Source organism: Bacteroides sp. 3_2_5 (assembly GCF_000159855.2).
GTDB classification, from domain to species: domain Bacteria; phylum Bacteroidota; class Bacteroidia; order Bacteroidales; family Bacteroidaceae; genus Bacteroides; species Bacteroides fragilis.
In genome coordinates, this window is sequence record NZ_JH636044.1 from 69,829 (window position 1) to 127,499 (window position 57,671).

The window sequence follows — 57,671 nt, forward strand, 5'->3', positions numbered from 1 at the left end:
ACTTTTGAAATGATACGTTCCAAATCTCCGATCCGATGCAGTTCGTCTTCAATCAACTCCCTGAAATCCGGTTTACGAAAGAAGTATTCTACTACATTCAGCCGGTCGTTAATGGGTTTCTCATCTTTTAAAGGAAATACCATCCAACGCTTCAACAGACGGGCTCCCATAGGACTGATAGTCTTGTCAATAACATGAAGCAAACTGCTGCCACCATCGTTCATGCTACCGATCAACTCCAGGCTGCGCACTGTAAATTTATCAAGACGCACATATTTGTCTTCCTCGATACGTGCCAGCGAAGTGATATGTCCTACCTGTGTATGTTCCGTCATATCCAGATATTGCAGGATAGCTCCGGAAGCTATAATACCATTCTTGAGATGCTCAACCCCGAATCCTTTCAGATTTTTTGTTTCAAAATGCTTCAGCAACTTCTCCCGGGAACTGGATTCGGTAAATACCCAATCATCCAGTTCAAAAGTAAAGAACTTACTTCCGAAATTTCCCTCAAACATTCCGCGTTTCCCACGTTCGAAAAGAATCTCTTTCGGAGCAAAATTATTCAGCAGCTTATCTACATAGTCAAAAGGTCCTTCAGCCGTCAGGAACTCTCCGGTAGAAATATCCAGAAATGCAATACCACAAGCCGATTTTCCAAAATGAACAGCTGCCAGAAAGTTATTTTCCTTATAATTTAAGACATTATCATTGATCGAAACACCCGGAGTAACTAACTCCGTAATGCCACGCTTCACCAATTTCTTCGTTGTCTTAGGATCTTCAAGCTGGTCACATATGGCCACCCGCTTACCTGCACGGATCAATTTCGGCAGGTATGTATCTAACGCATGATGCGGAAATCCCGCCATCTCAACGGTTTTACCCTTTCCATTGGCACGTTTTGTGAGAGTAATTCCTAATATTTCAGCTGCAATAATCGCATCGGTAGAATAAGTTTCATAGAAGTCTCCGCACCGGAACAGCATCACTGCATCCGGATGCTTAGCCTTCAGGTCAAGAAACTGTTTCATCATCGGGGTTAATTCAATATCATTGCTCACGGATAGTCTTCTTTTTAAGTTCATAAATAACAAGGCAAAGATAGCGGTTTCCCTCAAATCTACCTATCCTAACAGACAGTTTTACCATACCTAAAATAATGTATATTGATCGGTCTGCCCCTTATTCCGATAATAAGTTTGGCTATCATCATTTCTAAATAAACCTTTCAAAAAGAGTCTGTTTTATTAATAACTTTATTATATCCTTTAAAATATATTATAAAACACCGATTTTTATCCGAATTACTTGCTATTTTCGCAGGAAGTCGTACCTTTGCAATGTGTTTTTCATAGTATTAGATTTAAGGTTAACAAAGGTTGGAGCAAGGCGTTGCTCCTTTTTTTATGTCCATACCCCAACATCCTCTCAACCGAAGGAAGTATTAAAACAGTCTCCGATCCACCCCAAAATAGAATTTCAGAGCTTTCAACACTTAACAAATCACATTATTTTCTTAAAACGTGTTATAAAACATACTAATTTACTTGGTTTATTTGCTATTTTCGCAGAAAGCCGTACCTTTGCAATGTGTTTTTCATAGTATTAGATTTAAGGTTAACAAAGGTTGGAGCAAGGCGTTGCTCCTTTTTTTATGCCCGTACTTATCTATCCCCCTCCATAAGGCTTCTCTAAAAAAGCTTTTAAAACCTTAACGTTTGGTCGGTTAATGATTTCCCGATAATTTAAATACCTATATTAGATCCCTTAATTAATCCGTTACACAATACAATTATGAAAAACAAATCCGCCTGTTTCTTTGTACTCTCCCTGTTTGTCTGCTCCATGTTTACTTCATGTAACAAAGAATCTACTACCGAATGTCAGACTATCGACTTCTCTACCCTTTTTGACGGCCAACCGGAAAAGATCCCTTTGAAAGAATGGGCAAAATCCATACACTTTGTCCAATTAGAAACCAATGATTCCGTACTGATAGGTAATATCCGCGCAACAATCCTACATAAAGACAAAATACTGGTACATCACAATAATTTATCCCTTTTCGATCTGTCGGGCAAATTTATTTGTAACATAGGTAGCAAAGGAGGAGGTCCCACCGAATATAGCGGCATTAATAATGCTTGGACAGATGATGAAGGCATTCACATTTTCGACATAGCCAACAAAATTAAAACATATAACTGGAACGGAAAATGGATAAAGACCGAACCGATCCCGGAAAGCAATATCAAAGAAGTATTTCCCCTTGCATCAGGTAATAATATAAAAGCCGGTTATATACAGAATATTACCGGAAATGAACCTCACAAAATTTACCTATTCAAAGACAGCACCATCCTGGCTAAAATACCCTATGGCAAATCCTTTCAAAAAGGAGAGATGACAATGGTATTCTACAATGAATGCTATCCATTCCATGCAAATGGCTGGACTTTCTTTAAAGAGATGTTCAACGATACCATTTTTTCCATCGATAATCAATATCAACCCGTTCCACGTTGGTACATTGAATTAGGAAAATACAAAATAGCAGAAGATGCCCGCTACACATTAACCGATCCCAGAAAAAGTGTCTTTGACAATGCAGCGACTTTAACTCCCATCGGGAAATGGGATAATAAACTTTTCTTTTCTGCAAGGGCCAATAAACAGAATTATCTTTTTTACTATGACCTGAAAGAAAAGAAATCCAATAGCATTCAAATTTCTTACCCGGAAAATTCATTCGCCATACCGGAAGAACATTCATTCATACCTAAGTGTATGTCTGACGACGGAAAATATCTGATTTCGTATGAAATACAAGAGAATGATGAAAATCCGGTGATCATATTAGCGGAAAAATAATAAAGAAATCGGGATATAGTTTACAAAGACTATATCCCGATTCGTTATCCTTTCAGCACATCTTCGTGCTCAAACCTATTGAATGAATGTCATCATTTTTATCTTTTGAGTAATCATATACCTAATCGATGATTACAAATATAAATACTAAAATTTAAATTATCAACAAATATAAGATTTTTATTTTCTGATTCTTCCTTTTCATACCTATTTTGTTTTTTAGCTATCTTCGTGGTTATCTGAAAATAATCATGTAAATTTGCTCCCTCATATAAAGCATATATTATAAATCACTATAAACAAAAGGTTATCGCTATGGAATATAATTTCAGGGAGATCGAAAAGAAATGGCAGAAAATTTGGGTAGACAACCATACCTACCAGGTAAATGAAGATGCATCCAAACAAAAATTCTATGTACTCAATATGTTCCCCTATCCTTCGGGTGCCGGACTGCACGTAGGTCATCCCCTGGGATATATTGCCTCAGACATTTATGCGCGCTATAAACGCCTGCAAGGATTTAACGTATTGAACCCGATGGGATATGATGCTTACGGACTGCCGGCCGAACAATATGCTATTCAAACCGGACAGCACCCTGCAATTACCACTGTTAATAACATCAACCGCTATCGTGAACAATTAGATAAGATTGGTTTCTCTTTCGACTGGAATCGTGAAATTCGCACTTGCGATCCGGAATATTATCATTGGACCCAATGGGCATTTATCAAAATGTTCAACAGCTATTATTGCAATGATGAAAAACAGGCACGTCCCATCGAAGAGTTAATAGAAGCTTTTAGTACCAACGGAACACAAGGTATGAACGTAGCCTGTGGCGAAGAAATGGACTTCACTGCCGACGAATGGAATGCTAAAAGCGAAAAAGAACAACAGGAAATCCTCATGAACTACCGTATAGCCTATTTGGGCAATACAATGGTAAACTGGTGTCCGGCTTTGGGTACCGTACTTGCCAATGATGAAGTAGTTGACGGTGTTTCCGAAAGAGGCGGTTATCCCGTTATTCAAAAAGTGATGCGTCAGTGGTGCCTGCGCGTATCCGCTTATGCACAGCGTTTGCTCGACGGACTTGAAACCGTAGAATGGACCGACTCGCTGAAAGAAACTCAACGCAACTGGATAGGACGCAGCGAAGGTGCTGAAATGAACTTTAAAGTGAAAGATTCGGATATTGAATTTACTATCTTTACAACCCGTGCCGACACCGTATTTGGAGTTACTTTCATGGTGCTTGCCCCGGAAAGTGAATTGGTAGCCAAGTTGACCACTCCGGAACAAAAAGCCGAAGTAGATGCTTATCTGGACCGTACCAAAAAACGTACCGAACGCGAACGTATTGCCGACCGTAGCGTAAGCGGCGTATTTTCCGGAAGCTATGCCATTAACCCATTGACCAACGAACCCATACCGGTATGGATTAGCGATTATGTATTAGCAGGTTACGGTACAGGTGCCATCATGGCTGTTCCTGCACACGATAGCCGTGACTATGCTTTTGCCAAACATTTCAATCTGGAAATCCGTCCGCTGATCGAAGGTTGCGACGTCAGTGAAGAAAGCTTCGACGCCAAAGAAGGCATCATGATGAATTCTCCCCGTCCGGGAGCTCCCGAAGGTGGACTCGTATTGAACGGATTGACCGTAAAAGAAGCAATCGCCAAAACTAAAGAATATATCAAGGCAACCGGATTAGGCCGTGTGAAAGTCAATTTCCGTCTGCGTGATGCAATTTTCTCACGTCAGCGCTATTGGGGCGAACCATTCCCGGTTTACTACAAAGACGGAATGCCTTACATGATTGATGAAAGTTGCCTCCCGCTGGAATTGCCGGAAGTAGCAAAATTCCTTCCTACCGAAACCGGTGAACCACCATTGGGACATGCCACTAAATGGGCATGGGACACTGTCAACAAATGCGTGACTGACAATGAAAACATTGATAATATAACCATTTTCCCACTGGAACTGAATACGATGCCGGGATTTGCCGGTTCATCCGCCTATTATCTGCGCTATATGGATCCGCGCAATCACGAAGCTCTCGTTTCTCCCGCCGTGGATCAGTACTGGAAAAATGTAGACTTATATGTAGGAGGTACGGAACATGCTACCGGACACTTGATTTATTCACGTTTCTGGAATAAGTTCCTGCACGATTGGGGTATCTCCGTAGCCGAAGAGCCTTTCCAGAAACTTGTAAATCAGGGAATGATACAAGGACGAAGTAACTTTGTCTATCGTATCAAGGATACCAATACTTTCGTATCTCTCAATCTGAAAGATCAATATGAAGTTACTCCTATCCACGTAGATGTCAACATCGTATCCAACGATATCCTCGACCTGGAAGCTTTCAAGGCTTGGAGACCCGAATACGAAACTGCCGAATTTATTCTGGAAGACGGCAAGTATATCTGTGGATGGGCTGTTGAAAAGATGAGTAAATCTATGTTCAATGTGGTAAATCCGGATATGATTGTTGAAAAATACGGTGCCGATACACTCCGTATGTACGAAATGTTCCTCGGACCGGTTGAACAGTCCAAACCTTGGGATACGAACGGAATAGATGGCGTACATCGTTTCATCAAAAAATTCTGGTCATTGTTCTATGACAGAAACGGCGAATATCTGGTAAAAGACGAACCGGCTACCAAAGAAGAACTAAAAGCACTCCATAAGTTGATTAAGAAAGTAACCGGTGATATCGAACAATTCTCTTACAACACTTCAGTAAGTGCTTTCATGATCTGTGTCAATGAACTTTCAAGTCTGAAATGCAATAAAAAAGAGGTATTGGAGCAACTCATCGTAGTTCTTGCACCTTTTGCTCCGCATGTATGCGAAGAGTTATGGGATACACTGGGAAACACCACCTCTGTATGCGATGCACAATGGCCGGCTTTCAACGAGCAATACCTGGTAGAAGATACGGTTAATTACACCATTTCTTTCAATGGTAAAGCACGTTTCAATATGGAATTTCCGGCTAATGCCGCCAGCGACGCGATTCAAGCCACTGTACTTGCCGACGAACGCTCGTTAAAATGGACAGAAGGCAAAACACCGAAGAAAGTTATCGTAGTCCCGAAGAAGATTGTTAACATTGTTATTTAATACCTACACACAAAATGATTAGTAAACCCACAAAATCCGATGTAATGCGAGAGTTGAGAGATTATATTTTCATCACTCTCGGACTGATAAGTTATGCATTAGGCTGGACAGCTTTTCTGATTCCTTATCAGATCACTACAGGTGGAACAACCGGTATCGGTGCCATCATCTATTATGCAACAGGTTTCCCCATTCAATGGTCCTACTTCATCATCAACGCTGTCCTGATGACATTTGCTATTAAGATACTCGGTCCGAAATTCAGTATAAAGACGACATACGCCATCTTTATGCTCACTTTCTTCCTATGGTTCTTCCAACTGATCATTGTGGACGATAAAGGAGCTCCGCTTCAGTTGGTAGGAGAAGGGCAGGACTTTATGGCTTGCATCATCGGAGCCATCATGTGTGGTCTCGGATTAGGGGTGGTATTTAATAATAACGGCAGCACAGGTGGTACCGATATCATTGCAGCCATTGTTAATAAATATAAGGACGTTACTCTCGGACGAATGATCATGTTCTGTGATATCATTATCATCAGTTCATGCTATTTCATCTTTAACGACTGGCGCAGAGTGATATTCGGTTTCGTTACCTTGTTTATCATCGGTTTCGTTCTGGACTATGTAGTCAACAGCGCCCGTCAATCGGTACAGTTCTTTATCTTTTCGAAAGATTATGCAAAGATTGCCGACCGCATTACGAAAGAAACCCATCGGGGAGTGACCGTACTTGACGGATTGGGCTGGTACAGCCAGAATAATGTAAAAGTATTAGTTGTACTTGCCTACAAACGTCAGTCACTCGATATTTTCCGTTTAGTGAAAGATATCGATCCGAATGCTTTTATCTCGCAGAGTTCGGTAATCGGTGTATATGGTGAAGGATTCGACCGCCTGAAAATAAAATAAACTGCATACAATGAAACGTAAACTTGTTTTCGCAACCAATAATGCACATAAGCTGGAAGAAGTATCTGCTATCTTAGGGAATAAAGTCGAGCTACTCAGCCTGAATGACATCAATTGTCATACAGATATTCCGGAGACAGCAGAGACTCTTGAAGGCAATGCATACCTCAAATCATCTTTTATTTACCGGAACTACGGATTAAACTGCTTTGCCGATGACACGGGACTGGAAGTTGAATCACTGGGAGGTGCTCCGGGTGTCTATTCGGCCCGTTATGCCGGTGGAGAAGGACACAATGCGGAAGCCAACATGTTGAAACTCCTCCACGAACTGGAAGGAAAAGACAACCGTAGAGCACAGTTCCGTACAGCTATTTCGCTCATTCTGGATGAAAAGGAGTATCTCTTCGAAGGAATCATAAAAGGCGAAATAATCAAAGAAAAAAGAGGTGATTCCGGATTCGGATACGATCCGGTATTCGTTCCTGAAGGATACGACCGGACCTTTGCCGAATTAGGTAATGAAATTAAAAATCAAATCAGTCATCGTGCTTTGGCTGTGAACAAACTATGTGAATTTCTTCGTTCAATCTGATCGATAAAACGAAATAAATAAAATGAATCCTTCGGCTGAATATAATTTCAAACCGAAGGATTTTTTTATACTTACCGATGTCGGCAGACGGCACTTCCCCACCCGCTACTAATGTGACCAAATATGACATCAAACATCAGGAGATGAATGGGTACATGCGAAATACATAACGAAGCTGAATAAAATTCATTTCAATACTTCATTCATCCTGAAACACTAAGCTTACATTACAAAAACATCCGGATGTTCTGCATTAGAACATCCGGATGTTTTATATCATAACATGGGGATCTTATTCAGCAAAACATCCCCATGTTATTACTCTATACTCTTTACTTTATTCTTCCGGACTCTATCCTTTTTCTCTGGTCCTTTATCCAATTTATCCCTCTTTTTCCTAAAGAGTAACCGCCATTCAATGGATCTTTCCTGTTTAAACACTATACACTTATTATTAACAGGTATTTCAACCGATCTTGTTAATAACAAAAAATCGTATTATACCTTTATATATAAGTATAATACGATTCTTTTATATGATAAATACATTCAATATTAACCGGAAAGTTAACTTATTATTCACAACCTGTTTATAAGCCTAACTTAGCTGAAATCTCCAGCATCCGTTTAATCGGCTTTACCGCCTCTCTGGCAACTTCCGGGTCAACAGTTACTTCCGGGAATTCGTATTTAAGGCAATTATAGAGCTTTTCCAGCGTGTTCAGCCGCATGAAGTTACATTCATTGCATCCACAGGTACTATCGTTAGGAGGAGCCGGAATGAATGTTTTTTGAGGGCACTTTTTCTGCATCTCGTGTAAGATACCAGCCTCCGTGGCCACAATGAACCGTTGCTTGTCACTGTTCACTGCATATTTTAATAAAGCCGCTGTAGATCCGACCATATCGGCCAACTTTAATACCACACTCTTACATTCGGGATGCGCCAATACTACCGCATCGGGATATTGTGCTTTCAGTTCTACAATCTTCTCCACCGAAAACTGTTCATGCACATGGCAAGCTCCGTCCCACAACAGCATTTCACGTCCTGTAATCGAATTGATATAATTTCCCAGGTTACGATCCGGGCCGAAAATAATCTTTTCATCTTTCGGGAAACTTTCAACGATCTGTTTTGCATTGGTCGAAGTCACTACTACATCTGTCACCGCTTTCACAGCTGCCGTTGTATTCACATACGAAATCACCGTATATCCCGGATGTGCTTTCACAAACTCAGCAAACTTATCTGCCGGACAGCTGTCTGCCAACGAACATCCTGCATTCAAGTCGGGCACCAGCACCTTCTTGTCCGGACAAAGCACCTTTGCGGTTTCTCCCATAAAATGAACGCCACACATCACAAGAATATCCGCATCGGTTTTGGCTGCAATTTGAGCCAAAGCCAGACTGTCCCCAATGTAGTCGGCAATATCCTGTATTTCACCTTTCTGGTAATAGTGTCCCAAGATTACTGCATTCTTTTCTTTTTTCAGTTCATTGATGGCTGCTTTCAGATCAATGCTTTTGTCTACGGGCTCGTCAACGAATCCCTTATTCACCCATTCTTCTCGATTCATTATATTCTTATTTTTTCTCTTCTTTTAAAAAGAAATCCTTTGTTAGTGATTATAGCCTGTTAATAGTGTTAGCAAATAAACCGGCTTTTTCTTGCCGGATAAGTTATTAGTTACTTATCTAAGTTTATAATCAGTTTATGAACGTGTCTATTTATTGATAATAAGCTATATTGCTAACTTCATTAACACCTTGTTGATAAAGTGCAAAGTTAAAAACTTTATGGATATAAACAGGCTAATTAGTACTGAAAAATCTGTTGAAGTATGCTTGGAAAGTTGAAGCTAACTTTTTTGTATTGTTCATATCCTGTTGCTCTTATACCTTCATTTGAATAATGCAAGAATTAGTTTTCAAAATATATGCTGATTCTTTTGACAGGTTTTAAACCGTTATCAACACCTATGTTAACAAGAAAAGAATTACTTTTGCAACATACTAACAGAAACGACATCATCATGCGAAAATTGAAAATAACCGAGCTGAACCGGATAAGTATAGAAGAGTTTAAAGAAGCTGATAAATTGCCTTTAGTTGTAGTGTTGGACGATATACGGAGTTTGCATAATATCGGTTCTGTGTTTCGTACGGCAGATGCTTTCCGGATTGAATGTATTTATCTGTGTGGAATTACGGCTACTCCTCCCCATCCCGAGATGCATAAGACAGCTTTGGGAGCCGAGTTTACAGTGGATTGGAAGTATGTTAATAACGCAGTTGAAACGGTTGATAACCTCCGGAGTGAAGGATATGTGGTATACTCTGTCGAACAGGCGGAAGGGAGTATCATGTTGGATGAGTTAACACTGGACCGTTCGAAGAAATATGCTGTAGTTATGGGAAATGAAGTAAAAGGAGTGCAGCAGGAGGTTATTGACCATTCGGATGGTTGTATTGAGATTCCCCAATATGGCACAAAACATTCATTGAATGTATCGGTAACAGCAGGAATTGTGATCTGGGATTTATTTAAAAAGTTGAAATAGTCTTGTAGATGATCTTTGTTAAATATCTTATGGCTTTAGAATAAATTACTGTATAATTATTAAAAATAAATAAATAGAAATAGTAATATTATTCTATTTATATGGTTTTTATGATATTGCAAAATAAACCTAAACCTAAAGATATTCTAAAACATTGAAAACATTATTAGTCTATATATTGGTATTTTCTTTGTGCTATACGAATGCATATTGTCAAAGTATACCAAGGGAAGTGACATTAGATGAAGTGATAAACAGACTATCTCTGGAATCATCATCGGCTAAAATAGAATTACTTAACTTCCAAAATGACTTATTGCGATACGAGAATTATAAGAAAAGCTTTCTCCCTGCATTTGTGCTGAATTTTAATCCTATCAATTTTAACAGGTCACTGCGATTATTGCAACAACCGATCGATGGAAGTTATTCTTATGTAGAGGACAATTCAAATAATACTAATTTTGGTACTACTGTACGACAGAAAATAAGCATAACAGGAGGGGAACTGAGTATTGGAAGTAATATAAATTATTTGAATGAGTTTTCACGTAAACAAAACAGTTTTAGTACAAATCCGTTTTTTATAAGCTATTCGCAGCAGTTGTGGGGAGGAGGAAAATTACAAAGGTTGGAAAACAAAATTGAACGTGCCAAAAACGAAGTGGCCGTGAAACAATATTGTTCAAACATTGCCCAGATCCAGCAACAAGCATTGACGCTTTATTTATCCGCCATACTGAGTAAGATGGATAGTGAACTTGCCATAGATATCAAACAAAGCAACGACACTCTGTTACATATTGCAGAGATAAAATTGAGGAATGGAAGTATCACTGAATATGATTACAAGCAGATGGAATTGCAGTCCTTAAACTTGCAATACATGTATGAAAATGCGGTCAAACACTATGCGGAATCAATACAAAAACTTTTTACTTTTTTAGGAATAGAAAATAATGCCGAAATTACAATACCGGATTTTGACTTACCCTTAACCATCGATGCTCGGCTTGCAATCTACTATGTGAAAAAAAATAATCCAATTTCAAATCAGCAAGAGATTCAACAGTTGGAAGAGGAGAAAAAACTGTTCTCTATCAAATTGAAGAATAGGTTCAATGGAAATATAAGTTTAAACTATGGAATAAATCAGTATGCTGAAACATTGGCAGATGCTTACCGGCATGGAAATACAAGACAGTCCGTGATCATTGAATTTCAAATACCTATTTTTCAGTGGGGCATCAACAAAAATAATATCCGGATCGCAAAGAATAATTATGATGCAAGTCGGTTGCGAATAGAAAAAAAAAATTTTGAATTTGAGAACGAAGTAAAAGAAAAGATAAATGCTTATGATCATAGTGTAAAGCTTTGGCTGCCAGCATCAAGAGCCTATGCGTTATCGAAAGAACAGTATAAGATGTTGACGAAAAAGTTTTCATTGGGAAAAGTGTCGGTATATGAACTTGCCACCGCACAAAAAGAGCGGAATGATGCTATGCAGCGTTACTACTCTGCCATCAAAGATTCTTACGAAAGCTTCTTTACATTACGTAATTTGGCTTTATATGATTTTAAAAAAAATGTCGAATTAGAAAAAATACTCTTCAATGATTAGTGATACAACCATACGAAAACTTGTTGATTATATCTCACTGAATGCCTGCTCTGTCAACTCTTCCGGTTTTTACAACGGAAAGTCAGGAATCTCTTTAGCGTTATTTGAAACTGCTAAATGTTTGCAAGATACTGAAATTGAAGATAAAGCTTTCAGCCTATTCCAAGAATCTTTAATAAGAAAAACAAATGATTATGGCTTTGAAAATGGTATGTCCGGAATAGGATATGTCCTTATTTATCTAATAACAAATAAATTAATTGATGCCGATTTTGAAGATTTGTTTGGAGACCAACGCGAAGCAATAATCAAACATTTTGAAAACATTGACAAGCAGCCGGATAAGCTGTTAGTTTCATATAAAATTATTTATTTTTTATTTGTCTTGGATAAATTACAAAAGCAAGATAAGAGAATATATTCAATTATTGAGAAAATATTTCAAGGACTAGAACTTTATTTATCACTTCAGTTTTTCGATTGGAAAAATATTTATTACATAAATAGTAAAGATTATGTATTACAAATGTATGAGGCTTATTTAAAGTTGGTCGATTTTTGCAATTATAAATATTTTTCAAAATCATTGATGGATAGTTACGTTACATTATATAGTGAGGGAAGAATTGCGAGTTCACTTGTTAGGGGATATTACTTAGGTAGTATCATTACTAAAAATAATATGGTTGGTTTTAATGATGTAATAAGAGATCATATCAGATATGGACAAAAGAATATTAATCCGGCTATTCTCTTTTTGGACCAAAAGATAAATTTAACGGGAATCATAGAAAACGCTGATGAAAATCGTGTAAAAATTCAGCGTATAGAAATGGATTTGTTTGAAGAAAGTTTAGAAAGGATAAAAAGAATGGTTCGTCCCAATTGTATACATGTTGGATATCAATATGGATTGGCCCGTTATCTTGGCTTTTGCGCGAATAAAAAATTTCCTTTACTTTAATAACTTGATAACAATGTGTGAGATATCTGTTGTAATGCCTGTCTATAATGCCGAAATGCATATAAAAGATGCGATAGAAAGCGTCTTAGAGCAATCTTTTGTGGATTTTGAGTTTATCCTCATAGACGATGGTTCTACTGACCGCACGTCTTCTATTATTCAGTCATATAATGATAAAAGAGTACGTCTTATTCAGAACAGTCATAATTTTATAGAGTCATTGAACCTTGGAATAGAGAATTCTTTAGGAAAGTATATGGCTCGCATGGATGGAGATGATATAATGCATATCGATAGACTAAAAATTCAATATGCGATTATGCAAGAATATCCGGATGTAACTGTTTGTGGAACTTGGATGAACAGTATTGGAACATATTCACAAACGAATGGTCTATTGAGTACCTTGAGTGGGTGGGTTGGACAACCACTGTTAAAATTTACAAAGGGAAATTTCTTGTTTCATCCCACTACTATGATAAGGATGGATTTTTTGAAAAAGAATGCATTAAAATATGAGAACTGCCCTTATGCCGAAGATTTTAAATTTTGGGTGGAGATAGCAAAGTCAGGAGGGAGATTTTATATTGACAGTCAACCATTACTCTATTACCGAATATCAGATAGTCAGGTCAGTAGCCAAAAAAGTAGTGAGCAAAGAGCAACAACAGAGTCTATAATTAATGAGGTTTTGGAATATCTGATAGAACTCAATAAAAATGAATATCCGGAATTAGTGGCAGCTTATGGTGATTTATGTAAGTTGTATGAAAAACAATTACTTACTAAGTGTGAAGTATTAACTTTATTTCAAACTTTATTTTCAAAGAATGAAAAGAAGTTGAACCTATAATAAATTTAATAATAACTTTAAAATTCAACAACAATGAAAAAACTGACAAGAAAAAGTTTAAATGAACTGGCGAAAACAATGCCGGTAATTGAAGAGTCCTTGCAAATGAGCTATGTGGGGGGAGGAAATGGAACATCAGCTAATCCTTATACCCAAGCGGAATTCGATAACATGCTTAGCAATGACAACTGGAACGGTGGTTATGTAGAAGGAATGGGATATGTAGCTACCAATACGTATATTTATGGGAGTTCGGTATACTCGGGATCGGTATCACAAATGTATTATACATTTCCTGATTATGTCACCTCGATCTCCTCTACAGGGTGGGACAGATTTCTCTCCGAAGCTGTAGGGCTTACTCCGTTAGGATCACTCGTAAGCCATGTTTCACAAGACATCACCAATATGGAATTATCTATTTTGAGAGAGCTGTTGGAAAAGGGCTATAATGCTTCGTCTTCTTTCAACTTTGTTAAAACGAATATACCGTACGGAGGGACTCAAATTTCAGTTTATGATGCTGCCACGGGTCAGTTTGTTACATCAAGAACGGTTGGTGAATGAAATTCCCCGCATAAGATCCTTCGGCTTTAATGAAAATAAAACCTTATAAAAACATAGGTTATGAAATACCTTATATTATTGGCGTCGGTTATTTTTTTAGCGCAATCTTGCTCGGTTGCACCCTCCATGCGTGAATCCGCCCGATCGTACGACTGGGCTACGTACACTAATTTTTCCTGGCAATCAAAAATAGATAGCGCGATCAGCTCTTATCCGCTTTTATTGTATCCGTCATATGAAGCTAAGGGGAGCGCGGGGTTCACGGTACCGCTTTTTTATCATATGGATAAAAAAAAGCGGGCAGATATTGAAGTGAGGATAAAGTATAAAACAGAAAACTGCAATGACCTGTATTTGAAGCTGAGTGGGATTAGTGAATGCAGGGAGGTCACTTCCGTGGACACGTTTCGGTTGTCTGCTGCCAACACATGGAGGGTAGCCCGCCGGAGTGTGGATATAGCTTCTCCTCTGTTGCTGGGAGTGGCTCTTGAAGCCCAAGGGGAGAAGCCCAGGAAAAAGGATTTTCCGGTCGATCCTTTAGGATCGGCGGATAATTCCTTTAAGCCCGGGGAATACTCTAAAATATGGATTGACTCTTTGGATATCTTAATTGATGGAAAATATGCGGTTGAACCCCCATCATTGAATAACGGTGCAACGGCTTCCGTTCGGGAATTGGATGTGATACCCGTGAACGGTGACGATCTTAAGTCTCTGTCCTTTTCCGATAAGAGGATACTTGCCATCGGAGAGAGCGTGCATGGCACCGGAACGATGAATGACATGGGTGTTGAAATAATCAAGAATAGGATCGAACACGGAAAATGCAGGCTCGTCTTGTTAGAAATGCCCCTGACATTGTCTTTCCATATCAACCGGTATTTGGAGGGGGACGAGCGGTTCAAGCCGGACAGTATCGCTTCCTCTTTTGACAAGGTCTTATTTTCTTCTTCATCCTTTGTGTCTCTTATGCGATGGATTAAAGAATACAACCGGCATTCGGAAGAAAAGGTGAGCTTCTTTGGCATTGACCGGAATATTTACCGCTTACAAAGCAGTATCGACCTGTTTTACTTCTTTTACACGCTCCGCAGAGGTAAAGGCGACGAAGGCTTGAAAGCGATATGCAATTCTCTTCTGTTGTCGGACGAGAAGTTCCCTTTTAAAGGGGCGGACTCTGTGTTGCATGCCAATCATGGCTTCAAGGGCATACTTACCCGGCGAGAAGCGGAAATAATGAGTTATTGCCTGAATGCAGAGGAGGAAGCGACCGTTGATGAACTGAATCGTTTTCGGGGTAGGGATTCCGGCATGTACGAGAATGCGAAGTTCTTAATGAAAACAATGCTTAAAAAAGATGAAACGACTACCGTATATTGTCATTTGGGGCATGCGAATTATACAAGTATCGCTGGATGGCTGGGATCGGACATGCGCCCTTTCGGAGAATATATGAAGGGTTCATACGGTGATGACTACTCCGCCGTGGGACTGCTTGCCGGAGGGGGAAGTTATTTGACATGGGTATTTCCTGGTAAAATGGGAATAAGGCGATTGCAGTCTTCGTCGTCTGCCGGATTGGAATACTGTATCGAACGTTCGGGTATCAGTCCGTGTTATCTGTCGATGGATAAACTGTCCGATGCGGATGTTTTGAAAATGAGATATATAGGAAATACAGAATCGAAAATTGGACAATTCCAGTGGGTTTTTCCAAAATGTATGATGGACGGAGTGCTGTTCACAAAAAACGCATCCGCCATAAATAAGAGGGAAGAGTTTTTTAAAATGAACTTAGACTATCATGTCCAAACTTTATTTGCTCTTATGTATTTGTATGAAAAGAAAAGAAAATGGATTCCATGAACCTTTTCTCCGAAATATTCGGAAAAAAGGTGGTACTTCCTCTGACTTTATCGCTATTTTTGAATCCATAGTGGCATAATGCCGATTATGAAATGTTATGGTATTCTAAAGGGCTGAGAGATGGTTTGGCGAAAGGACGAGAAGTCAGAGGAAACTAAGTATTGATAATCTTTATAAATAATATTAAACATGAATTCAATAACAAAACTCCATGTATTGTTTTTCTTTGTATTTATATTCTATGCCGTATCATGTACCGCTAAATTAGAGAAACAAACATATACGAATGTATATGATTTACATTTTGCTATGCGTTTCGATTCTGCGGTGGTTTATCCGTGGCGTGAAAATGGAGCATATAGCAATTATACTATCCCTGCCTATATACAAGATTCAAATCGAAATTTGTTCGCTAAGAAATATTTTAAAGGATTTCCTTTTTCTAAGCGGTTAAGATCAGAGTACGAACAGAGAATTTTACTTCCCAATAATAACATAAAAGAAGCTGTAATCGGATTTGAAGGTAAAGGCGATAATATAAAACTTGTTTCCATCATCTTGGATGCGATAGGTAAGCAGGAAAACATTCTTTTTTCTGACACTTTAAGATTCAGGCCTGACAGTATATTAAGCTTATTTACCCAAAACATTAATTTGAATAATGCGGAGATGTTAAACGTACGAATTAATGTGGAAGGAGAAATTGATAAGGATGCTTATATTGCTTTCTCTCGATTGGACATACTGATTGACGGTAAACCTATCGACGAATTTCCTGTTCGAACCCTTTCCCCGTTGATAGTAGATAAAAAAATTAACTATACGGGTATAAATGTTGATAGAAAAATAGGATTGGAGCAAATCAATGAAATCAATGATAAAAAGATTATCGGCTTAGGGGAGTCAGTCCACGGGAATGACGGTATAAAAAATTTAGCGTATCAATTGATTATCCAGGCAGTGGAAAGGTTAAATTGCAAATTAGTACTGCAGGAAATGCCCCTCGAACAATCATTTGCTTACAATAGGTTTATACAAGATGACAATTATGAACTTGATTCTTCCTTGGTTATCAACCATGCTACAATTAATTTTTTAAATAGGTTGCGGAGCTTTAATTCTGGTAAAACGAAAGATTCTAAAGTTAAATTATATGGCATGGATTACAATTCAATCCTTTCTTCCACTCAAAGTTCTGCTATGGATATTTTTGATTTTATTACCGTGCTGAACCAAAAATCGCAGATTCCGGAAGTTGATCAATTATCTCTGTTATTAATGAAAAAAGATCGTAACTGTGCGATAAACTTTCTTGATACTCATCGAGATAAGATAAAAAAACTTCTTACTGCTGAAGAAATAGAATGTATCTTGCATATTCTGAGGGTTTCAAAGCAAGCCGGAGATGCCGGAATAGAAAGATTCATACGGCGGGATTCCATTATGTTCGTAAATGCAAGATTCTTAATTGACAAGTTCGCCAAAGACGAAAACGTAAAAACGGTAATCTACGGGCATGCGGGACATATTAATCCTATTTCGAGTTATCCTGCCGTGCCTTGTATTCCTTTCGGGAGGTATATGCGCAAAGCGTATGGTGAAAGTTACTCTCCTTTGCTATTTCTGATAGGGAGTGGAGAAGCCATGGCATATGATGAGTATTATAACAGGAAAGATAATTGGTTGAGTAGGCCTCCTGAAAACAGTATGGAATATTTTTTAAGTCTTATTGATGACAATGTTTTTTACACCCCCTTAACTGTCGATTTTAATGAATTAACACTGTCTCGACTTCAGGGGAGTCACCATATCCCACAAGAATTTTATCCATTTAACTTATATCAAAGATTTAAAGGTGTGTTTTTCATAAAAAGTACGGATTGTACCCATAAGGATGAAAAAGAAATCTCTTTTGAGAAAGCTTCTGATAGGCTTATAATGAAAATAAAACAAAGACAGGAAAAAATAAAGGAGATACAGAAGCAGATAGAAAATTTATAAAAATATTCGGTTATGAAATACCTTATATTATTGGCATCGGTTCTTTTTTTAGCGCAATCTTGCTCGGTTGAACCCTCCATGCGGTAAATCCGACCGATCGTACGATCGGGTGAGTGAAACTAATTTTTTCATGCAATCAAAAATAGATCTCAATATATGAATATTGCATTTTTAACAACATTAAATCCGGCTGATATAAATAATTGGTCGGGAACGACATTTCATTTGTTTCACGCTCTAAGCAGAAAGCATCATGTAAAAGTGATTGGACAGAATACCCTTCTTCAGGCAGCGTATTTTACCAAAGATAATTATATTAAAAAAAATCCATTAGAGAACTATGTTTCTGTTTTCGGGAAATTATGTACCGAACAATTGACGAATTATGATCTTGTGTTTTTTGGAGATTTATATTTAGCTCCTTTTCTGGATGTAAATGTTCCGGTCGTGCATCTTAGTGATGTGACATACCACTCATTCCAAAGCTACTTAAACCCACTAAAGAATGAAGAACAGATAAAGAAAATAGAAATGATGGAGAAGAAATTATTGAATAAATATACTGCCATCATTTATAGTTCGGAATGGGCAAAGCAAAGTACAATAAATTATTATGATATAGAGCCGGGTAAAATTCATGTAGTGGAATTTGGGGCAAATATCCCTACTCCTTCAGACTATAAAATAGATATACAGACAGATATTTGTAATTTAGTCTTTATCGGAAAAAATTGGCAGAAAAAAGGTGGAGATAAAGTTTTAGGGGCATATAGAAAGCTTAAATCCGATGGATTTCGATGTACGCTTACGATTATTGGTTCTATTATTCGGGAACCTTATGATGAAGATGAGAATTTAGTTATAATTCCTTATTTAGATAAATCCCAACCGGAACATTTGGAAAGATTTTGTAATATCTTGCAGGAAGCTCATTTTTTAGTACTTCCTACAGAGTTCGACGCATTTGGAATTGTGTTTTGTGAAGCATCGGCTTATGCCGTACCCAGCATTGCCGCCAATGTGGGTGGAGTGAGTCAACCGGTACGTGAAGGGAAAAACGGGTATTTGCTCATGCCGGATGCTACAGCTGAAGATTATGCTGAGAAAATAAAGTCGGTTTTCGCTGACAAAGAAAACTATCTGAAACTCCGGATGTCATCGCGGCAAGAATTTGAAACCCGTCTTAATTGGGAGGTATGGAGCGAGAAAGTAAATAAAATATTGGAAGAAATTGTAGAAGAACATCATAAGAATAATGGGAACAAACAACAGTGATTTTTATCTGCCTGTATATGTCATCAACCTTAAAGAGCGCACGGAACGGCGGCAACATATAGAGGAACAGTTTCAAGGGAGGGTAGAGTTTGCTCTCCATTGGATAGAGGCAATCGAACATTCCATTGGAGCAGTTGGATTATGGCAAAGCATGCTAAAGGCTGTACAAACAGCTATCGACAAAAGGGATGATATCATGATCATTTGCGAAGACGACCATATATTTACCCCCGCATATAACAAAGATTATTTGTTTGCCAATATAATAGGAGCAAACGCTCAAGGTTCCGAGTTGCTTTCGGGAGGTGTCGGAGGATTTGGCACAGCGGTACCAGTGGACACAAATCGCTATTGGATGGATTGGTTTTGGTCTACGCAATTTATCATTATTTTTAAGCCGCTATTTCAAAAGATATTAGACTATGACTTCAAAGACACTGATACGGCAGATGGAGTTTTATCTGTCCTTGCTAAAGATAAGATGACTATCTATCCGTTCATCTCCGTTCAAAAAGATTTTGGCTATTCGGACGTAACCGTCTACAATGGGACTCCGGGGATGATAAGCAACTATTTTTCTCAGGCAAACTACCGCTTGAGAATGATTCATCATGTTAGTCATAAATTTAAAGAACAGGCAAAAAGATGAATTCAAGAATACAAAAGCAGGAACAACCTATATGTTCACCAAAAATTATTTTGCCTAATCCGAACAAAAAATCTGATGTGATTGCCAGATCTGAGGAAGTACAAGCCATTATTGACCGTATGCCCACCTACTGGGCAAAATGGGTGATACTATGCGTAGGGGTACTGATGGGAATGATCATATTACTTGGTTTTTTGATACAGTATCCCGATACGGTAGACGGACAAATATCAGTAACCGCAAATGCAGCACCGGTACGTTTGGTCGCTAACAGTAACGGACGGATTACGTTATTTCAACCCAATAAAGCATTACTGCATAAAAACGATGTGATTAGTTGTATTGAAAGTGGTGCGGATTACAAACATATTTTATGGATTGATTCTTTTTTGAAGACACTTAGTGACAAAAGCACAATTCGTGTTGCATTGCCCGATACGCTGTTGCTTGGGGAAGTCAGTTCCGCATACAATTCCTTTTTACTTTCCTTTTTACAATATGAGCGGTTACTTACTTCTGACATTTATTCAACCATGCGACAAAAATTGCAACAACAAATTATTTCTGACGAAGCAGTCATTGCTAATTTTAATAATGAGCTGCGATTAAAAAAACAAATATTGGATAACTCTCAAAACCAATTGAGTAAGGACAGTATATTGCTGTCGATGAAAGGAATAAGCGAACAAGAATACCAGCAAAAGTTCTCGACACATCTTTCTTTAAAAGAATCACAATTAAATTTGCAAAGTAACCGACAGATGAAACAATCGGAAATAAGTCGTAATCAATTGGAAATACAGCGTATCTGTTTGGAAGAAACTGAGGCTAAAGAGAAAGCCTATTCCGATTATATTACTCGGAAGAATGAACTTTCAAATGCCATTAAACTCTGGAAAGAGCATTATTTGCAATATGCGCCTGTAGAAGGGGAGTTAGAATATCTTGGTTTCTGGCGGAACAATCGTTTTGTACAGTCTGGGCAGGAGCTATTCTCCATCATTCCCGATAAAACTAACATCTTGGGTGAAGTAGTGATACCTTCTTTCGGTGCAGGAAAAGTAGAAGTTGGGCAAACAGTAAACGTAAAAATGGACAACTATCCATATGATGAATATGGATTACTGAAGGGAGTGGTGAAATCTGTTTCACGCATTACCAACAAGATAAAAACTCAAAATGGAGACATGGATACTTATCTGGTAATCATATCTTTTCCCGATGGTACATTAACTAACTTTGGGAAAATATTACCCCTCGATTTTGAAACAAAAGGTACAGTTGAGATTATCACCAAACGAAAACGTTTGATTGAAAGACTATTTGATAATTTAAAATCAAAAGGAGAAAAATAAGAATATGCTACTCCACCGTTTTCCCGTAGAATACCAAATGGATTCGCAAGACTGCGGACCCGCATCCCTTAAAATTATTGCTAAGCATTTTGGTAAGTTTTACTCATTGCAGTTCATGCGTGACCGTTGCGGCATTACCAAAGAAGGTGTATCGCTACTTGATCTAAGTACCGGGGCAGAAAGTATCGGGCTGCGAACGCTTGCCATAAAATGTACCATTGATGATGTGGTGAACAGCATTCCGTTTCCTGCAATTGTGTTTTGGAATGACAGTCATTTCATCGTGGTATATCATTCTGATAGGAAATACATATGGGTCTCGGATCCAGCAAAAGGACGCATAAAATACACGCATGAAGAATTTCGAAAGGGTTGGTATCAAAGGGATGAAAGCCAAGGTGTATTACTTGCCGTGGAACCAACTACTGATTTTAAGAATAGCAAAGCTGAACAAGAACAGAAGAGAAACAGCTTTTCGAGCATTCTTAAATATTTTTTTCCATATAAAAAGAGCTTCGGGTTAATATTTATTATTATGCTCGTTGTTACTGTCTTACAAGGTATGTTACCATTTATCTCTAAAGCGGTGATTGATGTCGGCATTAAAACTTCGGATAGGAACTTTATTAATATGGTACTGGTAGGGAATATCTGTATCTTGTTGAGTGTAATGATTTTCAATGTGTTGAGGGATTGGATCTTATTGCATATCACGGCGCGGGTAAATATTGCTTTGATTTCTGACTACTTGATAAAATTGATGAAGCTACCTGTTACTTTCTTTGAGAATAAGCTGCTGGGCGATATTTTGCAACGGGCACAAGATCATGAACGTATACGCAGTTTCATTATGAATAATTCTTTGGCATTGATATTTTCAACGCTTACATTTGCTGTCTTTAGTATTATTTTATTGATTTACAATTCTATAATTTTCTATATATTTTTATCAGGATCGGTTCTGTACGCTTGTTGGGTGTTACTGTTTTTGAGCATACGTAAAAAACTGGATTGGGAATATTTTGAACTTTTGTCCAAAAACCAAAGCTATTGGGTGGAAACCGTTTCGACTATACAGGATATCAAAATCTACAATTATGACAAGTACCGGCGGTGGAAATGGGAAGAAATTCAGGCACGGCTTTATCATGTCAATAAGCGTGTTCTTGCCATAACCAATGCTCAAAATCTGGGTGCCCAATTTATAGAAAATATCAAAAATATGGCTATCGTGTTTTTCTGTGCTATGGCGGTTATCAAGGGTGAAATAACATTTGGAATAATGATTTCTACACAATTTATTATTGGTATGCTCAATGGTCCGCTTGTGCAATTTATTAATTTTGTGGTATCAGCGCAATATGCCAAAATCAGTTTCTTACGCATCAACGAGATTCGTCAGTTGGAAAATGAGGATGAATTACTTTCTATTGGCAGTACAACCATCCTTCCGGAAAGAAAAACGATTCTATTAGAGAATATACATTTTCAATACACGCCTAACTCTCCTTTGGTTCTGCGTAATATTTACTTACAAATACCGGAAAATAAAATCACGGCAATTGTGGGAGGAAGTGGTAGTGGTAAGTCAACTCTTCTGAAACTATTGGTTCGGCTTTATAAGCCCAGCCATGGAGAAATAAAAATGGACAAGATGAATGTAAGTGCCATTAATCTACGCCAATGGAGAAACATGTGTGGTGTGGTAATGCAAGATGGAAAAATATTCAGTGATACCATCTTGAATAATATTGTATTAGATGATGAACAAATTAATTATACGCGTTTGAGGGAAGTTTGTCGTATCGCTCAGATTGAGGATGAGATAAACGCGATGCCTAAGGGTTTTGAAACGACCATTGGAGAAACCGGACGCGGGTTGAGTGGAGGACAAAAGCAGCGTTTGTTGATTGCTCGTGCGCTGTATCGGGATCCGAAATTTCTCTTTATGGACGAAGCCACAAACTCTTTGGATTCAATAAATGAACGAAAAATTGTGAATGCCTTGAACAATGCATTTGAACAGCGTACTGTTGTTGTTATTGCTCACAGGCTTAGTACCATTCGTAATGCTGATCAAATTGTGGTGTTGGACAAAGGTTTTATCGTTGAGACCGGAACTCATGAAATATTGATGGAGAAAAAGGGGCATTATTTTGAGTTGGTTTCTTCACAGATACAAGATTAACGAAGAATATCTAGGAGCATGTATCAAAAGTCACTCCTATAACACACTTATAAGATAATATGAATTTGAGAATAACCTATTACTCAAAGTATAGGAAATGAATCTGGAAGGATACATTACAATTGTCCGCTTTCTACCAACAGTATCACTCGTTCGGTTAACTTATCTTCTCCTTCGGGGTCATATTGTTTTTTTAAACTGGCTCCGAAAAGAGCGGCAAATGTTTGATAGAATCCTGCTTTAAAAGGTCCCATAAATGCTTTTACCAGTTCATAAGAACTTTGATGGCTTTGCCGGTCTATCAGCTTTATCAACAGTTTGCCTTGTGCAAAAGAGAGCTTTTTCATTCGTGGAGTATATTGCTCCTTCAATCCTTTTTCCACCCGTTTGATATGACGTTGGCGGGCTTTTTCGTTGGGCAGGGTCTGTAAGTATTCGTAAGTTTCAATGATGGTGCGGTTAATTTCTCTGGCAATAGGATACACTTTCTTCACATTTCTCACCAATTTATAATATTCCATCTGCTCTTTTCTGTTTCTGAATTTTAAAGGCTTGAATATATGAATGGTCGGAATCTGGAAAGCCGGGATTGTATCACCATTATACACACACATAGGTACCAGGTATCCACCGAGATTTGTTTTTTCCTGTGCCAGTGATTCGGAAGAAAACAATAAGGCGATAGATAACATCAAAAGTCCTATGGTAAGCCTCATATTCATTTTGCAAAAATAAAGGATTAAATTTATATTAATGGTTTTCCTTGCAGCATTAACCTATTTAAATTATCTTCGACAATTCGTTTGCTATTTAAAACACAATAACCACACTCGATATGAACGAAAGCATATCTATATTGAGTATATTCCTACTTGTTAATATGACGTTGATAACTTCTACTTGCCATGCTCAGAATCGTTCGGATTATCCTTGGGAAGAGGTGATGGAAAACTTGTCTATATCCGATGAAGAAGGAGATATACGTAATTGGGAGAATGAATTGGAGGAATTAACCGATCTTGTTAACAACCCTGTTAATATAAACTCTGCCACCAAAGAGCAGTTACAGCGGTTTCCTTTTCTTAATGATGTTCAGATTGAGAATTTACTTGCGTACATTTATATTCACGGATCGATGCAGACTGTCTATGAACTTCAGTTAGTGGAGGAGTTGGATCGGCAGACTATTCAATATCTGCTTCCTTTTGTCTGTGTAGAGCCTGTTGATAAGAAAGAGTCTGTTACGTTAAAGCAGATTTTAAAATATGGAAAACATGAAGCGGTGACTCGTATGGATGTGCCTTTGTATAAGCGTAAGGGATACGAGAAAAATTACTTGGGTCCTGCTGTTTATAACTCGGTGAAATATGGATTTCACTATCGGGAAAAGGTTTATGCAGGTATAGTTGCCGAGAAAGATAGTGGCGAACCTTTCGGAGCTTTACATAATAAGCAGGGATACGATTACTACTCTTTCTATCTACTTCTTCATGATATAGGAATACTGAAAACTGGAATTGTAGGAAACTATCGGTTGAATTTCGGTCAGGGACTGGTACTCGGACAAGGTTCTATGTTTGGAAAAACAGCTTATTCTTCGTCTTTCACTTTCAGGAGTACAGGTATACGCAGACATACTTCTACCGACGAATATAATTATTTCCGTGGGTGTGGCATAGCTCTAAAATGGAAACAATGGACGCTTTCCGTATTTTATTCACATCGTTCGTTGGATGGAGTGATAAAAGGCGGTGAAATTACCTCGATTTATAAAACAGGTTTACACCGAAGCGAAAAGGAAGCTGATAAAATGAATCAATTGACTATGCAGATGAGCGGAGGAAATATCAGTTATACCGGAAATAGTTATCAACTGGGTATAACCGGTGTTTACTACTGTTTTAACAGGTCTTATGAACCGGAACTTAAAGACTATTCAAAATACAACCTACATGGTCGTTCTTTTTATAATCTGGGTATGGATTATAAATATCGTTTTCATCGTTTTTCTATACAAGGAGAAGCAGCTTTGGGGATCAGTGGTATGGCTTTTATGAATCAGGTGCTTTATTCTCCTTTACAAGATATCCGGTTGATGTTGGTTCACCGTTATTATTCCCATGATTATTGGGCTATGTTTGCTCATTCATTTAGTGAAGGAAGTAGTGTTCAGAATGAAAACGGATGGTATCTGGCTGCTTCTGTAAATCCTTTCAACCGTTGGACATTTTTTGTTTCTGCCGATCTGTTTTCTTTTCCGTGGTGGAGGTACCGGATAAGTAAGGCCTCGAAAGGAGTGGATCTGCTCTTTCAGGCAAATTACGTTCCGTCGAAAACGGTTGATATGTATGTGAATTACCGTTATAAACAAAAAGAACGTGATGTGACCGGTACGCAGGGAAAAGTGATTCTGCCCACCTATCATCACCGGCTGCGTTATCGATTGAACTATTTACCCTGCTCTTCGTTATCTCTCCGGACAACAGTCGATTATAATCATTTTCATTCATCCGGAAAAACGGCTGGACAAGGTTATCAACTGACGCAGACGGCTGGATGGAAACTTCCCTGGTTGCCTCTGACAGCAGAATTGCAAGGTAGCTATTTTCATACAGACGATTATGATTCACGCATTTATATCTACGAGAAAGGGTTGCTATATTCTTTTTATACTCCATCTTTTCAGGGAGAAGGTGTTCGCTTGGCTATTCATTTTCGCTATGATATGAACAAGCATTGGACAGCAATTGCCAAGCTCGGACAAACCACATATTTTGATCGTGATGAAATAGGTTCCGGCAACGACCTGATCAGGGGAAATAAAAAAACGGATGTACAAATGCAGCTGCGTCTAAAGTTTTAGTAATTTTGTAGAAATTCAAAACAGTTTCTAAGATTGAACGATTAAACAGAATTAAGTATGACTATTATTTTTCCTTCTCCTATATTCGGACCGGTTCATTCACGTCGGTTAGGGGTCTCACTTGGAATAAATTTGCTTCCTTCCGACGGAAAAGTATGTTCTTTCGATTGCATTTATTGTGAATGTGGTTACAATGGTGAACATCGTCCTAAATCTTCATTACCGACCCGCGAAGAAGTCCGTATGGCTCTGGAAGAGAAATTAAAAGAGATGAAAAGCAACGGACCTGCTCCCGACGTACTGACTTTCGCCGGAAACGGTGAGCCGACTGCTCATCCTCACTTTCCGGAGATTATCGAGGATACACTTGCTTTGCGTGATGCTTACTTTCCGGATGCAAAGGTGAGTGTGCTCAGTAATGCTACTTTTATTAACCGTCCGGCTGTATTCGATGCGTTGAACAGGGTGGATAATAACATTTTAAAGTTGGACACGGTGGATGAAGAGTATATCCGGACTGTAGATCGTCCGAACGGACGATACGATCTGAATGGAACAGTCGGACTTTTAAAAGCTTTTAAAGGTAATTGCATCGTGCAGACTATGTTTATGAAAGGAAAATATAAGGGGAAAGATGTGGATAATACTTCTGACAAGTATGTACTTCCCTGGTTGAAAGTTGTAAAGGATATTGCCCCAAGACAGGTGATGATTTATACGATCGATCGGGAAACTCCCGATCAGGACTTGCAAAAAGCTACTCATGAAGAGTTGGATCGTATTGTGGCTCTTCTCACGAAAGAAGGACTTTCGGCATCTGCTTCTTATTGAGAATTATTCTTAAATGTATCATTTATAAAAAAGATTTGGATATGATGAAACCAATTGCTGTCAGCCAACTTAGTGATAATTTCTTTGAAACCATCAGTAAAGAATGGATGTTGGTAACTGCCGGTAATAAAGATGCTTTTAATACCATGACTGCCAACTGGGGTGGTATCGGATTTCTGTGGAATAAACCGGTTGTTTATGTTTTCATTCGTCCGGAAAGATATACGTTCGGCTTTATGGAGAAAAGTGATTATTTCACTCTTTCTTTTTTAGGGGAGGAGAATAAAAGTATTCATAAAATATGTGGTTCTAAGTCGGGACGTGAGGTGGATAAGATCAAGGAGACCGGATTGAAACCGATGATTACCGATAAAGGCAACGTTCTGTTCGAACAAGGAAGGTTGAGTCTGGAATGCCGGAAATTATATACTGATGTGTTACGGAAAGAAAACTTTCTGGATCCGTCTGTGTATGAACAATGGTATACTACACATGGAGGTTTGCATCATGTGTATGTGGCGGAGATTACGAGTGCATGGATAAAAGATAAATCTTAATAGCTTAATTTATGAAAAACAATTGTCTGATATGTTCCTTATTGTTTGCTTCAGGAATTCAGAATGCTTGGGGAGCTCAAATAACAGACCGTAAAGCAAATCCTGATCAAGCGAAACCCAATATAATTCTGATTATGTGTGATGATATGGGGTTTTCTGATTTATCGTGTTATGGCGGAGAAGTACACACACCACATATTGATTTTCTGGCGGAAAACGGGATACGTTTCAGTCAATTTAAAAATACGGGACGCAGTTGCCCCAGCCGGGCGGCTTTGCTGACAGGTAGATATCAACACGAAGTAGGTATGGGCTGGATGACTGCTGTGGATGAACATCGTCCGGGATACAGAGGACAGATATCGGACCGGTATCCTACAATCGCAGAGGTATTTCGTGAAAATGGGTACCACACTTATATGAGCGGTAAATGGCATGTTACCGTTGAAGGAGCATTTACCCAACCTAATGGAAGCTATCCGGTTGAACGGGGATTTGAAAAATACTACGGTTGTCTTTCGGGAGGGGGCAGCTATTATACTCCCAAACCGGTATTTTCGGGTTTGCAGCGCATTACGGAGTTTCCGAAAGACTATTATTATACCACAGCCATAACCGATTCTGCCGTTAGTTTTATCCGTCAACATCCGGTTGATGAACCTATGTTCATGTATTTGGCTCACTATGCTCCTCATCTGCCCCTTCAGGCTCCAAAAGAGAGAGTAGAGGCTTGTCGGGAAAGGTATAAAGCGGGATATGACGTATTGCGTAAACAACGCTTCGAACGCATCCGTCGCAATGGCTTAATCGACATTGAAGGAGAACTTCCGGTATTTGAAAAAGAGTTTGGAGGAAAACGTCCCGCATGGAATAGTCTTACTCCGCAGCAGCAGGAACGATGGATTACGGAAATGGCTACTTATGCTGCCATGATTGAAATTATGGACGATGGTATCGGAGAAGTAATAAAAGCCACTAAGGAAAAAGGTATATTTGATAATACCATATTTTTATTCTTAAGTGATAACGGTGCTACCAATGAAGGCGATATGATCACGCAATTGCGTGCAGATTTGAGTAATACTCCATTTCGCAGTTATAAGCAATGGTGTTTTCAGGGAGGTACGAGTGCTCCTCTGATTATCATGTACGGAGGCGGACAACCTGATGGAAAAAAGGGAGCGGTTCGTCACGAATTTACACATATTATCGATCTTTTTCCCACTTGCCTGGATATGGCTTCTATTGAATATCCCCGGGAATTTCGAAATCATGCCATTGATGCTCCTGGAGGCAGAACGATTCTTCCGGTGTTGAAAGGAAAGAAATTATCGAAAAGAGATTTGTTTTTTGAACATCAAACCTCCTGTGGCATTATATCTGGAGACTGGAAGTTGGTTCGGGCTAATGGTAAGCAGCCGTGGGAACTGTTTAACCTGTTACAAGATCCGTTTGAACAGAACGATTTATCTGCCCGTTACCCGGATAGAGTGAAAACATTGGAAAAAAAGTGGAATCAATGGGCAGAAAAACAACAGGTATTTCCTTTTGAATACAGACCATGGACTAAGCGTATCAATTATTATAAATCCCTGTATCCCGATCAATCCGGAAAGGATTTATGATCCCAACCGTTATTCCAGACCATGAAGATGTGTTGAAAACACCGCAAATTTCACAGATTTAATAATCATTTCTATGTTAATCTGTGAAATTTGCGGTAGCGGACTATAGTAATTTTTTTCTTTTCAGATACATCCAATATCCTGTGACAGGTAATGAAGTTCCTATCAGGGCAGCGATAAAAGTGACGATCTTTGAAAACATTCCCGCATAGGTGCCAAAATGTAAAGCACGTACTATTTTCCAGATAGGTGCTCCGCGTTTTACTTCCGCATCAAAGATAAAACTTACGATGTCTCTGTACCATTGAAATGACCACATCAATCCGGTGAGTGCACATACTAATAAGATAAGTGTTGCATATAATCCCAGTACAGAGTGTAAATCGAACATTAACCTTCTTCTGCCTTTTTGATGTTCTATAATCAACCGGCTTTTCTTCCACTTGCGCGGCCAGTATACTGTAAGTCCGCTGATCAGGATAAAGATGAAAAAAAGAGTAGAAATACCTACAATCATTTTACCTGTCGTACGGGTATCATCCATAAGCCACCGATGAAGCTTCATCACGATCATCAAAGGACTTTCCCGGATGGAATCATATCCCATTATTGTCAGAAGCTCTTCTTTGAATACAAGGATGGCGCCTGTAAAACAAATGATGCTGATCAGGATCCCTGCCGGTAGTGAAAGCCATAAGTGAATGTAACGGCAATATTTTTTTATCTTCATTTAAAAATGGTAAGAGATTACTGCTGAGAAATTACGTGGATCGATCTGATTGATATAACCTCCGCGATAATACGAATTGTATCCTAATGCATCGAACAGGTTGTTCAGGTATACACGGGCAGTAAACTTGTGGATACTATAGGCCAGCTGGGCGTTTATTGTAGTATAACCGGGCATGTCAAAAGGCTTTTCGTTGGTCATGGAGCCGTGTCCGTCCGGCTTGATTGCAAAATCATTAACAGGACGTTTACCTACGAAATAGACTCCTATACCGGCTGATAGTCTTTTTAATACTCCTTTGTCGAATCGATATTGAATCCATCCGTTAGCAGTATGTTTCGGGGTATTCATCGGGGCTGAACCATTTTTAAAGGCCGGGCTGTTTTCGTATTTTGCATCCAGATAAGCGTAACCCATCATTACTTGGAGGTTTTCAAGTATACTTCCGCTTAATTCGGTTTCAATACCTTTTCTTTTCAGACTTCCCGCTTTATCAAAATAACCGGTAGGTTGAGTAGTTCCCGGATGATAAGTACTATAAGAGAGGTTTTTAGTAAGGATATCGAAATATGTCAGGTTAAAGCGCAGGCGGTTATTCAGCCAATCGGACTTGATGCCCACTTCAAACTGGCGGGTCTTCGACGGACCTATTTCATCTCCGTTCTCCATTCGTCTGGCTGCATGGAGAAGGCTGGTAGTAGTTGTATATGAACCGAACAAATTAATGTTCTTTATCGGAGTCAGCATGATGCCTAACATCGGATTCCAGGCATCTCCGGTAGTGGGACCTGCACTTGTGCCGTCCTGACTGCTGATATAACTGTATCTCAGTCCCAGGATAGCCTTTATATACTTATTAAAAGTCATTACTTCCTGTGCCATTATTCCATAACTTGAAGAATTGGATTCTACTGGGGTTTCGGGAACAAATTTAACCGCGACAGGTAGCACATTCGAGATGCTCGGGGCCAGTACGTTGATAGTGTCTATGTTGACAGGGGTATAATTGGTGATCGACAGATCGGTGTTTTTGTAGTCGAATCCTAATTGGAATGTATGTTTAACAGGGCCGGTGAAAATATCTCTGCCGATAAAGTCAAGCTGGAAAGTTGAGTTGCGGTCATCGCGTAATGAACGTGAAATCGTTCTTCTACGCATGTTATATTCTTTATTGACTACGGTTTTTACGGAAGTACTTGTATTATCCACTTTATATGAAGAGCCGAAATATGCTGCCCGCACACTGATATTATCTGTCAGCTGGCGGGTGATGCGTGCGGCATAAGTCAGCGTCTTGTTGTTTACATTATCGTTTTTGAATCCTAGGAATTTGTTGTGTGGCATGTCGTACAGATTCTCTTCCGTATCTTTCGATAGATTGACTGAACTGGTATAAGGAGTACGGTTATCATTCAGATAATCCATTTCTATGGTAACGCTTGTTTTGTCATCCGGACGCCATTCTAATGAAGGGTTGATGTATACGCGATTGGAATGGATGACCGGACGATAATTATCCGAACGTTCGAAGGCACCGTTCATACGGAAAGCGATCGTCTGATTTTTATCCAGAACGGACTGTACGTCAAATGTGGGGCGGAACAATCCCCAGCTGCCTGCCCGCAAAGATACTTCTCCTTCATTGGTGAACTTGGGTGTTTTGGTTACTACGTTGATTACTCCGCCTGCACTTCCGAGGTCGTTTCCGATACCTTGTGTGACGGCTGCGGAACCTTTGATGACCTGTATGCTTTCTACTCCCTGCATTTCGGATAAAGCAGAGCCGGTACGGAAATCGGAATCTATCCGGACTCCATTCTTTAAAATAGGTACTCCCCGGTATCCGCGGATGGACATGCTTTCTCTTACTCCGCCATACGATCCGAAAAGAGTAACTCCGGGTACATTTCTTGCGACATCGGTTACGGTAAGTGCCCCCTGTTCGGTAATCGATTTTTCTGAGATTACAGAAATACTCTGTATCTGTTCACTGGGACGTAAAGGCATGCGGGTGATGGCATCCAGTTTTTTCGGTTGTTTATATCGTTCTCCGAACACTTCTACAGTCGATAGTAAATTATCGTCCGGTAAGAGCGTAAACGAGAGTTGCGCTACACTTCTCGAGGTGAGATCGACTGTACGGGTTTGAGTGACATATCCTACAAAGCTGACATTTATCTTGTAAACTTTACGTGCCAGATTACGTAGAATAAATCGGCCTTCACTATTGGTTGTTGTTCCGATGGTGGTACCTTCTATTTGGACAGTGGCCGAAGCCAATGGCGTATCAGTTTCGTCATAGACTACTCCACGGATGGCAGGGACTCTATCGACAGACTCTGGTTCTGTGGCAAAAAGTAACGATGGGAATATTAGTAAAACTAATAAAAGCAGGGTACTATAAATTTGCTTCATACATTTAACAGCATTAAATTAATATTAAAATTTAGCGAGCCGCAAAGGTATGTGTACCTGAAAGAGTCTACAATACCTATAAAAAGGTATAATGCAATGTGGAATCCATAGAATTGGTGAGTTATATAATAAAGAAAGCGGATGAAAGTGATGATTTATTCACTTCCATCCGCTTCGTGTGTGCAGATAGTATCAGATGATTAATTTATAATTTCTTTGGCTCTGTCCAACGCTACATTTATATTCGGGCAGATGTTTTGTTTTCCTAGTAATTCATAGAAGCCCGACTTCTCAAGGGTTTTGTGTACTTTCTCGTTTACTCCCGAGAGTACGATAGTGATCTTTTCCTTTTGAGACATTTTACAAAGGCTGGTCAGGTTGTGAATACCGGTCGAATCGATGAATGGAACTTTACGCATGCGGATGATGCGTACTTTAGGACGGTCACCCAATTGTGCCATTGTTTCTTCAAATTTGGTGGCAATACCAAAAAAGTACGGACCATTAATTTCATATACCTCCACGCCGGCAGGGATTATCAGATGCTCTTCGCATACGGCAATGTCCAGTTCGTCATTCGGATCGATTTCATCTTTGATGACAGATATCTCGGTTGTTTCCATCACACGTCGCATAAACAGGATACAGGCGATCACCAAACCTACTTCGATGGCAATAGTCAGATCGAAGATAATGGTAAGGAAGAAGGTGATCAGCAATACGGTCACATCCGATTTGGGATTCTTCAGCAATGCTTTGAATGTACGCCACTCACTCATATTATATGATACGATGACTAATACACCTGCCAGGCAGGCCATTGGGATGTATTGCGCCAGAGGCATCAGAAACAGGAGGATCAGCAATAAAACTATAGTATGAATGATACCGGCTACCGGTGTTTTACCGCCATTATTGATATTAGTCATTGTGCGGGCAATGGCTCCGGTTGCGGGGATGCCACCAAATAACGGTGTGATCAGATTGGCTGTTCCTTGTGCGATCAGTTCGGTATTTGAATCGTGTTTATCTCCTGTCACACCGTCGGCTACGGTTGCCGATAGTAATGATTCGATAGCTCCCAATACAGCGATTGTAATGGCCACCGGAAATAAATCCTTGATGGCTTCCCAGTTGAGGGTGGGTATGGCTGCTTCGGGCAATTCTGATTTGATGGTAAAACGATCGCCAATGGTATCGATGGAATCAATGCCGGCATATGTTTTTAATACATATACCCCTATCGTTACCACAATAATAGCAATAAGAGAACCCGGTATCTTTTTCGAAAACCGCGGAGTAATGGCAATAATGATGATACTGAGAATACTTACGACGGCGTTCCACCAGTTGACTGTGTCGAAATGCCGGAAATAGATCATCCATTTTCCGATAAAGTCTCCCGGAACTTTCTCTCCACCGAAATTCAATCCGAATATGTCAGCAATCTGGGTTGTGAAAATAGTGACGGCTATACCGCTGGTAAAGCCTACAATGATCGGATAGGGAATAAATTTAATAATCGCTCCCAATTTAAATACTCCCAATAGGATCAGGAGTATGCCGGCCATCAGTGTAGCTACGATTAATCCCGCTTCTCCATATTGCTGGATGATGCCATAAATGATGACGATGAATGCTCCGGTCGGTCCTCCGATTTGTACCTTGCTTCCTCCGAGCAAAGAGATGATGAATCCTGCAATGATAGCTGTAATAATTCCTTTCTCGGGTGATACACCTGATGCGATACCGAATGCGATGGCCAGAGGTAAGGCTACGATACCTACTATGATACCTGCCATCAGATCTGACATAAACGTTTCCTTAGAGTAGTTCTTCAAGGTAGAGAATAACCTTGGTTTGAAATCCAACACTTTCATTTCCTTCTTTTACTTATATAATGTGATAAATGTCGTTATAATCTCCGTTTTGCAAAGTCGAGGTTGCAAAATTACATAAAATAAATGGCAATATTATGTTTTTGAACATCTTATTTATTTTAGATCGGTTTTGTCTATGTTCTTATAGATATTATTAATGGATAAAGTTCCGTGTTTTTTGAACTAAATCCTTATATTTGCGTTATTAATAACGGCATATAACCGACAAACGTAATTACCAATCTAAAATAAATCAGATTATGACTAAAAGTATTAAAGGCACTCAGACAGAAAAGAATTTGCTGACATCATTTGCTGGAGAATCACAGGCAAGAATGCGTTACACTTATTTTGCAAGTGTAGCTAAAAAAGAAGGTTACGAACAGATTGCAGCTATCTTTACAGAGACTGCCGATCAGGAAAAAGAGCATGCAAAACGTATGTTTAAGTTCCTTGAAGGAGGTATGGTTGAAATCACTGCAAGCTATCCTGCCGGTGTTATCGGTAATACTCTTCAGAATTTGCAGGCTGCAGCGGCAGGCGAACATGAAGAATGGTCTTTGGATTATCCGCATTTTGCAGATGTTGCAGAACAGGAAGGTTTCCCAATGATCGCTGCTATGTATCGCAATATCTCTATTGCAGAAAAAGGGCATGAAGAAAGATACCTTGCTTTCGTAAAAAATATAGAAGTTGCATCTGTATTCGCTAAAGAAGGCGAAGTTGTATGGCAGTGCCGTAACTGTGGTTATATCGAAGTGGGTAAAGAAGCTCCTGAGGTATGTCCGGCATGTCTGCATCCACAAGCATACTTCGAAATCAAGAAAGAAAATTATTAATAGATTGCATTTTGCAGAAAGGTGGAGCTATACTTAAATATAGCCCCACCTTTTCTTTTATCTCTCTGTTGAGTTATTTTTTTCTATTTACCGGCATGCGGATAATCGACCGTGTAGTGAAGACCGCGGCTCTCTTTACGCTCCATGGCCATACGCATAATCAGATAACCTACATTGATCATATTACGCAGCTCACATATTTCTTTAGATGCTACACTACGCTTGAAAAGGCTTTCGGTCTCTTCATATAAGATATCCAGACGATCCCATGCACGTTTCAACCGGAGATCGCTGCGGACGATACCTACATAGGTACTCATGATCTGATTGACTTCTTTCATGCTTTGAGTAATAAGTACCATTTCTTCCGGTGAGCGGGTACCTTCGTCATTCCATTCCGGAATTTCTTCGTTATAAGTATATTGGTCGATAACCGATAAACAATGTCTGGCAGCAGCATCTGCATAAACCACTGCTTCTATCAGTGAGTTTGAAGCCAACCGGTTGCCACCATGCAAACCTGTACACGAACATTCGCCGGCAGCGTATAGCCGCTCGATAGAAGATTGGCCATTCAAATCCACTTTAATACCTCCGCAAAGGTAATGAGCCGATGGTGCTACAGGGATATATTCTCTGGTAATATCGATTCCCAGACTCAGGCACTTCTCGTATATATTGGGGAAGTGTTTTTTAGTCTCTTCCGGATCTTTATGAGTTACGTCGAGGTAGACGTGGTCGTCTCCACGGTTTTTCATTTCATTATCGATAGCACGCGCTACGATATCACGCGGTGCCAGAGACAAACGGGGATCATATTTCTGCATGAACTCTTTCCCGTCCATGGTACGAAGTACACCACCGTATCCCCTCATCGCCTCGGTAATGAGGAAAGAAGGACGATCGCCCGGATGGTAAAGCGCTGTCGGGTGGAATTGTACGAATTCCATATCTTTTACGGTTCCTTTTGCCCGATATACCATGGCAATGCCGTCGCCGGTTGCTACAAGCGGGTTGGTTGTAGTCTGGTAGACAGCCCCTACTCCACCTGTTGCCATTAATGTCACTTTGGCCAGATAAGTATCCACTTTCCCTGTTTTCGGATCGAGTATGTAGGCTCCATAACATTTGATGTCCGGTGTCTGACGGGTGACGGTTACTCCTAAATGGTGTTGTGTCAGGATTTCGATGGCAAAATGATTTTCAATAACCGTTATATTCGGATGTTGTTGTACGGCTCGAATCAGGCTGTCCTGAATTTCGGCGCCGGTATTATCTTTATGGTGCAGGATACGAAACTCCGAATGACCTCCTTCCCGGTGAAGATCGAACTCTCCTTTTTCGTTTTTATCGAAGTTTACACCCCAACTGATCAGTTCTTGTATCTGTGCGGGAGCTTCACGTACGACTTTTTCTACAGCGGTACGGTCACTGATCCAGTCACCGGCAATCATTGTATCTTCAATATGTTTTTCAAAATTGTCTACCAGCAGATTGGTCACTGAGGCCACTCCTCCTTGGGCAAAATAAGTGTTTGCTTCTTCCAGCCCGCTTTTGCAAACAAGGGCAACTTTTCCTTTATGTGCCACTTTTAGGGCAAAACTCATTCCGGCGATACCAGAACCGATTACGAGGAAATCGAACTTTTTAACCATAAGTTTTAGTGTTTATCACCGCAAAGCTACAAAATAAGTTTTTTCGTTGTGCTTTTCGTTGCCATTAATTCATAAATTTACTAACTTTCCGCCAAAAATCTGACAAAATGAACCGTATCTTTCATGCTCGCATTGTCTGGTACCAATATTTCCTGCTGGTTGTATTGGGTGTTAATGCTTTTGGTTTCTTATGGTGTAAGAATATTATATTAGCTACTCTGATGATGTTGTTTCTGATTGTTGTTATCGAACAGATCATACATACTGTTTATACCGTTACGGCAGACGGCCTGTTGTTACTTAATCATGGGCGTTTTATCCGTAAGAAAACCATTCCTATTGCAGAAATTACTTCTATCCGGAAAGTCCATTCTATGAAATTCGGAAGTTTCTCTGTAACCAACTATCTATTGATAGAATATGGAAAAGGGAAATATGCTTCTGTACTTCCGGTGAAAGAAAAGGAATTTATGGAACTGATTGAAAAAACAAGAAACTTAATTTAGTGAACTATGAAATACCAGGTTATTATTATCGGTGGAGGGCCTGCCGGCTATACGGCTGCTGAGGCTGCCGGGAAAGCAGGACTGAGTGTGTTGCTTTTTGAGAAACAAAATTTAGGAGGTGTCTGTCTGAACGAAGGGTGTATCCCGACAAAAACGTTACTCTATTCGGCTAAAACCTATGATGGTGCTAAACATGCGTCAAAATATGCTGTAACGGTTCCAGAGGTCTCTTTTGATCTTCCTAAGATCATTGCTCGTAAATCGAAGGTGGTACGTAAACTGGTTTTAGGGGTAAAATCGAAGTTAACGTCCAATAATGTTACTATTATAAGTGGAGAGGCAACCATTTTGGACAAGAATACGGTTCGTTGCGGTGAAGAAACTTATGAATGTGATAACTTAATTCTCTGTACAGGTTCCGAAACTTTTATTCCTCCTATTCCCGGAATCGATAGTGTAAACTATTGGACACATCGTGAAGCATTAGACAATAAGGAGTTGCCGGCTTCACTTGCCATTGTGGGCGGTGGAGTGATCGGTATGGAGTTTGCGTCCTTTTTCAATAGTCTGGGTGTGAAGGTGACCGTTATTGAGATGATGGATGAAATTCTGGGAGGCATGGATAAAGAGCTTTCCGCCCTGTTGCGTGCCGACTATGCAAAGCGGGGCATTCAGTTCCTGTTAAGTACCAAAGTCGTTTCATTGGCACAGACGGAAGAAGGTGCTGTGGTTTCTTATGAAAACGCCGAAGGGGCAGGAAGCGTGATTGCCGAAAAGCTATTAATGAGTGTGGGACGTCGTCCGGTGACAAAAGGCTTTGGGCTTGAGAACCTTAACCTGCAACGGACAGAACGTGGAAGTATTGTAGTGAACGGGCAAATGGAAAGCTCGTTACCCGGAGTCTATGTTTGCGGTGATTTAACCGGATTCTCCTTATTGGCACATACTGCTGTCCGTGAAGCAGAAGTAGCCGTACATGCAATTCTTGGAAAAGAAGATAGGATGAGTTATGCCGCTATCCCCGGGGTAGTTTATACTAATCCTGAAATAGCCGGTGTCGGGCAGACAGAAGAATCTCTGACTGCAAAAGGCATTGCTTACCGTGCCGTAAAACTTCCCATGGCATATTCCGGACGTTTTGTTGCTGAGAATGAAGGAGTGAATGGAGTATGTAAGGTGCTACTTGGCGAGGATGATACTATTTTGGGAGCACATGTTTTGGGTAATCCTGCTTCTGAGATTATCACGTTGGCAGGGATGGCTGTAGAAATGAAACTGAAGGCAGCCGAGTGGAAGAAGATTGTTTTCCCACATCCTACGGTTGCCGAGATTTTCCGTGAAGCATTATAAGAGTTACAGATTGCAGGTTACGGATTATAGTGGGGTGCAGATTAATCATGCAGCGAACTGCAGTCCGTAACTTGTAGTTTGTCATTCGTAGCTTGTAAGCATTATGAAGAAACTGAACTTATTTATTTTATTCTCTTTTTGTTTTTCGATTATCACTTGGGGACAAGCCAATTTTGCAGCGATTGATTCACTTATTAAAAAAGAACTGCCTCAAGGTTCGGAGGTTGGTATTTCCGTGTATGACCTGACTGCCCGAAAGACACTTTACACCTATCGTGATACCAAACTTTCGCGTCCGGCATCTACCATGAAACTTTTGACTACCATTACTGCGCTTGCCCGGCCGGACGCAGATGAACCTTTTCGTACTGAAGTGTGGTATAAAGGTACAATAGAACATGATACACTTCGAGGAGATATCTATGTGGTTGGCGGATTCGATCCGGAGTTTGATGATGAAGGAATGAATGCATTGGTAGAAGAGGTGATTACTTTCCCTTTCTCGGTATTGAAAGGGAATATCTACGGAGATATATCGATGAAAGATTCTCTCTATTGGGGAAGCGGTTGGGCATGGGATGATACTCCCTCCTCTTTTCAACCTTATCTATCACCATTAATGTATCATAAAGGCATGGTGAAAGTGACAGCTGTTCCGGGGGCGACACGAGGTGACTCGGCACGTTTAAGCTTTGAGCCGTCATCGTCTTATTATACTATGACCAATGAAACTAAAACACGTACATCCTCTGCCGGTAAGTTTTCTGTGTCAAGAGGTTGGTTGGAAAATAAAAATAATCTTATTGTCAGTGGAAATGTAGAGAATAGAAGAATAGGTGATGTAAATGTATATTCTTCGCAGGACTTTTTCATGCATACTTTTGTCGAACGTTTACGTAATAAAGGTATAGAGATTTCTAATCATTATGCTTTCGACAGTTTCCGGTCTGACAGTCTTTCTATCTGTATGGCACGTTGGGAGTGTCCGGTTCAGGATGTGATAGACCAGATTATGAAAGAGAGTGATAATTTGAGTGCGGAAGCACTGCTTTGCCGTTTAGGTGCCCGGGCTACAGGTAAGAAGCAGGTTTCGGCTAAGGACGGAATTGAGGAAATATATCGGTTGATTCAGGATTTGGGACATGATCCGGATAACTATAAGATAGCTGATGGTTGTGGATTGTCCAACTACGACTACCTCTCTCCTGCCCTACTGGTTGATTTTCTGAAGTTTGCTTATTCGCGGACAGATATTTTCCGGAAATTATATAAGACCCTTCCGGTTGCAGGCATCGATGGAACATTAAAAAATCGGATGAAACAAGGGGCGGCGTTTAAGAATGTACATGCCAAGACCGGTTCTTATACTGCTATCAATACATTAGCCGGTTATCTTAAGATGGCTAATGGACACCAAGTGGCTTTTGCCATAATGAACCAGAATATACTTTCAGCCGCTAAAGCAAGGAATTTTCAAAATAAAGTATGTGAGATACTGGCAAACCATCAATGACGAACGATGAACCCTCTGTGGAAACCACAGTCGGTTCATCGTCCCATTGATCGTTAACGGTTTACCATTAATGGTTCATCGTTCATATTCTGCCCAGTTCACGTTTTTCATGTCTCCGCTTTTAGCCAGTTCGGCGTGCATTCCTAAAGCGGCTTGAATGGCATGAGGAGTCTGTGACTTATTACCTGCCAGTTTCAGGTAATCCCATAAAATCTGTTTGTAATCCGGGTGTGCACAATTCTCGATGATTGCTTGTGCTCTCTCTTTCGGACTCTTACCGCGCAGATCGGCTACTCCCTGTTCGGTAATAACGATGTTGACAGAGTGTTCGCTATGATCCAGGTGAGAAACCATCGGAACGATAGAACTGATCTTACCTTCCTTAGCCACTGACGGACAAGTGAAGATAGAGATGTACGCATTACGTGTAAAGTCGCCCGAACCGCCGATACCGTTCATCATTTTGGTTCCGCCAATGTGGGTAGAGTTTACATTACCATAGATATCCGCTTCAATGGCTGTATTGATAGAGATGATGCCTAAACGGCGAACTACTTCGGGGCTGTTAGAGATTTCTGACGGACGGAGGATCAGTTTATCACGGAAAAAGTCCATATCGTCATATATACCCTGCAGACAATCGTTGGTTACGGTCAGCGAACAGGCACTGCCGAATTTTACACGTCCTTCGCGAATCAAACCGATCACAGAGTTCTGGATAACCTCAGTATACATTTCGAAGGCAGGAATTGTTTGGTCACGTCCCAATGCACCCAAAACTGCATTGGCGATGTTGCCTACTCCCGATTGTAACGGAAGGAATGTAGAAGGAATGATACCGCGTTTCATATCGGCAGCCAGGAAGTCGGCTACGTTCTGGCCGATTTTATCGGTGATAGGATCGGCTGCTGCAAATGAGCGGGCTTCGTCGGGCCAGTTTGTCTCTACTATACCTACGATTTTTTTCGGATCGACCTGTATGTAAGGTAGTCCGATGCGGTCACTTGGTTTATAGATCGGAATTTCACGGCGATAAGGCGGATCGAGTGGTTCGTATACGTCATGCATTCCCATCATGTTTTTGCTGTGTGCACTGTTCAGTTCGACAATGATCTGGTCGGCCAGGCGGCAGACGGTCGGAGCAATTCCGCCGGCAGCCGTCAGATAGATTTTTCCGTCCGGAGTTACTTCGCAGGCTTCGATAATGGCTACATTCACTTTTCCCATGAATCCGTAGCGTACCTCTTGTGCCATTTGTGAAAGGTGAATGTCATTATAGGCAATCTCACCGTTGTTCACAGCTTTACGGAAATCGGGGTTGGTAGTGTAAGGGGCACGATAGCGGATGGCTTTTACACGTGATAATATACCGTCACATGAATCTCCGGTAGAGGCTCCGGTAAAGATGCCGATTTGGAAAGGATTTCCTTTTGCGTGTTCCGCTTCCGCTATTTTTGCTATTTCGGAAGTGACCGCTTTGGCCGTTCCTGCGGGTGTGAAACCGCTGAGGCCGATGTTGTAGCCATGTTTGACAAGGCTGGCAGCTTCTGCTGCAGAAATGGATTTGAATGCCATAATTATAGTATTATTTTCGTGTTAGGAATAATTATTTCAATATTTTCTATTCAGAATTTCGGACCAGATAATGGCTTTTCGGGCTTCTTCAGCCGAATGAATAGTAAATTCCGGGTCGTTGGCCGGAGTCGTTTCTATTTTCTGAGAAACTGTTTTGTTCTTTTTTACTTCCACTTTCTGAGAAGTGGGTTGGGAGTGTAACGGTTGGTATTTTCGCGTGACTTTCAGGACTTCCGGTTCTTCAGTATCCGGAATGGGTACGAAAGGTTTTTGGGCAGATCTTTCTGTTTTGCTCTTTTTGATCTGTCTGATAAGAGGTAATGCGAAAGCAGCCATAATGACGAGGACTTTTACAATATCATCCATAGTACTTTTATTTTCTACAGTCCGCCAAAGTTATACATTTAATCTGATTGATACCAATATTTTGGCATGAAAAAAGGGCAGCTTCACAGCTCCCCTTAATTTTTTTAACCTAAACCTTAACTATGAAAAAATCTAATGTTTCTTTCATTGCACAAATGTGTGAAATAAAATTAATAGTGCCAAATCCTTACGCCATAAATGTTTGTTCTATTAACATAAATTATCCTTTTAGCTCTAAATTGATAAGTTAAGGTGTTATTTTGGTTTCATTTTACAACTTTTTGAGGATGAAGCAGTATCTTTGCGGACGCAAATTTAAATTCTGAATTTATGAACGAATTGACGGGAGCGGACTTTAAATCCGCAACTGCTGATGACAACAAGAAGTTGTTTATCGAGACTTATGGCTGCCAAATGAATGTGGCAGATAGTGAAGTAATCGCCTCTGTGATGCAAATGGCGGGTTATTCGGTTGCCGAAACGCTGGAAGAGGCTGATGCGGTGTTTATGAATACCTGCTCTATCCGTGACAATGCCGAACAGAAGATTTTGAATCGTCTGGAGTTCTTTCATTCGATGAAGAAGAAAAAGAAGCACCTTATTGTAGGTGTATTGGGGTGTATGGCCGAGCGGGTAAAAGATGATCTGATAGAACACCATCATGTGGATCTTGTAGTAGGACCGGATGCTTATCTGACTCTTCCTGAGTTGATTGCTTCGGTAGAGGCCGGTGAGAAGGCAATGAATGTAGAACTTTCGACTACTGAAACCTACCGGGATGTGATTCCTTCGCGTATCTGTGGTAACCATATCTCCGGATTTGTATCCATCATGCGCGGATGCAATAACTTTTGTACCTATTGTATTGTGCCTTATACCCGTGGACGTGAACGTAGCCGGGATGTGGAGAGTATATTGAATGAAGTGGCCGATTTGGTATCAAAAGGTTACAAAGAGATCACTCTGCTGGGGCAGAATGTAAACTCTTATCGTTTTGAGAAGGAGGGGGGGGAAGTAGTTACTTTCCCAATGTTACTTCGTCTGGTGGCTGAGGCTGCACCGGGAATACGTGTCCGTTTCACTACTTCGCATCCCAAAGATATGAGTGATGAAACCTTGGAGGTGATTGCACAGGTTCCTAACGTATGCAAACACATTCACCTTCCCGTACAAAGCGGAAGTTCGCGTATCCTGAAATTGATGAATCGCAAATATACGCGTGAATGGTATCTGGACCGGGTAGCGGCGATCAAACGTATTGTGCCCGATTGCGGACTTACTACCGATATATTTTCCGGCTTCCATTCCGAAACGGAAGAAGACCACCGGGAATCACTTTCGTTGATGGAAGCTTGTGGTTATGATGCAGCATTTATGTTTAAATATTCGGAGCGTCCCGGTACTTATGCTTCCAAGCATCTGGAGGACAACGTTCCCGAAGAGATAAAAGTCCGTCGGCTGAATGAAATCATTGCTTTGCAGAATCGTTTGTCGGCCGAATCCAATAATCGTTGCATCGGTAAAACGTACGAAGTGTTGGTTGAAGGTGTTTCGAAGCGTTCACGCGACCAGCTGTTCGGCCGGACCGAACAGAATAGGGTAGTGGTATTCGACCGCGGTACCCATCGGATAGGTGATTTCGTGAATGTGAGAATCACGGAGGCCAGTTCTGCCACATTGAAGGGTGAAGAAGTCTTCAGCTAATCCGGGTTTTTGTATATAAGATAAAAAGGTGTAGTCATCAGGAAGGTATGACTGCACCTTGTTTGTTATATGGCTACATTGTTTTATCTTTGTGCGTACCTTAGAAAATAGAACACTATGAAGAACAAATTATTTATTTTATTTGCATTTTGTATTTCAGTCCATGTTTATGCTCAACAGCCCTCCAGGGAGATACCTTTAAAATATGGAGCTACCAATATTGGCAAACGTCAGGATGATGCTATGAAGCGGTTTCGCAACAATCGCTTGGGAGAGTTTATTCATTGGGGACTGTATGCTATTCCCGGTGGCGAATGGAAAGGTAAAGTATATAATGAGGCTGCCGAATGGCTGAAATCATGGGCTAAAGTCCCTGCTGCCGATTGGCTGGAATTGATGAAACAATGGAATCCTGTTAAGTTCGATGCCAGACAATGGGCCCGGATGGCCAAAGAGATGGGAGTGAAATACGTTAAGATTACGACAAAACATCATGAAGGTTTCTGTCTCTGGCCCAGTCAATACAGTCAGTATACCGTAGCGCAGACGCCTTATAGAAAAGATATCTTAGGTGAATTGGTGAAAGCCTACAATGATGAAGGTATCGATGTACATTTCTATTTTTCGGTGATGGATTGGAGTCATCCGGATTATCGTTATGAGATTACATCGAAAGAAGACAGCATTGCTTTCAGCCGTTTTCTGACTTTTACCGACCATCAGTTGAAGGAACTGGCTACCCGTTATCCGACAGTCAAAGATTTCTGGTTTGACGGAACTTGGGATGCAAGTATCAAGAAGAACGGTTGGTGGACAGCTCATGCCGAACAAATGCTGAAAGAACTTGTACCGGGAGTTACCGTTAATAGCCGGCTTCGTGCCGATGATTATGGTAAGAGGCACTTTGACAGTAATGGCCGTCTTATGGGAGATTATGAGTCGGGATATGAACGGCGTCTTCCCGATCCGGTAAAAGACTTACAAGTGACTAAGTGGGACTGGGAGGCTTGTATGACTGTTCCTGAAAATCAGTGGGGATATCACAAAGATTGGTCGTTGAGCTATGTTAAAACCCCGATAGAGGTGATCGATCGCATTGTGCATGCGGTGTCGATGGGAGGAAATATGGTAGTGAATTTCGGTCCTCAGCCCGATGGAGATTTCCGTTCGGAAGAGAAAGAGTTGGCGATGGCATTGGGGTGCTGGATGAAGAGGTATGGTGAATGTATATATGGATGCGACTATGCCGGATGGGATAAGCAGGACTGGGGATACTATACCCGTAAGGGGCAAGAGGTATACATGGTTGTATTTAATCGCCCCTATTCGGGGCTTCTTAAAGTAAAGATCCCCAAAGGTACCGAAATAGAAAGAGCCGTTTTGCCGGATGGACAGGTGGTAAAGGTAACTGAAACTGCCCGGAATGAATATAATGTGGCCATGCCTTCGCAAGATCCGGGTGAGCCGTTTATAATCAAACTACAAGTTAAGGAGGCTTCCGGAGCAGCAGACGGATATCGGGACGCATTAACGTAACGGTACCCCCGTCACGCTATGCACTTGCTTTAACAAACCATTAAAATAAAATATCATGAGAAAACTATCTTATTTAATCATCGTGTGCTTATGCCTGTGCAGTGGTGTCATTCCTCTGATGGCACGTCAGGTCACGGCTTTCAATACCGGCTGGCAATTTAAGAAAGGTCCTTTTGCTACAGATCCGATGCGGGCCGCCTCCCAATGGGATGGAAAGTGGGAAACGGTCGAAATTCCACATACCTGGAATGCCATGGATATGCAGGTACAGTCGGGCTCTTTCTACGAAGGGGCAGGCTACTACCGCAAAACACAGTTCTTTCCTCACGACTTGGAGGGTAAGCGTGTTTTTTTGCGTTTCGAAGGGGTAGGAGCCTGTGCCGAAGTGTATGTCAACGGGAAACTGGCAGGTACGCACAAAGGTGGTTATTCTGCCTTTGCATGCGAAATAGGTACAGCGCTCAAACTCGGTGCCGAGAATGAAATCATTGTTAAAGCCGACAATAAAGCCCGTCCCGATGTAATTCCGGTCAATCAAAACCTTTTCGGTGTCTACGGCGGTATTTATCGTCCCGTATGGCTGATTGTAACCGAACAGAATAACATAACGGTTACCGATTGTGCCTCGCCGGGTGTCTACATCACCCAAAAGGATGTATCGAAGAAATCGGCCGATATCACCGTAAAAGTGAAATTGGATAATGCAGGACTTCAACCTGCTGCTGTAACACTCGAAAACACTATTTATACGCAGGAGGGCCGAAAAGTCGGTACACACAGCCGGTCGTTTGACTTGAGTCCGCAAGGGACACAAACTTATTTGTCCACTTTTAAACTGAAGAACCCACATCTCTGGCAGGGACGTAAAGATCCGTATCTTTATAAAGTTGTCTGCAGGCTGATGGCAGACGGAAAAGTAATCGATGAAGTGGTGCAGCCTCTCGGGGTGCGGAAGTATGAGATAGTAGCCGGGAAAGGCTTTTTCCTGAACGGAGAGAAGTACCCGATGTATGGTGTGACCCGTCATCAGGATTGGTGGGGATTGGGTAGCGCCCTTAAAAACGAACATCACGATTTCGATTTGGCTGCCATTATGGATGTGGGAGCCACTACTGTCCGTTTTGCCCACTACCAGCAATCAGACTACCTTTATTCCCGCTGTGATACATTGGGACTGATTATTTGGGCCGAAATACCTTGCGTGAACCGGGTGACCGGATACGAAACTGAGAATGCGCAAAGCCAGCTTCGCGAATTGATCCGCCAGAGTTTCAATCATCCTTCCATTTATGTATGGGGGCTTCACAATGAAGTATATCAACCACATGAGTATACAGCTGCATTGACCCGTTCTCTCCATGATCTTGCCAAGACAGAAGATCCGGACCGTTACACCGTTTCGGTCAATGGGTATGGTCACATGGATCATCCGGTCAACCTGAACGCAGACATACAGGGTATGAACCGTTATTTTGGCTGGTACGAGAAAAAGATACAGGACATCAAGCCATGGGTGGAACAACTTGAAAAAGACTATCCCTATCAAAAATTGATGTTGACCGAATATGGTGCCGATGCGAATCTGGCTCATCAGACCGAATACCTTGGGGATGCCCTGAATTGGGGAAAGCCTTTTTATCCGGAAACATTTCAGACTAAGACACATGAGTACCAGTGGAGTATTATCAAAGACCATCCGTACATCATTGCTTCTTATCTCTGGAACATGTTCGATTTTGCCGTACCTATGTGGACTCGTGGCGGTGTGCCTGCCCGTAACATGAAGGGGCTGATTACCTTCGATCGTAAAACAAAGAAAGACTCTTATTTCTGGTATAAAGCCAACTGGAGCGAAGAGCCGGTACTCTATCTCACACAGCGTCGCAATGCCGATCGTGAAAAGCGAACGACAGCCGTTACCGTTTATTCCAATATCGGAATTCCGAAAGTATACTTGAATGGACAGGAACTGAGTGGCATTCGCAATGGCTATACCGATGTACATTATGTGTTTGACAATGTATCACTTGCCGACGGAAAAAATATACTGAAAGCTGTAGTCTCAACTAAGGGGAAGGAATATACTGACGAGATTGAATGGAATTATTCCGGTGAGAAAAACAGGGAAATCGATTCATATGAAAATAAGAATGAACATTCGGGCTTTTGATCGTAGATTTCAAAATTTCCTACGAAAATGTATTTTGATCTTCCATCTTCCACCTCCTGTTTTTAAGGACCGAATAGATCATAAATTTCTGATAAACAGATAAAAATTCGGATTTTTATCTGTTTATATCCATTATTGTATTTTGTTTTTCTCGTTATCTTTAGTGAAAATGGTCTTTTCTTTATCTCGTCCCGCATACCTGTGCCCATCGTCCCGGGTACACAGGCCCATCAGCCCGGGTATGCGGGCCGATGAGCCCGGGTATATGGACTCAGATAATGATGCCATATAAAGAAGTAACATTCTTATTGTAAGCGTGTTATGAAAAGAAGATTATTAACTTGTTTTCTTCTGAATTTGCTTTTTGAAAGGAGTATAAAGCCGTATAACTTTAGAAAACCTCTTTAATATATTGTGTAGGTGGAACTTTATAGAATTTCTTAAATCGTTTTCCGAAATATTTGGCATTACAAAAGCCTAGAAAAGTGGCTATTTCCGTAACTGTATATTGTTGGGTAACCAATAAAATTTTAGCTTTATTCATTTTGAAATAATGCATGTATTCTGTAGGTGTCTTGTCTGTAATTTCTTTTATTTTGGTGTAGAATTTGGTACGACACATTCCCATATCGGCACTTAACATGTCAACTGTATAGCTTTCTGTTGAAAGATTCTTTTCCAGAAGCTTGTTCACTTTGTTTATGAACAGTGCGTCCTCTTCACTTTTTGCAGTTGGTGAAGGCAGATTGTCCGACAGGTTTTTCTCCAGGAGTTTCATGATACGTTCATGCTTATTGATAAGTATTTGTATATCCATTTTGAGTCTGCAAATATTGATTGCGCGGGGTTCCAATTTATCTACTCCACAGTCCGCATGGGCAAGATAACTTCCGTTATCATTGTTACTGATCAGGAGAATGACAGGAATATGAACCATGCTTGTATTCGATTTTATTTTAGAACAGATTTCCTTGCCGCGTATGCCGTTTACCGTTTCGTCAATAACGATAATATCCGGTAGCCGATCTCCCGAGAAATGTAATATCTGTTCCGGATTTTCAAGGATCGTTATTCTGAAAAGTATGGAGAACGCCTTATGCAAATAGTTGCTTAACTCTGTATCTGCCATAACCAACAGTATGTGATGCTGTTTTTTATCGGGACGGATGATTTTATCATCTTTCATTACAGGAGGCACTACTTCCGGACATTGGATGGTATTACAATATCCGTTGATAGGTACAGTAACCCGGAGAGTTATTGACCGTCCGTGATAGCTGCCAATCAACTTTCCACCATGTAAGCGGATTATCTTTTTTATAATTTGAAGACTTCCGCAATAGTGTATTAACATAAATGTAGAGATGAACGAAAGCATCTTTTTGTGACTTTGCCTGCATTCCGGTCCATTGGTTATCTGGAGGTTCCAATGCTTGATGCTGTGTGACACGTCCATATTTATGCAGCCTTTGCAAGGTGTGGCTTCTATCATTTTATTCAGCAGGCATTGCAGAGCGGCAGTCATCGTTATTTCGTCCACCCGGCAACTGATATAACTGAAGTCTTTATTAATATTTAATTTTATTTGACGAGTATCGGCGTACGCCCGGCATTGGTTGACGATTGAGGTTATAAAAGTGTAAAGTTCGAATTCAATGGGAGAGGAGCCCGGGTGCAGTTCATTCTCCTTATCGTCGAATACCGCAATGTTCTGGTAGCAACTCATAATATGACTGGTGTATCTAAGTATCCGCTTTACTTTTTGGGATGTAGATTCGGAGAGACTGTCCGAAATGATTTCTTCCAGTAGGTGGTGGATCAAAGTTAACGGTGTCTGAGTTTTATGGGTTATGTTTAAGATCAGTCTCAGCTTTTCGTGAGGAAATAGCTTTGTGCTGTATACCATTCGGTAATATACGATAAGGGAGATAAGTAACCCTATTGCCAGGCCCTCAATAGGATAAGACCATGACGGTTGCCATAAGAACATTGGAATAATGGTGGCCGTTTGAAACTGACTCGCGAAACTTTCATTCATTTCAATAAGTGTATTGGTTGGGCTACAAGGGCATGCGTAATTAAATTGTATGTCCATTAAGATAATTAGTAAGAAAGTGAGAATTGATTTCATAATTATAGCTAGATAAATTTTAATTTTATGTTCCTATTTGATCTATGGTTTTTTATACATTTTTTATTCCTATGAATATCTTAACTATTGTTGTTGCTGCAAGTATATGATTTTTTGAACATCCTGATTGGGTATAATCTTTCAAAAGAAATGGGTAATATTTGGTGCAGAATTGCGATGTATATCTTTTTCGTAATAAAGATCCTTTTGTCATGAGGAGTTATTTATTATTTTGAATTGTCAAGTCTCTTTCTCTCTTTTATGCCCGAATGGTCCTATTTTATATGTTTTTTATTCCTATTTAGATGTCGATTGGCTATATTGAAGATGCTATATAGGGCTTATTGGGTGGGTAGAAAGAAACCTCCAACGGGGTATTTTCTCTAGTTGAATCAGATTCAATTTAGGGATGCCTCTTCTCTATATGTAATACCTGTCTTATGCAACTATCTTTTGGATTATAAGTGGCTGATATACTGATGAAAATATCTGTTTTTGATTTTTGGATATGATGATTTTTTTTTGATTGAAAGGGATATCTTGGTCAATCCAAATTCATAAAAATAGTAGTATAATCAAGGGCTGATGCGATTGTGTCAAGTGTTAATTCGATGTGCTAATTGAGGTTAAATATAGATTATTACTTATTATTACCTGTATATGGGGTAAATATCGACATTGTAATACTATGTAATAAATTGTAATACACTGAAATATACCCATAATGTAAAGGTTTCTTTTTAAAGGGAAAATATTAAAGTAATCTGAATTTGATATGAAAAATAAGACAGTGGCAAACATCTGCTTTTTTGTGCCTGTTTGAGGCAAATATTTGAAGGCCTGCTTACCAGCATCAACAATGGGCCAATTGTGAGTTTATTCTCTGTCAGTCAGTGAAATCTATGAGGGAACTTTGAGATAATATTGTAAAGTATTACATTTGTTTGCAAAAACAAACAGTGATGAAACGTTCTAGGTTATTTTTATGGATTTTTGGGATATTGATGCAAGCATTTTTAATTAGTATGCACTTCTATCAGAGGAACATGGAAGCAATGTATGCCGAAACCGAGTATCTTCTGAAGGAAGTTTTGAATGAGGAACTACACAGAAAGCAGCAAGAATTGAATCTATTTTATATCTCCAAAGTAACAATCGATACTATTCCTTTAACGATTCGTGTTACAACAAGTAAGGGAGTCAAGACTTTTACTGTTGATGCTAAAAAGAGTAAAAAGAATATTTCTCAAAGTATGGCAGAGCGGTCTTGGCATTCAGCTGCTTGTATGAAGAGTCGTTTGTCTACAGATACTTTAAATTTGCTTTGGAATAGAAGGCTTAAAAGCCAGCAAATTTTTGCTAAAACCGATGTACATATAACCACAACTCATTTAGATAATACTATTTCTTATTGTAAATGTAAGAATTGCAAAGATTATTGTTTTGGAACGCATAAATTCACTTTTTATGTGGGAAATAGATGCGAAATCGAGGTTATAGCTTTTTGCTCTTATTTAAGATGGGCCGTATATCAGTATCATAGTATCCCATTTGAAGTTATATGGAGTGTGACGGCTGTTCTTATCATTATTCTCTGTAGTTGGTATTTGATAAAGAAGTATATATCTAAAATTCGAAATGATAAAAAACATTTAGCTAATGACCGAGATCGTGAAAGAAAGGTTCGTATACAATTGGAAAAGGATCAGAAAAGGTTGGAGGTAAAACAAAAAGAATATGAAAAACGGATAAAAGACTTTTCAGCAAAAGGCGAAGAATACGAGGAAGAGAGAAAAAGTATGGAGAAAATACTGAAAGAGTATGAGAATCAAATTCAAAAACTGAAAGAATTAAGGGAATCTGGGAAGGAACCATTACTTTACAGATTGAGTCCAAAAGTTACTTTCGATTCTTATGCAAAGGTATTAATTTGTAGCGACCAAACAATATCTCTTACTTCACAAGCATGTCAACTGTTGGATGCTTTTCTGAATGCTTCCGAGTATATTTTAACTTATGAGGAGCTCTTGCGATATTTATGGGAAGATGGTACTGGGGATATGATTCGTTTGCGAGTCGCAATTTCTCGTTTACGTGTTGCGCTAAGTATAGATCCTGAAATTTCTATTTTTCAGAAGGATATTAATAAATACCAACTAGTACTGCCTGAAAAGAGGTGATTTAGGGAAACTTTTATATTATGTAATAAATTGTAATGCAAAAAATGGTGTTATATTGATCAATAGCTTTTAACTTTGCTGTGAATAATTAAAACGTATATCTTATGAAAATGAAAAACTATTTGAAAGTAACTGTATTTTGGGTCGCTGTCCTTTCGGTTTGGTGCTTAAAGCCGACAAAAAAATCTCAAGATACTCTCTTGTTGCAGAATGTCGAAGCTTTGGCAAGTGGAGAAGAGCCTTCACAGATTCATTGTTATTGGCGAGGCTCTGTAGATTGTCCTGTTAGCCATGATAAGGTAGAGGTTGTATATGAGTACTAATTAAACGATTAAGGTTGTACTCAATAACCTTTTTGAAAATGGAGTAGATTTAGAGGAAGGGAGCTGGATTTTAAATACTTTAGAAATAGAGCTATAGCAAAGATAAAAATATTATAGTCAGCTCTAAATTAAAAAGATCATGGGAAAATATATCAGTATATTAATCTTAATAGAGACTATTCTTTTAGGATGTCACTCGACAAAAGAGAAGATTGAGTTTTCAAACAGAGTGATTTGTAGCGATAGCATATCGCGAGAACTGGTTGTTTTAAATGATACGTTTTTATTTTCGTATCCTTTGCAAATAGAATGTATAGACTCAATGCTACTGGTATTGGATAATGTTAATAATAATTTCTTCCATCTATTTACTCTAAAGGGTGTACCCATAAAATCATTTGGAGAAAAAGGGCAAGGTCCTATTGACTTTATAAATGTGGAATCATTCAATTTATCTGAAGATAGAAAAATCATGTATGCCTACGATACGTCATTACGTAAAATAGTGAAATATGATGTTTCTTCTTTTTTGAAAGATTCATTGAAATCTGAGGTTATACAGGTGAATTATGATAGCTTGCCTCAAACCGAAGTGCCTACAATAATCTATGATATGCTTTCTCTTAAAGATTCAAACTTTCTGGTAAAAGCAAATCATAAGGGCCTTCGGTTTGGATTATTAAAAGATGGAAAGGTTACTCAATTATACAATTCTTTCTCTGATTGTGTAAATACGAACGATGACGAAGAAGTCTGGTCAGTTTTCTGTAGCAATACCAAAACCAAATTAAGACCTGACAGGACAAAGATGTTGAATGCAACCTATCTTGGAGGAGTATTGGAATTGTTTGATTTGGATGATAATTGTTCCTTATCATTGGCAAAGATACTTTATATTTACGAGCCTAAATATGGTATTGCCGAAGGGGCAATACCTAAATATGTTGTTTTCAATGAAACGACTCAGATTGGTTTTGAGGACATATATGTAACCAATAATAGTATATATACATTATTACATAGTATAGGGAGTGAAACTTTACCTTCGGAAATTACTGTATTTGATTGGGCGGGAATTCCAATAACTAAAATTAAAACAGGGTGCTCCCTCTCTAATATTGCCGTCGATGGGAAGGATAACACAATCTATGTAATTGCCGAGAACGAACAGAATGCTTATGAGCTTTCTTGTTTGTCTTTAAATTGATTCTTTCACATGTCATTGGAGTGATAACCCTATCACCATTGGTTGGAGCTTGATAAACATACATCAATGGCAGGCTTCTTTTCAAAGAAACAGTAAGCAGCAATAGCTGAAGAGCATTGGCTATAGAGTTTTTGAATCAGCGGTGTCTGGATGTTCAATCTGTGTAATATTTTTCAATTTATTATTTTAAATGCTCCCGATTATACGGTGAGTGATGAGGATATCATTAAGTTTATTTGGAAAGACGAAACGAGTATTCAGATAAATACGTTTTGTTCTGCCGGAAACAAATTAGGGAAGAGATTGGAGTAAGTTGGTTGTGACGTTTGCTTCAGGCGTTTTGGAACCGATTGTTATCGTATGTTGTTCATAGAGGATCTTGTTGGCAATGATTTGATATAAATGGCAATAAAATTGATAGCAGTTTATCCAAAATCTCTTTTTACCTTTGCTGCCAGTTATTAACACTTATACTTTGAAGCCATGAAAAACTATATGAAATTAATCTTTGGGTTAATAGTCTTGATCGGGTATTGGCCTACCACGAAAATTCCTAAGAGAGTAAATTCCCTATTTTTGCAAAATGTAGAGGCGCTTGCCGGCAGTGAACACGTTACCAATTTAGGTTGCTTGGGTGACGGATCTGTAGATTGTCCTATTAACCATATCAAAGTAGAACATGTGGTTCAAGGATTTAGTCTTGGGGAGTGAGGATTCATTTTATATAAATCTCATCACACTAGAATCATTCATTGCATTATCAATTAGGGTTAGAAAGGGAGTGGAACGATCTACGTCCTGGGAAAAGTCTTAGAATCGTTCACTCCCGGATAACCTTTAAAAAAGGAGGTTGCCCGGCACGAAGATAGCGAAAAATTTATTGGAATGAGTAAATGTAGCATTTACTTTTTCTACGGCGGAGGTGGCTACCCGAAATATCCTTGCTCCCATACGTGTTCTGATGGAGTAGGACGTTGCTACAAGGTTTATGATGATTAGGGAAACTGTCATTTTGACGGTAGTCAAACATATTCTTGTGCCTGCTAACTATTAAGAAGAAGTTATATCAAAAGTTTAGAGTTTCTTCATTTCCTTTTTTAAAATACAGGAGAGGAGATGATTACTACAATTTTCTTGGTATAACTTCCTGTATTGTTAATTTAATGTAATAAAATTATGAAGAATATCTTGTTAACACTTCTCTTGTTTATACTTTTTTCATGTAAAAGCACTGGAGATAAAACCGACTGTGAAGTATTACATGTCGATTTGGTTGAACGCCCTGTTCCAACAGAAGAATTATTTTCTAAAATATCTGTCATTCCATTGGAAACCAATGATAGTTCCTTTCTTGTAAGGCCTGTGAAAGTTATTATAAAAGATAACAGATATTATATTGTCGATGAAGGGGTTCCGGCTGTGTTTTCTTTTGATGAAGAAGGGCACCTTTTGCATAAAATAGGTAAAAAGGGACAAGGCCCCGGAGAGTATCGTGAAATATACGATGCCGTTATTAAAGAAAAAGAAAATGCAGTGTATATGCTATCTCCATTTGGCTCTCTTTATGTGTATTCTCTGGATGGAAAATTCATAAAAGAAATAAAACTGCCAACGAGGTCTAATTATCAATTGATAGAGGAACTGGATAGTAAGTATTTCGTTACATGGACATTACCTGCTTCTGAGAATGAAAATTGTATCAGCGTTATTTCTAAAGAGTCTTTCAAGAATATGAAAGAATTTTGGCATGTCCCTCCCGTTCTCACTACTCTGAATTCTAAACCTTTTTATAATTATGAACATAAAGTATATTTTTCGAATCCTTATCAAAATGAAGTATATGAAGTAAGGACAGATAGCTTACGGGTTGCATACCGTTGGGATTTTGGAAAAGATAATCTTGATTTGAAGGAGTATGGATTCACTTTATTAGAGGATCAAAAGGTTGAGGAATATAAATTAATGTTGCAGTATTTACGTGATTCTACTGTGCCTTATTTATTAAGGCATCAATTTCAGAATAAAAAATATTATTATACCATGTTGACGTTTGGCCTTCGGCATCGGATAAATCTGTTTTATCGAAAGGATGACGGCAAGAGTTTCTTTTTTGAGAAAACAGCGGAGGGTGTTTTGCTCCATCCTTTAGCCTTAAATGAAGATTTCCTGACTTGTATTGTTTTCAATGAAGACTTTCCAAACTATGAAAAAGTGCTTCCTTCGGAGGAATATAAGAAGCTGGAAGAGCGTTTAGAAGATGATAACCCCTGTTTAATCAAATTTTATTTTAAATGAAAAATCTTATACTGGTGTTAGGTTGTTTTTTCTTTCTAATCTCATGTCAGCAGACCGAGAAGGAAAAACTTGAAGAACTTGTTAAAAATTGGAATGGGAAGGAGGTACTATTGTAAAGAAAGTGATACTGGATAGATGGGATATATGCATCTCGGTGGATAGTAATGATGAACGACTCTGCCTGATGACAAAGGAAACGGATGGTGGAGAAGAACGTTATCATTATTATTGTTATCAGTTAAACTGACTTTTTTATTAGGGTGTTACGGGTTTGATCAATATATATTTTTTATCTTTCAAATTTTTCTTCATGCAGGGGTGGAACAGACAAGCGGGAGGAGGCTTTGTTATTTTCGGGCAATAACCGTGATGAATTTGAAACGGTACTGAATGCAATCTATCTTGGAGGAATATTGGAATTAGTTGACTCGTACAAGAGTTCTTGTTTGCGTGTGAAATGAACAGAATACTTACAAACTGTTTTGTATATCCCTAAATTTGTTATTTAATTTTTTCTATATTTTAGCTTCTTGTTAGGAAATAATATTATTTTTGTCAGTAAAATAAATCGAAATGACAAAAAATAAATTGCTTTCGTGTGTTATTGGAGTGATAATCCTATCACTATTGGTTGGAGCCTATTTCTATCAACGAAATAAGGTGGCTGTACATCAACAGGCGGAGAGGCTATTCGTACAGATGCTTCAAGAAGAGATAGAAAGAAAAGAAAGAAATTTAAATCTATTTCATCTGTTTTCTGAGAGTTCATCTGATACTTTACCTTTGAAAATTTGCATTATCACAGAAGAGGGGAAAAAAGAGTATGAGGTTGATTCCCTGAAAAGTAAAAAGAACATTTCTCAGAACCTGAGAAACCGGTCAATACACTCTATATTATGTGAGAAATCCCATTTATTGCCGGATTCTTTAAATGAACATTGGCAGAGTATGCTTAAGAAAGATCACATTGATACAGAGTCCACTATACATGTGCGGATGGAAAATCTTCAAGGAAAGATTATTAGTTCATCAAGTCACGATGGTGTGTGGGATACTTCTTCTGGGATTATAACTTCATATATAGGTAATCGTTGTGAGATAGAGGTCATCGGTCTTTTAGCTTTTAGTTGGAAAACAATATTATGGTATCATTGGCAACCTTTTGGATGGATTGTAATTTGTTTGTTATTGATGCTTTTATTTATCTGCTTTTATTATAAAATGGTGAATCGCCCGCCGGAATTAAAAGAGGTTCCTTATGAGGTTGTCGTTGAAAAGGAAGTCGTTGTTGAGAAAGAGGTGATTCGTGAGATAATAGTTGAAAAAGAAACATCTCCGGAAAAAAAGGCACCTCTAATAAAGCAAATTTGTAAAGTAGAAGGACAACTATATGGTTTACGTTATGGAGTTGTTTTTGATGCCCAGAATAGAGTTCTTAATTGTAATGGCAAGAAAATGTCTTTGTCCCCCCAACAGTGTCAGATTCTAAAGCTTTTTTTAGATGCTCCCGATTATACTGTGACTGATGAGGATATTATTAAGTTTATTTGGAAAGGTCAATCGAACGTTCAGATAAATACGTTTTGTTCTGCCGGAAACAAATTAGGGAAGAGATTAGAGCAAGCTGGTTGTGGTGTTTGTTTCAGGCGTTTTGGAAGCGATCGTTATCGTATGTTGTTCATAGACGACCTTGTTGATAATGATTTGACATAAATGGCAATAAAATTGATAGCAGTTTATCCAAAATCTCTTTTTACCTTTGCTGCCAGTTATTAACACTTATACTTTGAAACCATGAAAAACTATATGAAATTGATCTTTGGGCTTGGTTTAATAGCCCTGGTCGGGTATTGGCCTGCCGCGAAAACTCCTAAGAGAGTAAATTCCTTATTCTTGCAAAATGTAGAGGCGCTTGCCGGTGGTGAACACGTTACCAATTTAGGTTGCTTAGGTGACGGATCTGTAGATTGTCCTATTAACC

General features: G+C 39.5%; 44 protein-coding genes and 1 pseudogene (2 of these 45 only partly in view). 34 read left to right on the forward strand and 11 right to left on the reverse strand.

All coding sequences use genetic code 11. From position 1 onward, the window contains the following. Window positions 1-1,064, reverse strand: partial view of a DNA mismatch repair protein MutS gene (gene mutS / locus BSHG_RS17165; RefSeq protein ID WP_005783545.1) — the 5' portion only. 1,552 nt of this gene lie to the left of the window's left edge; 1,064 of the gene's 2,616 nt are visible here — the first part of the coding sequence; it begins with the start codon at window positions 1,062-1,064; its stop codon lies beyond the left edge, outside the window. A gap of 733 nt (window positions 1,065-1,797) precedes the next feature. Here mutS and BSHG_RS17160 point away from each other — a divergent pair. The 4 genes from BSHG_RS17160 to BSHG_RS17145 all read left to right on the forward strand — a co-directional run bounded on the left by BSHG_RS17160 (window position 1,798) and on the right by BSHG_RS17145 (window position 7,530). Then, window positions 1,798-2,874, forward strand: a complete 1,077-nt coding sequence (locus BSHG_RS17160; RefSeq protein ID WP_008657808.1) for a 6-bladed beta-propeller — start codon at window positions 1,798-1,800, stop codon at window positions 2,872-2,874. Between the two features lie 315 nt (window positions 2,875-3,189). Then, the gene (leuS, locus tag BSHG_RS17155; RefSeq protein ID WP_008657809.1) at window positions 3,190-6,021 is read left to right on the forward strand and encodes a leucine--tRNA ligase; all 2,832 of its coding nucleotides are present in this window, start codon (window positions 3,190-3,192) and stop codon (window positions 6,019-6,021) included. A 14-nt stretch (window positions 6,022-6,035) separates the two neighbouring features. Beyond that, the gene (locus tag BSHG_RS17150; protein WP_005783550.1) at window positions 6,036-6,935 is read left to right on the forward strand and encodes a YitT family protein; all 900 of its coding nucleotides are present in this window, start codon (window positions 6,036-6,038) and stop codon (window positions 6,933-6,935) included. Window positions 6,936-6,945: 10 nt separating this feature from the next. Further along, window positions 6,946-7,530, forward strand: a complete 585-nt coding sequence (locus tag BSHG_RS17145; RefSeq protein WP_008657811.1) for a non-canonical purine NTP diphosphatase — start codon at window positions 6,946-6,948, stop codon at window positions 7,528-7,530. 590 nt (window positions 7,531-8,120) lie between these two features. Here the strand turns inward: BSHG_RS17145 and nadA are convergent. After that, window positions 8,121-9,113 carry a quinolinate synthase NadA gene (gene nadA / locus BSHG_RS17140; RefSeq protein ID WP_005802044.1) on the reverse strand — a complete coding sequence of 331 codons (993 nt, stop codon included), beginning with the start codon at window positions 9,111-9,113 and terminating at the stop codon, window positions 8,121-8,123. Between the two features lie 456 nt (window positions 9,114-9,569). Between nadA and BSHG_RS17135 the strand changes: the two genes are divergently transcribed. The 11 genes from BSHG_RS17135 to BSHG_RS17085 all read left to right on the forward strand — a co-directional run bounded on the left by BSHG_RS17135 (window position 9,570) and on the right by BSHG_RS17085 (window position 23,439). Beyond that, entirely contained in the window at window positions 9,570-10,097 is a 528-nt protein-coding gene (locus tag BSHG_RS17135; protein ID WP_005782842.1) for an RNA methyltransferase, read from the forward strand. Window positions 10,098-10,251: 154 nt separating this feature from the next. Next, window positions 10,252-11,721 (forward strand): TolC family protein, encoded by a 1,470-nt coding sequence (locus tag BSHG_RS17130; RefSeq protein WP_008657816.1) that lies wholly within the window; start codon window positions 10,252-10,254, stop codon window positions 11,719-11,721. Next, the gene (locus tag BSHG_RS17125; RefSeq protein ID WP_008657820.1) at window positions 11,714-12,685 is read left to right on the forward strand and encodes a lanthionine synthetase LanC family protein; all 972 of its coding nucleotides are present in this window, start codon (window positions 11,714-11,716) and stop codon (window positions 12,683-12,685) included. The genes BSHG_RS17130 and BSHG_RS17125 overlap by 8 nt, the downstream gene beginning before the upstream one ends. Before the next feature lie 13 nt (window positions 12,686-12,698). Then, the gene (locus BSHG_RS17120) at window positions 12,699-13,538 is read left to right on the forward strand and encodes a glycosyltransferase family 2 protein (protein WP_008657821.1); all 840 of its coding nucleotides are present in this window, start codon (window positions 12,699-12,701) and stop codon (window positions 13,536-13,538) included. 33 nt (window positions 13,539-13,571) lie between these two features. Then, window positions 13,572-14,105, forward strand: coding sequence for a hypothetical protein (locus BSHG_RS17115; RefSeq protein ID WP_008657827.1), 534 nt, complete (start codon window positions 13,572-13,574; stop codon window positions 14,103-14,105). 60 nt (window positions 14,106-14,165) lie between these two features. Next, a complete protein-coding gene (locus tag BSHG_RS17110; protein ID WP_005814009.1) occupies window positions 14,166-15,971 on the forward strand; it encodes an erythromycin esterase family protein in 1,806 nt (601 codons plus the stop codon). Window positions 15,972-16,160: 189 nt separating this feature from the next. Further along, window positions 16,161-17,972, forward strand: coding sequence for an erythromycin esterase family protein (locus BSHG_RS17105; protein ID WP_008657830.1), 1,812 nt, complete (start codon window positions 16,161-16,163; stop codon window positions 17,970-17,972). A 156-nt stretch (window positions 17,973-18,128) separates the two neighbouring features. Further along, on the forward strand, window positions 18,129-19,247 hold the full coding sequence (locus BSHG_RS17100) for a glycosyltransferase family 4 protein (protein WP_008657832.1): 1,119 nt from the start codon (window positions 18,129-18,131) through the stop codon (window positions 19,245-19,247). Beyond that, window positions 19,228-19,896 carry a glycosyl transferase gene (locus BSHG_RS17095; protein WP_008657834.1) on the forward strand — a complete coding sequence of 223 codons (669 nt, stop codon included), beginning with the start codon at window positions 19,228-19,230 and terminating at the stop codon, window positions 19,894-19,896. Before BSHG_RS17100 ends, BSHG_RS17095 begins: the two co-directional genes overlap by 20 nt. Continuing rightward, window positions 19,893-21,251, forward strand: coding sequence for an HlyD family efflux transporter periplasmic adaptor subunit (locus BSHG_RS17090; protein ID WP_005797109.1), 1,359 nt, complete (start codon window positions 19,893-19,895; stop codon window positions 21,249-21,251). Before BSHG_RS17095 ends, BSHG_RS17090 begins: the two co-directional genes overlap by 4 nt. 4 nt (window positions 21,252-21,255) lie before the next feature. Further along, window positions 21,256-23,439, forward strand: a complete 2,184-nt coding sequence (locus BSHG_RS17085) for a peptidase domain-containing ABC transporter (protein ID WP_008657835.1) — start codon at window positions 21,256-21,258, stop codon at window positions 23,437-23,439. A gap of 116 nt (window positions 23,440-23,555) precedes the next feature. Here the strand turns inward: BSHG_RS17085 and BSHG_RS17080 are convergent, their stop codons facing one another. After that, window positions 23,556-24,155, reverse strand: a complete 600-nt coding sequence (locus BSHG_RS17080; protein ID WP_005802042.1) for a DUF4294 domain-containing protein — start codon at window positions 24,153-24,155, stop codon at window positions 23,556-23,558. Window positions 24,156-24,274: 119 nt separating this feature from the next. Between BSHG_RS17080 and BSHG_RS17075 the strand changes: the two genes are divergently transcribed. Genes BSHG_RS17075 through BSHG_RS17060 form a run of 4 tightly spaced genes read left to right on the forward strand, consistent with a single transcriptional unit; the run spans window position 24,275 to window position 29,315 of the window. After that, window positions 24,275-26,302, forward strand: coding sequence for a helix-hairpin-helix domain-containing protein (locus BSHG_RS17075; protein ID WP_008657836.1), 2,028 nt, complete (start codon window positions 24,275-24,277; stop codon window positions 26,300-26,302). A gap of 57 nt (window positions 26,303-26,359) precedes the next feature. Then, window positions 26,360-27,133 carry a radical SAM protein gene (locus BSHG_RS17070; RefSeq protein ID WP_005802040.1) on the forward strand — a complete coding sequence of 258 codons (774 nt, stop codon included), beginning with the start codon at window positions 26,360-26,362 and terminating at the stop codon, window positions 27,131-27,133. A 41-nt stretch (window positions 27,134-27,174) separates the two neighbouring features. Further along, window positions 27,175-27,690 (forward strand): flavin reductase family protein, encoded by a 516-nt coding sequence (locus BSHG_RS17065; RefSeq protein WP_005802038.1) that lies wholly within the window; start codon window positions 27,175-27,177, stop codon window positions 27,688-27,690. 11 nt (window positions 27,691-27,701) lie between these two features. After that, a complete protein-coding gene (locus tag BSHG_RS17060) occupies window positions 27,702-29,315 on the forward strand; it encodes an arylsulfatase (protein ID WP_008657837.1) in 1,614 nt (537 codons plus the stop codon). A gap of 103 nt (window positions 29,316-29,418) precedes the next feature. On the opposite strand, the gene BSHG_RS17055 is transcribed toward BSHG_RS17060, so the two are convergent. The 3 genes from BSHG_RS17055 to BSHG_RS17045 all read right to left on the reverse strand — a co-directional run bounded on the left by BSHG_RS17055 (window position 29,419) and on the right by BSHG_RS17045 (window position 34,340). Continuing rightward, window positions 29,419-30,045, reverse strand: a complete 627-nt coding sequence (locus tag BSHG_RS17055; protein WP_008657839.1) for a PepSY-associated TM helix domain-containing protein — start codon at window positions 30,043-30,045, stop codon at window positions 29,419-29,421. After that, window positions 30,046-32,460 carry a TonB-dependent receptor gene (locus BSHG_RS17050; RefSeq protein ID WP_005783566.1) on the reverse strand — a complete coding sequence of 805 codons (2,415 nt, stop codon included), beginning with the start codon at window positions 32,458-32,460 and terminating at the stop codon, window positions 30,046-30,048. Between the two features lie 200 nt (window positions 32,461-32,660). Then, window positions 32,661-34,340 carry a SulP family inorganic anion transporter gene (locus tag BSHG_RS17045; protein ID WP_008657841.1) on the reverse strand — a complete coding sequence of 560 codons (1,680 nt, stop codon included), beginning with the start codon at window positions 34,338-34,340 and terminating at the stop codon, window positions 32,661-32,663. 260 nt (window positions 34,341-34,600) lie between these two features. Here BSHG_RS17045 and rbr point away from each other — a divergent pair, with 260 nt between their 5' ends. Further along, window positions 34,601-35,179 carry a rubrerythrin gene (gene rbr, locus BSHG_RS17040; RefSeq protein WP_005783570.1) on the forward strand — a complete coding sequence of 193 codons (579 nt, stop codon included), beginning with the start codon at window positions 34,601-34,603 and terminating at the stop codon, window positions 35,177-35,179. Between the two features lie 83 nt (window positions 35,180-35,262). Here rbr and nadB read toward each other — a convergent pair whose 3' ends face one another. Continuing rightward, window positions 35,263-36,834, reverse strand: a complete 1,572-nt coding sequence (gene nadB, locus BSHG_RS17035; RefSeq protein ID WP_005783573.1) for an L-aspartate oxidase — start codon at window positions 36,832-36,834, stop codon at window positions 35,263-35,265. A 107-nt stretch (window positions 36,835-36,941) separates the two neighbouring features. Between nadB and BSHG_RS17030 the strand changes: the two genes are divergently transcribed. The 3 genes from BSHG_RS17030 to dacB all read left to right on the forward strand — a co-directional run bounded on the left by BSHG_RS17030 (window position 36,942) and on the right by dacB (window position 40,203). Then, on the forward strand, window positions 36,942-37,340 hold the full coding sequence (locus BSHG_RS17030) for a PH domain-containing protein (RefSeq protein ID WP_005783575.1): 399 nt from the start codon (window positions 36,942-36,944) through the stop codon (window positions 37,338-37,340). A 6-nt stretch (window positions 37,341-37,346) separates the two neighbouring features. Further along, on the forward strand, window positions 37,347-38,690 hold the full coding sequence (gene lpdA / locus BSHG_RS17025; RefSeq protein ID WP_008657842.1) for a dihydrolipoyl dehydrogenase: 1,344 nt from the start codon (window positions 37,347-37,349) through the stop codon (window positions 38,688-38,690). Window positions 38,691-38,793: 103 nt separating this feature from the next. Next, a complete protein-coding gene (dacB, locus tag BSHG_RS17020) occupies window positions 38,794-40,203 on the forward strand; it encodes a D-alanyl-D-alanine carboxypeptidase/D-alanyl-D-alanine-endopeptidase (protein WP_008657843.1) in 1,410 nt (469 codons plus the stop codon). A 75-nt stretch (window positions 40,204-40,278) separates the two neighbouring features. Here dacB and BSHG_RS17015 read toward each other — a convergent pair whose 3' ends face one another. Together BSHG_RS17015 and BSHG_RS17010 are read right to left on the reverse strand one after the other, a co-directional pair. Next, on the reverse strand, window positions 40,279-41,778 hold the full coding sequence (locus BSHG_RS17015; RefSeq protein ID WP_005797086.1) for an acetyl-CoA hydrolase/transferase family protein: 1,500 nt from the start codon (window positions 41,776-41,778) through the stop codon (window positions 40,279-40,281). 36 nt (window positions 41,779-41,814) lie between these two features. Continuing rightward, window positions 41,815-42,144 (reverse strand): hypothetical protein, encoded by a 330-nt coding sequence (locus BSHG_RS17010; RefSeq protein WP_005783583.1) that lies wholly within the window; start codon window positions 42,142-42,144, stop codon window positions 41,815-41,817. Window positions 42,145-42,474: 330 nt separating this feature from the next. Between BSHG_RS17010 and miaB the strand changes: the two genes are divergently transcribed. The 3 genes from miaB to BSHG_RS16995 all read left to right on the forward strand — a co-directional run bounded on the left by miaB (window position 42,475) and on the right by BSHG_RS16995 (window position 47,554). After that, window positions 42,475-43,848, forward strand: a complete 1,374-nt coding sequence (gene miaB, locus BSHG_RS17005) for a tRNA (N6-isopentenyl adenosine(37)-C2)-methylthiotransferase MiaB (protein ID WP_005783584.1) — start codon at window positions 42,475-42,477, stop codon at window positions 43,846-43,848. A gap of 117 nt (window positions 43,849-43,965) precedes the next feature. Beyond that, a complete protein-coding gene (locus BSHG_RS17000) occupies window positions 43,966-45,384 on the forward strand; it encodes an alpha-L-fucosidase (protein ID WP_008657849.1) in 1,419 nt (472 codons plus the stop codon). Between the two features lie 55 nt (window positions 45,385-45,439). Next, entirely contained in the window at window positions 45,440-47,554 is a 2,115-nt protein-coding gene (locus BSHG_RS16995) for a glycoside hydrolase family 2 protein (RefSeq protein WP_008657851.1), read from the forward strand. Window positions 47,555-47,945: 391 nt separating this feature from the next. Here the strand turns inward: BSHG_RS16995 and BSHG_RS16990 are convergent, their stop codons facing one another. Then, complete coding sequence (locus BSHG_RS16990; protein ID WP_008657853.1) at window positions 47,946-49,649, reverse strand: helix-turn-helix domain-containing protein; 1,704 nt, start codon at window positions 49,647-49,649, stop codon at window positions 47,946-47,948. A gap of 998 nt (window positions 49,650-50,647) precedes the next feature. Between BSHG_RS16990 and BSHG_RS16985 the strand changes: the two genes are divergently transcribed. The 3 genes from BSHG_RS16985 (at window position 50,648) to BSHG_RS16975 (ending at window position 53,395) form a co-directional block, all read left to right on the forward strand. Continuing rightward, window positions 50,648-51,865, forward strand: a complete 1,218-nt coding sequence (locus BSHG_RS16985) for a winged helix-turn-helix domain-containing protein (protein WP_005792258.1) — start codon at window positions 50,648-50,650, stop codon at window positions 51,863-51,865. Between the two features lie 104 nt (window positions 51,866-51,969). Further along, on the forward strand, window positions 51,970-52,188 hold the full coding sequence (locus BSHG_RS16980; protein WP_005783603.1) for an NVEALA domain-containing protein: 219 nt from the start codon (window positions 51,970-51,972) through the stop codon (window positions 52,186-52,188). Between the two features lie 139 nt (window positions 52,189-52,327). Beyond that, entirely contained in the window at window positions 52,328-53,395 is a 1,068-nt protein-coding gene (locus BSHG_RS16975) for a BF3164 family lipoprotein (RefSeq protein ID WP_005783604.1), read from the forward strand. Between the two features lie 32 nt (window positions 53,396-53,427). Here BSHG_RS16975 and BSHG_RS23395 read toward each other — a convergent pair. Beyond that, a pseudogene (locus BSHG_RS23395) lies at window positions 53,428-53,581 on the reverse strand (IS982 family transposase); the annotation flags it as partial. A 309-nt stretch (window positions 53,582-53,890) separates the two neighbouring features. Here BSHG_RS23395 and BSHG_RS16970 point away from each other — a divergent pair. The 5 genes from BSHG_RS16970 to BSHG_RS16955 form a co-directional block, all read left to right on the forward strand. Beyond that, window positions 53,891-54,106, forward strand: a complete 216-nt coding sequence (locus BSHG_RS16970; protein WP_005783606.1) for an NVEALA domain-containing protein — start codon at window positions 53,891-53,893, stop codon at window positions 54,104-54,106. A 465-nt stretch (window positions 54,107-54,571) separates the two neighbouring features. Beyond that, complete coding sequence (locus tag BSHG_RS16965; RefSeq protein ID WP_005783608.1) at window positions 54,572-55,690, forward strand: 6-bladed beta-propeller; 1,119 nt, start codon at window positions 54,572-54,574, stop codon at window positions 55,688-55,690. A gap of 88 nt (window positions 55,691-55,778) precedes the next feature. Continuing rightward, on the forward strand, window positions 55,779-55,937 hold the full coding sequence (locus BSHG_RS21220; protein ID WP_008769118.1) for a hypothetical protein: 159 nt from the start codon (window positions 55,779-55,781) through the stop codon (window positions 55,935-55,937). Between the two features lie 326 nt (window positions 55,938-56,263). Further along, window positions 56,264-57,403, forward strand: coding sequence for a transcriptional regulator (locus tag BSHG_RS16960; protein ID WP_008657860.1), 1,140 nt, complete (start codon window positions 56,264-56,266; stop codon window positions 57,401-57,403). Between the two features lie 93 nt (window positions 57,404-57,496). Further along, window positions 57,497-57,671 carry the 5' portion of an NVEALA domain-containing protein gene (locus BSHG_RS16955; RefSeq protein WP_005783615.1) on the forward strand. It continues 47 nt past the right edge of the window, so only the first 175 of its 222 coding nucleotides appear in the window; its start codon is at window positions 57,497-57,499; its stop codon lies beyond the right edge, outside the window.

Excerpts from the sequence above, each read along its gene's own strand:
- BSHG_RS17160 (WP_008657808.1), top strand. The coding sequence starts at position 1,798 with ATGAAAAACAAATCCGCCTGTTTCTTTGTACTCTCCCTGTTTGTCTGC.
- leuS (WP_008657809.1), top strand. The coding sequence starts at position 3,190 with ATGGAATATAATTTCAGGGAGATCGAAAAGAAATGGCAGAAAATTTGG.
- BSHG_RS17150 (WP_005783550.1), top strand. The coding sequence starts at position 6,036 with ATGATTAGTAAACCCACAAAATCCGATGTAATGCGAGAGTTGAGAGAT.
- BSHG_RS17145 (WP_008657811.1), top strand. The coding sequence starts at position 6,946 with ATGAAACGTAAACTTGTTTTCGCAACCAATAATGCACATAAGCTGGAA.
- nadA (WP_005802044.1), bottom strand. The coding sequence starts at position 9,113 with ATGAATCGAGAAGAATGGGTGAATAAGGGATTCGTTGACGAGCCCGTA.
- BSHG_RS17135 (WP_005782842.1), top strand. The coding sequence starts at position 9,570 with ATGCGAAAATTGAAAATAACCGAGCTGAACCGGATAAGTATAGAAGAG.
- BSHG_RS17125 (WP_008657820.1), top strand. The coding sequence starts at position 11,714 with ATGATTAGTGATACAACCATACGAAAACTTGTTGATTATATCTCACTG.
- BSHG_RS17120 (WP_008657821.1), top strand. The coding sequence starts at position 12,699 with ATGTGTGAGATATCTGTTGTAATGCCTGTCTATAATGCCGAAATGCAT.
- BSHG_RS17115 (WP_008657827.1), top strand. The coding sequence starts at position 13,572 with ATGAAAAAACTGACAAGAAAAAGTTTAAATGAACTGGCGAAAACAATG.
- BSHG_RS17110 (WP_005814009.1), top strand. The coding sequence starts at position 14,166 with ATGAAATACCTTATATTATTGGCGTCGGTTATTTTTTTAGCGCAATCT.
- BSHG_RS17105 (WP_008657830.1), top strand. The coding sequence starts at position 16,161 with ATGAATTCAATAACAAAACTCCATGTATTGTTTTTCTTTGTATTTATA.
- BSHG_RS17100 (WP_008657832.1), top strand. The coding sequence starts at position 18,129 with ATGAATATTGCATTTTTAACAACATTAAATCCGGCTGATATAAATAAT.
- BSHG_RS17095 (WP_008657834.1), top strand. The coding sequence starts at position 19,228 with ATGGGAACAAACAACAGTGATTTTTATCTGCCTGTATATGTCATCAAC.
- BSHG_RS17090 (WP_005797109.1), top strand. The coding sequence starts at position 19,893 with ATGAATTCAAGAATACAAAAGCAGGAACAACCTATATGTTCACCAAAA.
- BSHG_RS17085 (WP_008657835.1), top strand. The coding sequence starts at position 21,256 with ATGCTACTCCACCGTTTTCCCGTAGAATACCAAATGGATTCGCAAGAC.
- BSHG_RS17080 (WP_005802042.1), bottom strand. The coding sequence starts at position 24,155 with ATGAGGCTTACCATAGGACTTTTGATGTTATCTATCGCCTTATTGTTT.
- BSHG_RS17075 (WP_008657836.1), top strand. The coding sequence starts at position 24,275 with ATGAACGAAAGCATATCTATATTGAGTATATTCCTACTTGTTAATATG.
- BSHG_RS17070 (WP_005802040.1), top strand. The coding sequence starts at position 26,360 with ATGACTATTATTTTTCCTTCTCCTATATTCGGACCGGTTCATTCACGT.
- BSHG_RS17065 (WP_005802038.1), top strand. The coding sequence starts at position 27,175 with ATGATGAAACCAATTGCTGTCAGCCAACTTAGTGATAATTTCTTTGAA.
- BSHG_RS17060 (WP_008657837.1), top strand. The coding sequence starts at position 27,702 with ATGAAAAACAATTGTCTGATATGTTCCTTATTGTTTGCTTCAGGAATT.
- BSHG_RS17055 (WP_008657839.1), bottom strand. The coding sequence starts at position 30,045 with ATGAAGATAAAAAAATATTGCCGTTACATTCACTTATGGCTTTCACTA.
- BSHG_RS17050 (WP_005783566.1), bottom strand. The coding sequence starts at position 32,460 with ATGAAGCAAATTTATAGTACCCTGCTTTTATTAGTTTTACTAATATTC.
- BSHG_RS17045 (WP_008657841.1), bottom strand. The coding sequence starts at position 34,340 with ATGAAAGTGTTGGATTTCAAACCAAGGTTATTCTCTACCTTGAAGAAC.
- rbr (WP_005783570.1), top strand. The coding sequence starts at position 34,601 with ATGACTAAAAGTATTAAAGGCACTCAGACAGAAAAGAATTTGCTGACA.
- nadB (WP_005783573.1), bottom strand. The coding sequence starts at position 36,834 with ATGGTTAAAAAGTTCGATTTCCTCGTAATCGGTTCTGGTATCGCCGGA.
- BSHG_RS17030 (WP_005783575.1), top strand. The coding sequence starts at position 36,942 with ATGAACCGTATCTTTCATGCTCGCATTGTCTGGTACCAATATTTCCTG.
- lpdA (WP_008657842.1), top strand. The coding sequence starts at position 37,347 with ATGAAATACCAGGTTATTATTATCGGTGGAGGGCCTGCCGGCTATACG.
- dacB (WP_008657843.1), top strand. The coding sequence starts at position 38,794 with ATGAAGAAACTGAACTTATTTATTTTATTCTCTTTTTGTTTTTCGATT.
- BSHG_RS17015 (WP_005797086.1), bottom strand. The coding sequence starts at position 41,778 with ATGGCATTCAAATCCATTTCTGCAGCAGAAGCTGCCAGCCTTGTCAAA.
- BSHG_RS17010 (WP_005783583.1), bottom strand. The coding sequence starts at position 42,144 with ATGGATGATATTGTAAAAGTCCTCGTCATTATGGCTGCTTTCGCATTA.
- miaB (WP_005783584.1), top strand. The coding sequence starts at position 42,475 with ATGAACGAATTGACGGGAGCGGACTTTAAATCCGCAACTGCTGATGAC.
- BSHG_RS17000 (WP_008657849.1), top strand. The coding sequence starts at position 43,966 with ATGAAGAACAAATTATTTATTTTATTTGCATTTTGTATTTCAGTCCAT.
- BSHG_RS16995 (WP_008657851.1), top strand. The coding sequence starts at position 45,440 with ATGAGAAAACTATCTTATTTAATCATCGTGTGCTTATGCCTGTGCAGT.
- BSHG_RS16990 (WP_008657853.1), bottom strand. The coding sequence starts at position 49,649 with ATGGACATACAATTTAATTACGCATGCCCTTGTAGCCCAACCAATACA.
- BSHG_RS16985 (WP_005792258.1), top strand. The coding sequence starts at position 50,648 with ATGAAACGTTCTAGGTTATTTTTATGGATTTTTGGGATATTGATGCAA.
- BSHG_RS16980 (WP_005783603.1), top strand. The coding sequence starts at position 51,970 with ATGAAAATGAAAAACTATTTGAAAGTAACTGTATTTTGGGTCGCTGTC.
- BSHG_RS16975 (WP_005783604.1), top strand. The coding sequence starts at position 52,328 with ATGGGAAAATATATCAGTATATTAATCTTAATAGAGACTATTCTTTTA.
- BSHG_RS16970 (WP_005783606.1), top strand. The coding sequence starts at position 53,891 with ATGAAATTAATCTTTGGGTTAATAGTCTTGATCGGGTATTGGCCTACC.
- BSHG_RS16965 (WP_005783608.1), top strand. The coding sequence starts at position 54,572 with ATGAAGAATATCTTGTTAACACTTCTCTTGTTTATACTTTTTTCATGT.
- BSHG_RS16960 (WP_008657860.1), top strand. The coding sequence starts at position 56,264 with ATGACAAAAAATAAATTGCTTTCGTGTGTTATTGGAGTGATAATCCTA.